This window comes from Blautia sp. MSK20_18 (assembly GCF_020553125.1).
Lineage (GTDB): Bacteria > Bacillota > Clostridia > Lachnospirales > Lachnospiraceae > Blautia_A > Blautia_A fusiformis.
In genome coordinates this window covers 115343-170877 of record NZ_JAJCGR010000005.1, presented here as the reverse complement: position 1 = coordinate 170877, position 55535 = coordinate 115343, and the positions used below count along the sequence as shown (strand labels likewise).

Below are 55535 nucleotides of genomic sequence, written 5' to 3'. Positions count from 1 at the left end.
GCCTCTCTCTATCTGTAAACTTGTATGATCCACGGCTCTCACCTGATTCTCGCCTTCTCCATAATACTTTACTAGATCTTCTACTTTTAAAATACTACTCATATCTTCAAGTCCCCTTTCCATTTCATACCCCTACTATAACATTCCTGCATTACAAAACCCTTACAACAACCATAACAGTTTTGTAAGGGTTCCGACTATTCTCCTATTATGAGCGGCAGTGTCACTTTAAATATCATACCTTTCTCAGCCTTTCTTTTGGCTGCTATTGTCCCCCCCTGTTCTTCTATGATCTTTCTGGCAAGATACAGACCGACACCCGCTCCGTCTTTTACCTGTTCCTTTGCTTTCCTTCCCCGGTAAAATCTCTGATAGATCTTATGCAGTTCCTCCGCAGGAATGCCCATTCCTTCATCTTCTACTTCAATAAGCACATTGCTTGCTAGCTCCTGCGTCCTCACTGTAATCGTTGTATGTTCCGGTGAATATTTGACTGCATTCTCAAGGATATTCGTTAATGCTTCTACCGTCCATTTTGAATCATGGTTCACAACTATATCATCATCCATCTCCACCTGAATGGAAATATCTTTTCCTCTTGCCTTCATATAAATCTGACTGACAGCCTCTGTTAGCGTTTTCTTCAGGCTTTCATGAAGCGAATGTATCTGGATCATATGTGTTTCCAGCCTTGAAAGATTTACCAGTTCATTCAAGAGCTGTTCCAGTTTGGTAAGTTCCTGTGATTCCTGCTCCAGAAACTCCCTCTGTTCTTCTCCTGTAACCCGATTTTCTGCCACCAGCTCATGACTCATCCGGAGTGATGCAAGCGGAGTCTTCAACTGATGGGAAATATCTGTAATCAGACTCTTCGTACCATTTTCTTCCTGCTCCAGACGTTCCTTCAAATCTTCGAAATATTGCCCCAGCTCCTTTACAGATTCCCACACCTTTAACCATTGTTCCGATTCTGATGTTTCTTCAGGATATGTTTGGAATTTTCCTTTTCTGAATTCCTGCAGACATTCATATAATTGCTGTAATTGTTCCTCATCACCGTATCTGCTCCAGTTTTTTCTTCGGTCCAGGTACAAGAACAGGCTACATACTATGACTCCCACTAGTAATCCAATTCCCCAGATAATCCTTATAACCACATCTGAAGATCCACTCCCTGAGTGATAACCATAAGTTTCTTCCAGCATCTGTACGACTCTTTCTATCTTCTGATCGTCCCGGTCTCTTATAAAATCTACTGTTCCTGACTTTTCCCAGATTGCAACTATTTCCCCTTCCAGTTCAGGATGTTCTGCAAGGAGCAGTGCTATCTGCGTTGCTTTCGCATTTTCCTCATACTTTGTTATCAGATACATTCCTACTGTAAAAAATACTGCAAAGATTACATATACGATAAAATACCGTTTTAATTTTTGTTTACCTTTCCGGTCCATATATATCCCAGTCCTCTCACATTCGCTATCTCTTCTGTTCCAAGTTTATTCTTCAGTCTGCTTATATTGACAGTAACCGTATTATCATCGACAAATTGACCGTCTATATCCCATACATGCTCCAGGATACTTTCTTTTGAAACAATCTGTCCTGCATTCTCCCAGAGATACAGCAACAGAGAGAATTCTTTCTTACTTAAAGTAACTGGTTCATCCCCTTTATACACCTGCATCGTTTTCATATGCACCGTAATCTCTCCGGAAGACATAATCTGTGCCTGTACCTTAGAAAGCCGTCTCATCAATGCGTTCACCTTCGACACCAAAGCCATCAGTGAAAATGGTTTGGTAATATAATCATCTGCCCCTGTATCATAACCATTTACAATATCTATTTCCTGATCCAAAGCCGTAAGATAGATAAGATATGTATCTCCACCTGCACGTACCATCCTTCCAAAATCCAGTCCTGTACCATCCGGCAATGTAATATCGCTGATAACAAGAGCATAATCTCCTTTTTGAAATGCTTCTTTTGCTTCCTTTATTGTATAAACCTGACGAACCTCATACCCTTCCCGTGAAAGTAACAGGGCAATTCCCCGATTTAGATTCAAGTCATCCTCCAGTAATAATATTTTCTGCATCAAATACTCCACCTCTATTTGTAATAACCTGTTCTTTTATCATATCAGTCCTATCTTTTGTCTACAATAAAAATAAAATTAACATACATACTTTTCCTTCATATGTTCAAGGATTTCACCGGATACTGCTTCAAAAATCGATCAATCCATTTCTGATTGCTTCTCTGTAACATCCGAAGTCTGGATAAAAGCTGTAGACAACTGCAGCTCTATGTTACTAAAGTCCTATCCATCAATACAGGAGTTATAGAATGCCGTGAAGATACCGTCAAATTCCATTTCAATAATATGTAGGCTGTCCATTGTGTGCTCCAGATAAGTCAGTGTTCCTCTATCCAAATCTATACTCGGCTTTCCTAGTGAGTTTGCTATTACATCTGGATTTGTAATTCCAAACATCTCCTTTATATCCGGCATAAGATAATCCACGATATCCGGCAGCCTTTTCTCATACGCCTGTGCCAGTTCAACTGCATGCTTCTCATAATCGGAATGTATACTGTCACAGACAAATTCAATCCCGTTTATTTCCATCTTATAGTAATCATTATTCTCATCATAGACAAACGCTGTACCCTTACTTTTTTTATTTTTTTCCAAAATCCCCATGATATATCTACACTTTCCCGGTTCTTCCGCCATACACAGTCTAAAAAACTGTAACTTAATGCTTACGTTTGTAAAAAATAACTCCTGCCAAAATCAATAAAATAATTCCAACTACAATCATAAAAATAAAATTATCACCATTTAACTTCCCTGCTATGAAAATAGAAGTCGGGCCATCCGCACCACCAATAACAGAAACGGCTGTGTTTTCTTTCTGCTTCAGTACAATGCCAATGACTGCCAATACAATTCCTAAAATTCCGGCTATGATTCCCAATCGCTTTTTCATTGCTACCACCTCAAATCATTTTTATCTGCTCAATCAAATGTAAATTGTTATGCAAGTATTTCTATGCAAATGAAGCATAGATAACCCATATTTCTGCAAACATTACCAATAAAAGTACACCATCTATCATCCAATTAAACTGAATGTCCGTTAAGAAAGTTTTTGAATGTGTCAGGCAATATTTTACTTTTTCTCGTCCAGTCAAAAAAGTGATAAGCACTTGTAATATAGGAAATAAAAATATTTGTATTTTTCTTCCATAATCATCCGCAATCCCATTTGCAAAATGTACTGGAATAATACTCGGTAAGAAAAATATACTTACAAGAGCAAGCAAAAATCCTATTATACAAATTATCCATGTGAATTTTCTAGTATTGATAAATTTCATAACAATCCTTCTTTCTGCTAAATTCAAGTTTTTCCAATACATAACACGTACTTACATTATACTCCTCACCAATGCAAACCTCAATTTATTCTCCATCCTTTTTCCCGTTATTAAGCTTCGGGCAGTAAAATGCCTTTACTTCCACCCCATCTTCCTCCGACTCAATTTCCACATAATAATCCCGGATAAAGTATCCCGCATTATGCTCCTGAATGGCGTACAGCTCCAATGTCTGAAAATCCACCAGTACCAGATCACGGGGCTTGGGTTTTTGCGTTTCCTCACAGAATACCTCCATGCTTTCCACCAGCTTATCCAGGCATTCCTGACACAGATGGTTCTGTACTTTTTTCACATCGAAGATACTATCTTCCCCGTAATCCACCGATACTTCGGAAATCCCGTAATCCGACATCTGCTCCGTATGGAAAAAGCAGCCGCCTTCTCCTGTCCCGGTATAACCCATATGCCCGTTTCCCTGCGGGCCGGTAAGATTCCCGTCCTCATCATGATTCCGGATATGCATATCCATCACATACCAGTGATTGGTACAGATCACTCCCAGATCGTCAAACTTCCGGAAATAATCCATCATACTCCGTTCATCGCTTCCACACAGCCAGCACTGTTTTGGATCTTTCAGCTTGCTTTCTACTGATTCAGGCACCTTTCTTTCTACCGGGTGATATTCCTGCTCCTGTGTTTTTTCAAGATAACCTGTCAGATCCAGCCGGCTGATTCCCAGTCCGATCAGAATTCCTGACGCACATGCCAATAATCCCACATATCCCTTTTTCATATTATAGTCATCCTTTAAGAATTAGTTTTATAATGCTTTTAGGATTACTATATCAAATCTTGCAATCACTTTCATCATAAATCGCATATTTTTATGTGTTTTATTGCATATACAGCTTTCAAAAAAACTGCCTGCGGCAATTTCGCAGACAGCTTCTATTTCATCATCTCTTCAATTATCACATCCAGCATCCGAAGCACGCTTTCCTGCTTCTTCGGTGTGAGCCTTTCCAGCTTTCCTTCCACTACAGAAGTATGTTCCATTCTGGTAAGAGGAATCACTTCCTTCAGCACTTCATTCGGTTCCGCACCTAATACATTCAACAGCTTTACAAATGTTTCCATCGTAGGTGTTTTCACTTCCCGCTCAATCGCACCCAGATGGTTGGTACTGATATCCACCAGTTCAGCCAGTCTCTCCTGCGTAATTCCTGCCTCTTCCCTGTACCTGCGGATTGCCTTTCCCATTCCTTTCACACGCACACCTCCTCCTTCCAGTATTCACTAACGCTTAAAGCATTAGTCATGTAAATCCAGTATAATTGGTTGCAAATCACGCTTACAGTATCCATAAGGATTGCATTTATAACGCTTTTAGCGTTGGTCACATTTTTGGCACTCCATCGTCTGTAACTGGCACAGTCCTGCGATTGTAGCGGTAATTTACCCATGTTAAAATTGATATTGTCAAAATTATATGCAGAACGAAACGCAGCACTGCCGTATGGGAAGCCTCTCCTGCGGCAAATAAGCTGCGTTTTTTCTGTAAGATAGGAGGATCTTTACAATTTCATACTTTGATTTAGGACGCAGCCTGCATTGACCGGGCTGCGTCCTTTCTTGAGGCAGGAAAACCATAAGCAAAGGCAGGGGAGGTAATTCTCCTGCCGCTCTTATAAAAAGGAGGTACTTTTACGTGAAACACAAACTGAAAAACGCTCCGCCGGACACAAAACGGCATGTCAATTATGGCAGATGCCTGTATGCTGCATTTCTGGCTGTCACAGTCCTCTGCGGATACACACAGCCGGTTTTTGCCGCTACCATCTGGACCAAAGCCAATGAGATCATGAAGGATGTCTATAACCAGATTATCCTCATTTCCACCATTGCTGCAGTCGTAACGGCATCGGTTGCCCTTCTGATGATGAATTTTTCCAAAAGCGGAAAAACCGTGGACGAATCACGTGCATGGCTCAAGCGTATCGTCATTACCTGGGCGATCTTAAACGGGCTTGGCTTTATCATGGCTTACATCACCCCGTTCTTTGCAGGCGGAAAATGGAACGGATAGACGAAAGGAGATGCCACTATGGGAATACTTGACGGAATCGTGGAATGGATTGCCGAACAGGTCATGAACATTCTGGATCTGATCACCACTTCAGTCCTCGGTGCTCTGGGCTGTTCCATGGATACGTTTCTTCGCTACTTTCCTGCTGCCGAGACCATGTATCAGGTCTTTCTGGCACTGGGCATCGGGCTGATCCTCTTAAACTGGGTATGGCAGCTCTTTAAAAATTACTTTATGGGAGCCGGTATCGAAGCGGAAGATCCCATTAAGCTGTCCATCCGTTCCTTCCTCTTTATCTTTCTCACCTTCTATGCGAAAGATATTGTGGATCTGCTCCTGAAGATTTCAGGAACACCGTACAACTGGATTCTGACGGAAGACCTGCCGCCTTTAAAATTTGCGGATTTTAACTCCGTAGTCACAGTCATCCTGGGAGTCTGTGCAAATGGGGCGGTAGCCATCATTGCACTGATTCTGGTACTGATTCTGGCGTGGAACTACATCAAACTGCTCTTTGAAGCGGCAGAACGCTATATTCTTCTGGGGGTACTGGTCTACACAGCCCCGGCAGCTTTTTCCATGGGTGCCAGCCAGTCAACCGGAAATATCTTCAAAAGCTGGTGCCGGATGCTTGGCGGCCAGTTCTTTTTGCTTCTGATGAATGCGTGGTGCCTGCGGCTGTTTACTTCTATGGTCGGCACCTTCCTTGCCAATCCGTTATCCCTATAAGAAAGGAGGACCAAAATGAAACTTAGAAAGAAACTCATACCATTCCTGGTACTAACTGCCTGTCTGGTACTGTTTTGCTCCATGCCGGTCTTTGCAGCGGAGCTTACGGAAGCAGACGTGGAAGCGGCAGTTGCCAGTCAGGGAAAGGAAGCGGTAACCGGAAATGTCTTCGTCTGGTTCCTGTGTGCCATTGCCTTTTTAAAGGTATCCCAGAAAATTGATTCTTTTCTGGCATCGCTTGGCATCAATGTCGGCAATACCGGAGGAAACATGATGGCTGAACTTCTGATTGCAGGACGGAGCCTGACCGGTTCCATGCGTTCCCATGGTGGTGGCGGCTACCACAAAGCCTCTTCTCCCGGAAGTGCGGCTGTCGCAGGAAGCTTCCTATCCGGCGGGCTTGCCGGGGCAGTGGGAAGACAGGTACAAAGAGAAGCGGTCAATTCCGCAACCGGTTATACCGAACACAGCAGTATCGGAAACATGCTCTACCAGTCATCCCTGAACAAAGGCGGAGACTTTGCCAATCAGGTCATCAGCAACATTGCACAGGGAAATTACGGTCAGGTAGGTTCCATCAAGGGAGCAGACGCACAGAAAGCCTTTACTTCCTATATGGGCATCAATCCGGGCGGCGGTTCTTCCTATGATAATGTAGAAATCGGTGGCGGAAGGATCACCGGTACCGAAACCGGAAGCTCCGGAAACCGGGATTTTGCCCTGTACCATGCCGACCAGTATGCAGCTCCTACTCAGGGCTCCTACTCTACGGTACAGTCCGTGGATGGTTCCACCTGGTACAAGCAGTATGCACAGGATACGGTCGAAAAAACACCATATACTTCCGGCAGCGGCAAAGTAGCCTACAATGAATCCATTGTCCAGAAACTGCCGCCAGCCCCACAGCGAAAGGAGCGTATGTAACATGCCAAAAACAGCCTTGATGGGCAGTCCTCTTGCTGTCATCGGTACAGTATTCCGGCACAGGCGCACCCTTGCGAAAACTGGAGCAGCCGTCGGCGGTGTACTGATGCTTCCCATTCTGTTCCTTGTCATGCTTCCGGGACTCGTCTTCGGAGACCTCTCTGAAAATACCGGAGCACTGACCAGCAACACGGTAATCAGTGAAAATATCCGGGCTTCCAATCAGGCAATCGTGGAGGTGCTTCAGGAAAGCCATGATGCACTGCTTGCTAAGATCAATGCGGAAATTGCCAGACTCCCGGAAGGAGATACTGCCTCTATCAGCGATCCTTACGCTTCCAGTATCATCGTAAATGCGAACCAGCTCATCGCACAGTTTTGTGCCAGCCAGGATGACTATAAAAATATAAATATCAGCAAACTCAAAAGCCTGATCCGGGAAAACGAGGACGGGCTTTTTTCTTATGACGTTACTTCAGAAACGGCCACGGTGGAAGTTCCGGCGGAAGAGGAAAATGCACCACCCAGAAAGGTTACTTTTACCCGCCATACCTACACGGTCAGCTATGCCGGAGATGCCTACTTTGCAGATCACGTCTTTCATCTGACCGATAAGCAGAAAAAAACGGCAGACAGTTATGTGGAAAACCTGACCATGTTCTTTGGCGGCTCCGCTTCCGGTCTTGCCATGGCGGTAGGTGTCAGCGATGAGGTGCTGGCTTACCGGGCTACCATCCAGCAGGTCGCACAGAAATACGGCATGGAAGCTTATGTGGAACTCCTCATGGCAGTCATGATGCAGGAAAGCGGCGGGCGTGGAAGCGATCCCATGCAGGCGGCAGAAGGCGGCTTTAATAAGAAATACCCCCATGTCCCCAACGGCATCACCGATCCTGCTTATTCCATCGAATGTGGGATTCAGGAATTAAAGTATGCACTGGATAAAGCAGGATGTACCGGACCTACCGACCTGGACCGCATCAAGCTGGCGCTTCAGGGTTACAATTACGGCTCCGGCTATATCGACTGGGCAATGGAACGTGACGGCGGTTATACCAAAGAAAACGCCATTGCTTATTCGGATATGATGTGTGCCCGTCCGAACTGGCATTATGACCGGTATGGGGACAAGGAATATGTGGAGCATGTTCTCCGGTATTATCAGATTACCAATACCGGCGGAAGCTATCCGGCAAACGGAATGCAGATTCCGCACTATCTCCAGACCGATTACGGGAACATTCCTTATGGCGGCGGCTCCATCGCATCTTCCGGCTGCGGGCCTACCAGCTTTGCCATGATCGCCAGCTACCTGACCGGGAATACCATTACCCCTCCGGATGCGGTGGCATGGTGCGGGAATTCCTATTACAAGCCGGGAGTTGGAACCTACTGGAGCTACTTTCAGGCTGCAGCCAGTCATTTCGGCTGTGGCAGCGTCACACAGACCAGCAATGCCAATACGGTACTTCAGGCACTCTCCGAAGGCTGTCCGGTCATCTCCTCTCAGCGGGCAGGACTTTTCACCAGCGGCGGACACTTCATCGTACTCCGAGGTGTTACGGCAAACGGCAAGGTACTGGTCAATGATCCCAATGACAGTGACGCAAAGAACTATATTAACCGTGAATTTGATATGATGTCGGAAATCCATGCTACGGCAAATGCCTACTGGATCTTCGACAAAAAATAAAGGAGCCATTATGAACAGAACAAAAGTGATTCTTTCCATTTTTCTGATGCTGTTTCTGCTGCTTGCCGGACTGGTTCTCCCCAGTTTCTGGAAAAGCCAGAAAAAAGAAGCTTCCGGAAACAAAGGCAGGGAACCGGCAAAGGAAACAACAGAAACAAATTCTGATACCCCCATGCCGGAATATCTGGATTTTGATGCTTTAAAAGCATTTTTCTCCGACAGCCAGATTGCTTCTCTCAAAGGGCAGTTTCCTGTCTACCTAAAAGAGTATGTCAAAAAAGAACAGACAAGCATCACCTTCCTGCCGGAAAAAACCAGCTACCCTACCGAAACAACCGTCTGCCTGATGTTTTCACTTTCCGATCAGGATACGCTTCCGGTTACCTATCACACCCCGACGGGTGTGTTTTTATTTGGAGAAGACGGGGTACAGGTCTCTGCAGATACGACTGTTTACGAAAAGCAAACCGATGATTCCCTGCCGTCCCTGACTTCGCAGGACATTGAACACCTGCAGGAAGGCGGGTATCCGGATACTTCTGACAGCCCGGAAGCTCCGGACACAGAATCCGGCAGTGCCTCTGTGCCTTCCGAAGATGCGAAAGATACGAAAAAGGAGGTGCAGCCATGACACAGCCAGAAGAAACACCGGTTTACTTTATCCCTTCCAACTTCATTGAGAAAGGCAAGATCCTAAACGGAACTTTTGACATCCGCAATGCCATAGAAAGCATTGTTCTTTCCCTGGCAATCGGTATCCCTGTTTTCCACCTGCCGCTGTCCCTGACTGCCCGCATCATCATTCTCTGCATGACCGCACTTCCAGCGGCAATGGTAGCCCTGATTGGAATCGGCGGGGAGAGCATCACTGCCTTTTTGATGAATGCCCTGCGTTTTGTAGTGAACCGCAGGGTAATCTGGAGGTCCGACAGTCTTCCGGAAGGAAAGCCACGCAGGAAACCACGTTTCAAAGAGCCAAAGACAAAGAAACACCGGAAAGCAGAAAAAATGGCAGAGCCTTCCAAAGTAATGGCATCGGCTCCCCCACAGTCTGAACCGGACGCACCAGCTCCGCCAAAAAGTAAAAAAAAAGAACACCGGCAGTTTGATACCTCCACCAAGCGGGGCATCAAAAAACAGGCAAAGGAAGATATCCGTTATCTGAAGTGGGAGCAGAAAGAAGCCAGCCGACAGAAAAAAGAGGCGGCGAAACAGATAAAAATACAGAAAAAAACGGAAGCCCGGAGACGAAAGGAGGAAGAAAAACGGGCAGTTTCCGAAAAGCGGGCTGCAAAAAAAGAGCAGAAAAAAAAGGTGGTTTCCAAGGAGGACACCTCATCTGCCACGTCAAAACCCGTTTCCCGGAAAAAGCGAAAGAAAGACCAGACCTTGGAGGATTATCTTCCGGTGGAAAAAATCGCAAACGGAATCGTCTATACCACAGACGGACGGTACGTGAAGATCCTGGAGATTGAACCAATCAACTTTCTGCTTCGAAGTGCCAGGGAACAGCAGGGCATTATCTACAGCTTTATCAGTTACTTAAAGATCAGCCCTGTCAAACTCCAGATCAAGATGATCTCCAAAAAAGCAGACATCAATAAGCATCTGGAGCAGTCCCAGCTGGAGCTGGAGCGGGAAACCGATCCCCACTGTCAGGAACTGCAGCGTGACTACATCCAGTTTGTCCAGAACTTAAGTTCCAGAGAAGCAGTATCCAGACGGTTCTTTCTGATCTTTGAATATGAACCATTCAACGCAAACCGAAAGGAAGAGGAACGGGAAATCCTTGCTGCTCTTGAGACAGCCTCCCAGACCGCCAAAACCTTTCTATACCAGTGCGGGAATGAAGTGGTCTCCCATGACAATGAGGATGAATTTACTACGGATGTTCTCTACACCCTTTTAAACCGTACCCTTTGTACGGAGGTTCCGCTTTCGAACCGGATCAGCACTGTACTGTCCGCCTATACAAAGGAAAATCGCATGGAGGAACTGGATCACATCCGGATCAACGAGTTTCTCGCACCGGAAAGTGTGGATTTCAAGCACTCCCATTATGTGCAGATCAATGGGCTTTACCATTCCTACCTGCTTGTGCCGTCTGACGGCTACAAAAACCGGGTAACTCCCGGATGGCTGTCACTCCTTGTCAATGCCGGGGAAGGGATTGATATTGATTTCTTTCTCCAGAAACAGCCAAAGGACAAGATTCAGCAGCGTCTCGGTCAGCAGATCCGTATCAACCGTTCCAAATTAAAGGATGCGTCCGATACCAACACTGATTATGACGATCTGGATTCTGCCATCCGCTCCGGATATTTTCTGAAACAGGGACTTGCCAACAACGAAGATTTCTATTACATGAATCTTCTCATCACCATTACTGCTTCCACGTTGGAAGAACTGCAGTGGCGGATTCAGGAAATGAAAAAGCTCCTGATCTCGCAGGATATGAACTTACACTCCTGCTACTTTTTACAGGAGCAGGGATTTTTATCCTCTCTGCCGCTGGCAAATCTGGACAAGAAGCTTTTTAAGCTGTCCAAGCGGAACGTACTGACTTCCGGGGCGGCAAGCTGCTATCCCTTCGTCAGCTACAGTATCTGCGATGATAACGGAATCCTCTTTGGGGTAAACAAGCATAACAATTCCCTGGTCATTGCGGATATCTTTGATTCCAGGCAGTACAAGAACAGCAACATCTGTATCTTAGGCTGTTCGGGAGCAGGAAAGACCTTCACCATGCAGACCATGGCACTAAGGATGCGAAGAAAAGGCATCCAGGTGTTCATCATCGCTCCGCTAAAGGGACACGAATTTTACCGGGCTGCAAGGAATGTCGGCGGAGAATTTATCCAGATCTCTCCTGCCAGTAAGAACTGTATCAACATCATGGAAATCCGGAAGGTAGACAATTCTGTAAATGAACTGCTGGACGGACCGACACTGGATGCCTCCGCACTGGCAGGCAAGATCCAAAGGCTTCACATCTTCTTCAGTCTGCTGATCCCGGATATGTCCCATGAGGAGAAGCAGCTTCTGGATGAAGCCCTAATCAAAACCTATGCCAGAAAAGGGATTACACATAAAAATGAATCCCTGACAGATCCGCAGCATCCGGAGCAGTACAAAAAGATGCCCATTCTGGAGGATGTCTACAATGTCCTGCTGGAAAGCGAGGATACCAAACGTCTGGCTCATATCCTGAACCGCCTGGTTCACGGTTCTGCTTCTTCCTTTAACCAGCAGACCAATGTGGACCTGACCAATAAATATACGGTACTGGATATCTCCGAACTGACCGGTTCCAGCGATCTTTTAACGGTCGGCATGTTCGTTGCCCTGGATTATGTCTGGGATAAAGCGAAGGAAAACCGTACCGAAGAGAAAGCCATCTTTGTCGATGAGGTCTGGCAGCTCATCGGTGCATCCAGCAACCGGCTTGCAGCGGAATTCGTACTGGAGATTGCCAAGATCATCCGTGCTTACTCCGGAGCCGGCATCTTTGCCACACAGGATTTAAACGACTTCTTTGCTCTGGATGACGGGAAGTACGGCAAGGGTATCATCAATAACTGCAAGACCAAGATTATCCTGAACATGGAGGATGAAGAGGCACAGCGGGTGAAGACTATCCTGCATCTATCGGAAACAGAAGTAATGAACATCACCCATTTCCAGCGGGGCAACGGTCTGATCTCAACCAACAACAATAACATCACTGTGGAATTTAAGGCTTCCAATCTGGAAAAGGAGCTGATTACCACAGATCGGCAGGAGCTTCTGGAAATCCTTGCGAAACAGAAGAAACAGGCTGTGTAACTTTTGGCAGCACTGACGCTGCCCTTTTCATTTGAACTTCAAGAAGGAGGAGACTTATGTTACAGACATACAAATCCTATACCAGACGGACGCTGGCTATGCTGCTGGCAGTCCTTGTCGCAGTCGGCGCATTGTTTTCCGGCAGTTTTCCGGTTCATGCAGCCGACGGCACCATCAGCTATAAGGCAGGTGCCAATATCCCTTACGGCAGCTATTTTACCTCCCGCATGAGCTTTGACGGGAGCAATACTGCCTACTGCGTGGAACCACTGAAGAAAACACCTTCCTCTGGTTCCTATTCCTATGACCTTTTAAGCCAGAACTCCCCGCTCAGAAAAGCGCTCTACTACTTAAACGGCGGTTACGGCTACGATAAAGTCGTCAAGGATAAATATTTCAGTGGCTGGAGTGATGATAACAGCTATGTCATCGGACATCTGGTTGTCGCTTACATCTATGCCGGTAATTCCGCTGACACCGGAGCTTTCCATGGCGCCCCGCAGTCCTATATTGATAAAGCACTGGAAGTAGCCAGTGCCATTCAGGGACTTCCGAACCCGCCGGAAGGCTTCCGGGCATTCATCGTTCCGGGACAGGGCAGCCAGACCATTGCCGGAAGCTGGTATCAGGTTCCAAACGGCTGGATCGAACTGAAAAAATCTTCTGCCAACGGAAGCGTATCGGACGGGAATCCGAATTACAGCTTAAAGGGTGCTGTGTATGGGATCTATCAGGGTGAGAAGCTCATCCAGAAACTGACCACTGATGAAAACGGGTATGCCAGATCCGGCGAACTGGAGGAAGGCGATTATACCATAAAAGAGCTCTCTGCTTCCAAAGGCTACATTGTAGACACCAAAGCTCACAAAGTCACCGTAAAAGCAGAACAGACTTCTGCTGCAAACGTAACAGATATTCCGCAGAATAATCCCATGAATCTGGTGCTTGAAAAGCTGGATGCCGAAACAAAGAAAGCCTCCCCACAGGGAGCAGCTTCCCTTGCAAACGCAGAATTTACAGTCAAGTTCTATACCGAGCAGTCTGACAGTGATCCTGCGGAAGCTGGAAAGAAACCGGCACGTACCTGGGTATTAAAAACAGATGTTTCCGGAAAGATGCATTTTACCAAAGATTCCTTTGTAAGCGGCGATGCCTTTTACTATACCAGTGATGGCAAGACCGTCTGTCTTCCGCTCGGTACCATAACGGTACAGGAAAGCAAAGCCCCTGCCGGATACCAGCTCAATCCAACTGTCTTCGTACAGAAAATTACAGGTGACGGTAAGCAGGAAATGGTTTCGGTATACCAGTCTTCTACCATAGAAGAATCTGTCATCCGTGGCGGAGTGAAGATCCAGAAACGTGACAGCGAGACCGGAGAAGCAAAACCGCAGGGTTCTGCCACTTTGGAAGGTACTGTCTTTGCGATCACTACGTTAAATGAAAATCCGGTATTAGTAGACGGAACATCCTACACGAAAGATCAGGTTGTCCTTACACTTACTGCCGATAAATCCGGTTCTGCTGCAACTGCAAAAGATGCTCTCCCATTCGGACATTACCGTGTGGATGAAACAACTGCACCTTCCGGTTATCTGAACAGCGGAAAGATCTCTGTAGAATTTGACATCACAGAACAGGGAAAAATCGTGGAACTGACTGCAAAAGACAATTCCATCTCCAATCAGGTCATCCGCGGGGATCTGGAATTTGTCAAGATTGCTGACGGCAGCCAGAACCGTCTGGCAAATGTGCCATTTAAGATCACTTCCAAAACAACAGGCGAAAGCCATGTGATTGTGACAGATGCCAACGGTTATGCCAGCACTTCCTCCAAATGGAACAAACATACCGCAAATACCAACCGGGGTGAGTCTTCGGAAGACGGCATCTGGTTCGGCACCTCCAAACCGGATGATTCCAAAGGCGCTCTCATTTACGATACTTACACTCTGGCGGAACAGCGTTGTGATTCCAACAAAGGCATGGATCTTTTAACCTTTGAAGTCAAGGTTTATAAGGATTCTGTTCTGATACAGGTTGGAACTCTGACCGATGATGCCATTGAGATCGGCACGACTGCTCTGGATGCCGAGACCGGTACACACATGAGCCAGCCGGCAAAAGAAGTGACCATTGAAGACGTTGTGGAATACGAAGGACTGAAAAAGGGCCAGAAATACAAACTGACTGGAACCTTAATGGATAAAAAAACCGGGGAACCAATCCTTGTGGATGAAAAACCGGTGATTTCTGAAACTGAATTTACTGCAAAGAAATCCTCCGGCTCCGTCAAAGTAACCTTTACCTTTGATGCAACTTCCTTAAAGGGAAAAACAACCGTTGTCTTCGAGGAATTATATCAGGATGAGATGCAGCTTGCAGTCCATACCGACATCAACGATGAAGACCAGACCATCTATTTCCCGGAAATCAAGACTACTGCGAAAGATGCGGACACGAACTCCAATATTTCCTGTGCAAAGGAAGAAATCACGCTGGTGGATACGGTTTCCTTTAAGGGGCTGGTTCCTAACCAGAAATATGAAGTGACTGGAACTCTGATAGATAAAGAAACAAAGAAACCAGTCGAAGCAGACGGAAAACCGGTGACAGCAAAAGCATCCTTCAAGCCAAAAGAATCCGCTGGTACGGTAGATGTTACCTTTACCTTTGATGCCAGCTCCTTAAAAGGGAAAACAGTAGTTGTCTTTGAATCCCTGGCTTACAAAGACAAGGAAGTTGCCGTACACACAGACATTGCGGATGAAGGACAGACTATTTACTTCCCGGAAATCAAAACCACTGCAACAGATGCTGCTTCCGGCACACACTATGCAAAACCGGAAAAAGAACTGACGCTTACAGACCTTGTGGAATACAAAAACCTGATCCCAGGCAAAGAGTACAAGCTGACAGGAACACTCATGGATGCGGAAACCGAAAAACCTTTCGATGTGGATGGCAAAGCTGTGACTGCAGAAACAAGTTTCACTCCGGAAGAAGCTAACGGCAGCGTAGAGCTTTCCTTTACCTTTGATGCCTCTGCACTTTCCGGAAAAACGCTCGTGGCATTTGAAACAATGACTTTTGAAGATCACGAAGTAGCGGTACATGCGGACATCAAAGATGCCAACCAGACCATCTACTTCCCGGAAATCAAAACCACAGCCAAAGACGGCAGTGACGGGGATCAGGATGTCTCTGCTTCCAAGGAAGCGACTATCGTAGATACGGTCACTTATCATGGTCTGATGCCTGGATCTGAGTACAAAGTCATCGGAACCCTGATGAATAAGGAAACCGGAGAGGCTTTGTTAAAAGACGGAAAACCAGTTACCGCTCAGGCAGAATTTAAAGCAGAAAAAGCTGGCGGCTCTGTGGAAGTTACCTTTACCTTCGACGCTTCTGCTCTTGCCGGACAGGATGTGGTTGTCTTTGAAAAGCTCTACTATACAGACGGAAAAACCGAGCATGAGATTGCTTCCCATGAGGATCTGAAGGATGAAGGTCAGACCGTACACATGACGGAGCTTCCGAAAGAACCGGAGACGCCTCCGGTAGCTCCGCCTGTAAAGACCGGCGATGAGACGCCGCTTCTCCTGTATGCCGGAATCGCCATAGCTGCACTTGCAGGTGCAAGTGTCCTGGGCATCGTTTACTTCAAACGCAAAAAGAAACATCAGTAACTCATAACGAAGACTCCTGCAGGCAGCTCCCACATGGAACTGCCTGCTTCTTTAGTAGGTGATGAATATGAAACACCCCCACTGCAAGACAGATGCCAAGCACATCCGTCATTTTCTGAACCTCTGTGAAGGGAACTGGCACTCCTGTATCTACGTCTGGTGCCGCACTTGTAACGCACAGGAAAGCTGTGAGAACTCTGGCTTTTTATTCCATCCGGATGAAACGGGAAGCCCCTGCATCCTCCCTCTTTCAGATGCAGCGCTTTTGTTTCCCCGGATACCGGAGCCAACCGAATGTACCGGAAGCATGAGCATTGCTGCTTTTACAGAGCTTTATCTGCCCTATCTGGCCGCTCAGAAGCTGCCTTTAAAGCCATGTCCCATTCCGGCACTGCTCCGGCTTCAGGAGAACCAGCAATATGACTGGTAACAAAAAGTTGCACTTTCAGGCTCTTATACGTACAGGATATGTAAAGAAAGGAGGCACTGCCTATGTTAAACGTAATTTCAATCATCCAATGTATCGATCAGGTCTTTACGAACCTGATATTTATTCCCATGATTTTTGTCCTGTATGTGAAATTCCGTCCGAAAAAGCCATGGACCAGAAGGCGCAGGAACACTTACCTGCTCTGTCTGGTACTGATCAGCTTATTCCTGCTACGGATTTTCTGTGAGAAGTTCATCTTTACACCGGTTAATTATCCACGTTTCACAGACAGCGGCTTATTCCCGCTCATCCGAGCAATTTTCTATCCCGGCATCTGAAAAATGGGGATTCGTGCCATTTAGTCCGAATCTGGGATCAGTATCCGCTTGCGTCCTATGGGAATTCATCACCTGCTTACTTACAATATAAGTATACAGTACGTACTGGTTATTCACGTACACGTTACGTATCGTGTATGTACAAGCGAGGTGAAAACAGATGAAGAAACCAAAAATCATCCGCTGCCCTTACTGCGGCGGAACAGCAATATTAAGAGATGCATCCTTTGTATATGGAACGCATTCTCATGGCGGACAGGTTTATGTCTGCTCCCACTATCCATCCTGCAATTCCTATGTCGGGGTACATCCGGGAACCAAGATACCAAAAGGAACGCTCGCCAACCGGGAGCTTCGTCAAAAGCGGATTCAGGCACATCGAATTTTCGATCAGATCTGGCAACAGGGCATCCTTTCCAAACCGGAAGCATATCGCTGGGTGGCAGATAAGTTCTGTCTGACAGATAAGCAGGCTCACATCGGACAGTTCAGCAACTATATGTGCGACCAGCTCATTCGGGAATCCGCAGATGTTTTAAAGAACAACCATATTCCCTTCCGCCTCCGGGCAGCCAGCTGAAAGGCGGTGATTGATGATGACCTTACCACTAAATAAAAAGCAAAAACAACTGGTGGAAAAATCCATGGATCTGGTTCCGATCATGATTCGTTCCATGACCCGCACCGCTGCCTATGTAACTGAGGAAGAACAACAGGAATTATGTCAGATTGGATATCTGGCTTTGTGCCGGTCGGCTGTCGGATTTGAGGAAGGAAGATCATTCCAGCCTTATGCCAAAACTATCATCCGTCATGCCATCTTTGACTACTGGCGGAAAATTGCCCGTGACCGCTCCATGCTCTGTTCTCTGGACGAAGCATCATCTGAAGATGAACATCTCCATTATCGTGATTTGTTTTCCTACGAGGATACACAAACAACTCACCCGGAAAAGGACACAAACCAGACCTTGCTTCTTGAGCATTTAACCCAGCTTGGCACCGGACAGTCCTCAACTATTCAGAAGGGAATTGTAGCCCTCTATCTGCAACAGCAGGGATATACCAGCTTTGACTTGGCAAAACACTACCAAGTACCAGCCAATCGTGTACGGGCATGGCAGAGCAAAGCACGGAAACTATTACAGCAGGATGATGCACTCTATGCACTTCTGACTTAACCTTGAAGGAGGGAACTTTTATGCTGACACTTTATACTGCTGTCGGAACCTTAAAATTTCAAAAAACGACAGGCGGAAAATCCATTCCTCTTGTAATCAACGATGGACAAGAATATGGACTATCGGATGACGAGCTGCTGCTCTGGAGCTGTCTTGCCTTCCAGATTCTGACGCTCCATGAACTCCAGGATGCCTATACCCTGCGCCAGATACAGAAAGAAGGTCCGAAAGGCTTATCCTTCCAACACTATCTGAACCGACTTTCCTTACGCGGTCTGGTTGTAAGCGGAATTGGACTGACAGGGGTGGATGCCTTATATCGCCTTCTCGGCAGTCTGACCATTATTCCCTTGAAGGATACCTTTCCCATCCGGCTCTTTGGCTGCGTTCAGCTTTATCTGGAAGGAACTATTGGTGCAAAAGAGTTTGGCAGATATTTAAAGAAGAAACCCTCTTCACCGATGGAAGATACCATTCTGAAGCTGGCTGATAAGGTATCCCTCACGACCGCTGAGCTTGTCACAAGTATGGAGCAGGAAAAAGTAATCCACAACGAATCGGATATTATGGATGAGTTATACACAGAACCGGAGACAACTTACCAAACACTTGTGGATGATGTCCAGATTCACCATCCCCAGTATCCAGTGCTGCAGGCTATTGCTAATTTGTACCTGAATAAACAAATCACATTTCATACATGTTAAAGGAAGGAACCTTATGCCAAAACCATTTTTCACAAAGCTGGTTGCCATCAGTGCAATCGGCTTTTTCTGTGTACTTTTTGGGTGCATCTTCGGGATCGCCACCCATGACCGGCTCTTTATCCTCATGAGCCTCCTCATCGGAATCTGCAGCATCTTGCGTGCACTCAGTTTCTACCACCTGATCCATACACATGCTTATCTGTCACTGGACGTAAGCTGCACGAAACGGGAACAGACACTCTTCGGGAAAAACCAGCAATATTGGTTTGCCAGTGATAACGGAAAGGAATACGCCTTCTCACTGGAAAAGAATATCAAACTCCTAGAGGGACATCGGTATCGGCTGTACTTCCGGAAACCACAGCAGGGAACAGGGCAATCGATGCCATGTGCCGGAGATATTCTCGGATATGAAGAACTCACCGATCAACTGCCGGAACTTCCGGATACATCCGTTTAGATAGAAAATGAGCCGCCCGTACTGCATCACCCCTACAGTTCTGGCGGCTCATTTTATTATAAATAACCTCTCTTATTTCTATCAAACAATAGTGTTTGTATCCGCTTCAATGCCATGAGCATTTGCTCCGGGAATGTCTTAGTTAAACTTGAAAGAATTAGATTTTCATTCTCATTACACAAATATTATTAGATAACCAATTCAGAAATATCAATGCTCGTTTTATAGTTTTGTTTTACTCCGCCAGGAGAAGTAATAAAAATCGTAGCATATTCCCCATTTTCATAAAGGGTAATTTCTTTTATATCTTTTTCTTCATCTTGGTTCGTAGTATCGCAATAAAATTTTATGGTATATTTAGGGTTCATACCTATGCTTTTTTCTGTCTCTTTCCATGATTTTATATTTAAAGCAGAAATAACCTTGTCTATATTATGCTTATCATCATACTTTACCAGCAATTCCTTATTTGCGGCATCATATATCTCTATAACTTTTACACCTTTTACATAATTGTCCATTCTCTGCCTTTTTCCGCCCCGCCAGATACCTGTGCCGGTATTTCAGCTCTGCATACTCTGTGATCCGTTTCATGTAGACTGCATCATAAGCTCCGCCTACAGCACCAACCACCGGAATTCCCTGTAAGAACTTCATATACAGAAGCTCTTTTGACAAAGCTCCCGCCGTTTGTTCGATCTGCTCCTTATCCTGATACTCTTCCGGCAGTATTCCGTTTCTGATAAATTCATTTACTTTCCCGTCAATCTCACAAAGTGTATCCCCATAGGATACTGCTCCCCGGATCAATAATAAGATAAAATATTTTTCTTCCCTGCTTTCATAGCTGTATCCATACTGCAGAGCAGTCTCATAAATATTCTTTAAAATCATCCCTGTAAATACCGGAATATCCGGCAGACCGATTCCCAATACGCCCATCCCGATTCCAGACACACCGGATAGCAGTAAATTCTTTGTTCCCGTATCTCTTGCCTTTTTAGAAAAAGAGCGGAGGGATTTGGAATTCTGCTTTACATCCGCCATATACTGCCGCACCTGATAATCCTGCTCCAGTTTTGTCCGCTGATACGTCTTTTCAATAACCCCGGTTCCTTTCTCGAAAATCAGAGCAAATGCCTTCGCAAAAGCGGTATCCAATGTTTTCTGAAGTTTCGGCGGTATCTTTTCCTCCAGTTTCTGATTCAGAATGCTCTCCCTTTTCTCTGAACGCTTCTGAAGGAATCTCTGCTCCTGTACTTCCAGCTTTTCCCACTCCTTCTGAAGCGGTGTCCTTTTATCAAATAATCGCATCTTAATACACCTCCGCACCAAACGGCATCAATGCCAGTTTCGCCAGTTTAAACTGCTGTAAACCAAACGGGATTCCGATAATCGTCACACATAAAGCTGTACCCAACGCCAGATGCTCCAGTGCAAGAGGCAGACCGGATACAATCAGCCAGATGATATTCAAAAGGAACGAACCAGCTCCGCCACCATACTGCACCTCTTTTCCAAAGGGGAAAAAACTAAGCGCCGCAAATTTAAAACACTGCATCCCCACCGGAATCCCCACAACGGTAATACACCAGAGACAACCTGCCAGACACCAGCTCAGCCCACTGACTGCGCCGCCAAACACAAACCACAACACATTTCCCAGGCATCCCATATGCTACACCTCCCCATTCATCCGATTTTTCACATCAGCAAGTATCTTTTCTATCCGGTTGATGGCATCATCCACCTGTTCTCTTGCATCTGCAATCTTGCTCTGCACCATATAATCTGCCACCAGCCCGTCCAGAAAGAAATCCGCAAAGGAAAGGAAGCTGCCGATTTCCATGCGCAGATCCAAGGAAACCTGCACATCTCTTAATTCTCTCTGAAAACGCTGAATATCGCTTTTCGCCTGTTCCATCAACGCAGCTGCGTCATTCATTTTAGAATGCTTCACAAAGTCACTGATAAAGCCTCCTCCAAGCATATCAAAAATGCCCCAGTTTCTCGCACTTCCCAACTTATCCCTTGCTGCGTAAAGGCTCTGAAGCGCCCGCTCCCCTGCCTGTACTGCTTCCTGCATTTCCCGTTTCATCATTTCGTTACTCATCGTTTATCCTCTCTTTCTTTTTAGCAGACTATTGCGGCAGATTTTCTATATTTCATAATAAAAAAAGACTCCTATCATGACCTCTGCCACAATAAAAGTCTTGCTATCTCATTTGCTACGGGTATCTCTCGATACCGGTTGTCGGTTACAAAACCACCTCTTTCAAGGCGTTCAGCTACTCCCTTTTTTGCTTGAGATGAATATAACATATTGGAAATAATTTGTCAAATCATGCATTTTTCTTTTCCAACCGTTCCGCTTCTCTGGCAAATACATGCGAGATATCAAACAGTTCCGGTACATCTGATATGGTACACACATTCACACAATAATTGAGCCATGGAAATTCTTTTGTCATCTGATAAATAACTGCCATGGCTTTTGCTTCTGACATTGCTTCCACCGAATGATATCCCGATCCCTGAATATGCTCAAATCCGTTTGCTTCAAAAAAGTCCCTTACATCCGCATATGCATTATGCCAGTCACCTTTCGGATAATATTCCTTTAGTGCTTGTGTATTCAGGTCAAAATTGATGCCTTTCCTCTGTAAGCTGTCCATCTGTTAGTTCCTTATAAAGTCTGTAATCAGGTTCTCCTTTTCTGTTCCGTTATACCAGAAACACTCTAACAAATTCTCTGCAATTCCTACGGAGTTTTTCAACTGAAAGATTGCTGCCCAGAATCTTCCATAGTCCTGCTTGCGTCCCCGGTCAAGATAAATCCTGCTTCCAAGGGCTTTGACTGCACAGCTTAAATCCTCCTGCTCAAAAATCTGATCTGCCTGTTCACACATCTGATTTACCGTTTCCGGAGCGAGCTTGCTTGTATCAAATTTAAGTTCTACTTTATACATTATACTCATCCTTTCATACAACAAATGACTGAGTGACTCTTCTCTTTCTACTGTAATTCTACCATGAAACCTATATAAAGTCATTCCCCATTTTCACTTGCTTTAATATAAATTTTTCCTTTTATTTTGGAAACACAATCTCCACACAGAACTCATTCCCTTCTATCCGGGCGCTGATTTTCCCATCCATACGAAGTACCAGCTCTTTCGCAATTGATAAGCCGAGACCGCTGGAAGTCTTACTGCGTGCTTCATCCGCTTTATAAAACCGTTCAAACACCTGATCTACATTTATTTTTTCCACATGACATACTTGATTTTTTATCTGTATCCGGATGTTGTTTTCAACTTCTTCCAGTGAAATACTGATTTTCTTCTCCCCGTGATCCAGTCCGTTTTTTATGATATTCTGAAAAATTCTCTGGATTCCCTGTTCATTTCCGTTCATAAACAGCAGTTTATCTGTAATCTGTATCTCCGGTTCAATTCCTCTGCCCGTCCATTCATCGTAGTAGGAAAATATGGTATCTTTCAAAATCTTGTTGATACAGCAGGATGACATTTCCAGATGAAAAGAATCGTTTTTAAGTTTTGTAAAAGTAAATAATTCTTCCAGCATTTCTTTCAGGCTGCCGATTCTCTCCTGTATGATCTTCATATACCGTCTCTGCTCTTCCTGGTCTTCACAGGTTTCCATTAACTGAAAATATCCGTCAAGGGATGTCAAAGGAGTACGGATATCATGTGAGAGATTTGTATATGTATCCGAAATCATCTCCTCTTTCTTCAAGTATTCCTTCTTTTCCCTTCGCTTCAGTTCCAGCCATTCGTTTAAAACATCTGCCAACTCACCAATGCCTCCAAAATCCATTTCTCTGGTAATCAGCATGTTGCTGTCGTGCTTCATCAGAAACGACAACTGGCGGCAGATGTCTTTCACCTGCCGCTGGTATTTCCAAAATAACATTCCTTGTACCAGTATCACTGCTATCAATAGCACGAACCCTAGTTTTATCATTTAGATATCTCTCTTTCTGAATACCCATGCTGTCAGTAATGTAACCACGATTCCGAACGCCGCCGCAATCACAACTGCCGTCAGGCATTCCTTATTGGTCGGTGACATGGATAAAAGTGCAATCTTTCCTGTCACTGTATATTTCAAAATCTGGAAATTCTCCACACCTGCCTTCTGGATCAAATGATTGATCACTCCGTATAAGACAATCATGGTATTCATGCACAGGCAGATAACAATCGTCATGCTGAACACGTTGCTGTTCAAAACCACCGCAATCGCCATACTGATTAGTACCAGTGCATAATGAAGCAAAATCTGAATACCAAAGTATCTCAGCAACTCGCTTCCATTCCCCCACTCCAGATATCCGAAGTACATCTGCTGTGCAATAATCTGAATGATGAAATAAAGCAGCATGGTAACAGTCGTATACACAAACAACACGGAAGCTTTGGAAAAGATCAGGTTTCTCCGGCTCCTTACCTGCCCGCCGATATTTTTAATATAACCGCTTCCTATATCTGCACTGGAAAACAGCACTGTAAAAATCACCAGAAACAACGCCACAAACTTCGCCTGCAGGTTTGCATATACCTGATCAAAGACCGTTACTTTTTCTCCCGGCTGTGTCGGCAGGAATACGGACATTCCCATATTGATGGTTTCTGGTTTCACTGTTTCTGCAATGTTTTCTGTCTGCTGTTGTTCCGCTTCCTTGTTCATCGTATCAATATCCAGTTTCGACATGGATGTGGAGAAGAATATAGCTGCCGCCATCACAATCCATACCACATACATACTTTTTGTCCGGACCATCCGGTACAGATCCATTTTTATCATATTAAGCATTTTGATTCCCTCCTGTCAGATTCAAGAAATAGGTTTCCAGTTCTTCACTGGTAATGGAAATTCCATTGACCAAAATTCCTGCTTTTGCCAGTTCCATATTGACATTGGCGCTTTCATTCAATCGTTCAAATATATGGATATGGCTCTTATCTGTAACCTGATAGTTGGTAAATCCCATTCTGTCCAGAATCGGGACTGCCTGCTCCGGATGGATTAACTCTATTTCAATCCGTTCACTGCAGCGTTTCATCAGTTCTTCGCTTGTCAGCTCCTGCAGAAGACTTCCATTATGGATAATTCCATAATCCGTTGCAATCTTAGATAATTCCTCTAAAATATGACTGGATATCAAAATCGTCATATTCCGTTCATCTCGCAGTCTCTGTATGGTATCACGCACCTCTGCAATTCCCTGGGGATCAAGCCCATTGATCGGTTCATCAAGGACCAGGAGATCCGGCTCCCCGACCAGTGCCAGCCCGATTCCGAGACGCTGCTTCATTCCAAGGGAAAAATGTTTCGTTTTTTTCTTTCCGACACCTTCCAGTCCGACCGTCTCTAAGATATCTTCGATGTATCCCTTTTTCCGAATACCAAACAATTCACATTTTATTTTCAGGTTTGTATATGCATTCATGTTGCCATACAGCCCCGGTGCTTCAATCAGACACCCCACACGAGAACGAATCCTCTCCAGTTCTTTTCCTTTACACCCGAACATCTCAATCTCTCCGGCTGTCGGTCTTGCAAGTCCACTGATCATCTTCAGGCAAGTCGTCTTTCCCGCACCGTTCCGTCCGATAAATCCATAGATAGCACCCTTTTTTATGTGAAGGTTTACTTTATCCACTGCCTTATGATGACCATACTGCTTCGTCAATCCATTTGTACTTAATAACAATTCACTCAATGCTTTCATCTCCTTTTCTTATCTGCTGTTATCATATCGGATAAATCCTAATCAAACGCAAATAAATAGTAAAAAAAGAGTAAAGATTAAGAATGCAGACGGTAGCCGATTCCCCATACGGTATCAATATATTCCTCCTGCGTTACTGCTTTTATCTTTTTCCGGATATTGCTGATATGTACATCCAGTGTCTTTGTCTCTCCCATATAGTGTTCATCCCACGCATATTCAAAAATCTCTTCTTTGCTGAAGACCTGTTTCGGATGCTCCAGTAAAAGCTCCAGAATTGCAAATTCCTGCTTTGTAATTTTGGGAAGCAGCACTCCGGCAATCCGGACTTCAAAGCGCTCACGGTCCAGTTCCAGGTTTTTATATGACACGCTTTTATGTTCCGGCTCCTGCTGCATATGGCGGAGCTGAACCTGAATCCGGGCAAGCACCTCCTGTATCTCAAACGGTTTTGTAATGTAATCATCTGCCCCACTGGTAAGAAGCCCGATTTTTTCATCCAATCCGTCTTTGGCTGTCAGGACAATAACCGGCGTATTGCCCTGTTTCCGAATCTGGGCAAGCACCTCTTCTCCTGAAATTCCCGGAAGCATCAGATCCAATAGAATCAAAGAAAAGCCCGCCTTATCCATCTGGAACAGCATCCTCGCTTCCGTCCCGGAAAAAGCCTGTACCGTCTCATACCCTGCTTTCTGTAATGCCGTATATAAAAGATTATTGATATCCGTATCGTCTTCTACAATCAGAATTCTGTTTTTCTGCTCCATTTTTCTCATCCTTCCATTTTCCGATTTAAACAATATTATATTGCACTTTTATAACTATGTCCAAAATTCTTTTGATATTATCCTTCCACCTCGTCTACATATGCTATATATAGTTCTAATTCTTTTGACATATGCTATATCTTGTGTTAATATAATCTTGTATTTAAGTTTTTGTGCTGTCCCGTCATGGGAGTCTGGACCATTCATCCAGAAGCATATGCAGTTTAAGTTTGGAAAATCGTGTCATTATACTGCCGTTTTATACGGTGCTATAATGGCACTTTTTTTATTTTAATCTATTTTAACGCCCAAAGAGGCAGAAAGGAGAATTTTTATGTCAGCAATTTTAACAATTTTAGGGAGGGCCACAAGAGATCCTGAGATGCAGCAAGGAAAAAATTCCGGTACGGAATATGTTTCTCTGGACATTGCAGTTTCACAGCGAGGCCAGGATGGAAAGGAAGAAACCATTTACTATCAGTGCTATTTTAACAAGTTCCTTGCAGAACGCTTAGCAAAAGCAGGCGTAAAGAAAGGAACCGGGCTGATGATCTATGGTGATCTGGAGCTTCATCCGTTCATTTATCAGAAAGGAAAGAATGCGGGGCAGGCAAATGCCGGTCCGAGGATCAATGTCAAGGACTGGCACTTTGTACCATCCAACCGTTCTGACAGCAATACCGGACATCCGGGTGCAAACCAGAACAGCCAGCCGAATGGTGGTGCGGCAACGCCCGGTGCAGCCGGCAATGGCAGCTACCCAATGCAGGGAAATCCCAATGGCAGCTACCAGAATCAGGCAATGCCTGGCGGCTATCCACAGCAGGGAATGGCTCCTGCTAACGGTGCCTACACGCCTCCTGCAAATGGCGGACAGTATCAGGCTCCGCCAAACGGAACCGGTCAGCCACAGAGCAGCTACCCGCCGCAGGGCAGTTATACCGGAATGCCAAATTACGGAGGTATGCCGGGCAGTCAGCCAACTGACGGCTTTCAAAATGTGCCGGAACAGATGGCATCCCAGTTGCCCTATTAACTCTCAAGGAACCCTATGTTGAGGAATTGCATTTATCATCTTTGTGATGATGCAGTTCCTCTTTTTCATGTCCGGAAGCGGCGATTTCCCATCCAGCTTCCGGGCTTGTCTAAGAATCATGAATCAGAAAGGAATCAGCTCATGAAAAAATCAAATCGAAAAAAATTCTTACAGTTTGTCGTGCTTGTACTGTTTCTTGCAGCACTTTTCGTACCACAGGATGCCAACCGGCTTCTGATTGCAGGCATTGCCCTGATCGGTATCGGAGTCACGCTGTTCAGTTATCTTCTCCCGCTTTTCACGGAACGCCTGAAAAACAGGGAGCATAAGCTACGAAAACGCCCAGAAAGAACTCGTCATCTGGAAGGAACACCTGATCTGGAAACCATTCTCTGGAGACAGATCAAATTCCAGATTACCGGAAAGCTCAAGGAAGCCTTCCCGGATGCCACATGGGATTTTGTGAAAGAACCACCGCTCTCCCAGATACTGGATGGGGAACCATTACGGATTCGCACACGGAATACCGGAAGTTATAATTTTGCGGAAATTCTCATGGATGCCCGTGGCAGTCTGACGCTTCAGATGATGACCATTGAATCCTTACATAAAAAGGAACCGTCAGAAGGAAATCCGGATTCCAGACCAGCCGTTAATCCCAAATCATGGTATTCCCTGATTGGGAAACCGCTACTGATGGAATTGGTCGGTGACTTACAGGCAAGGGGCTATGAAAAGCTGTTTATCAACGAGCAGGGAGATGTCTATATTCTGAACGGCACTGAACCGGAAGTCCGGGGAAAGCTGGAACATTTCCCGCCCAAAGATTACTGGGGCGAATTGACGGAGATTTTTACTGAAGATGAATTGACCACAGAAGAGACCGAGCAGGCACTGGAACTGTCCTGGATCTCATAAGAAGGAGGAACGAATCATGGCAAATAACATCGTAGCAACCTGGGGGTTCAAACGCAAACTCCCGGAACCATTTGAGGATTATACGGACCATGCAATCTTTGATGACATTGCATCCAAATACTGTACTCAGCCACGGAAAAAATCCACGCTTCATGCAGCTACCCTGCGGGCAGTCCTTGCTTATCTGGAGCTGGAAAACCCGGTTGGCAGTACCCCGCCGGAAAAGCTTGGGGCGGTCGGTACCCAATCCAACAATTTTGTTGTGGCGGAATATCCGAGCAAAACCGGTGATCTTCAGGTGGTTGTCTACAACCAGCTAAACGGAAAGTTTTACGGAGGCTGCTATACTCCTCCGCCGGATGTGGAAAGCACACCGGAAAAATACGAATTTAAAGACTCCAAACAGTCCGGTGCGGCTCTGCTGTTCGCACTGATGCCGGTTTTTCTGGCAGATGAAGAGTGTAATGAAAAGTATCAGGAATTAAAAGCGCACCGGGACAACGGTTATCCCGATCTGGACGCCGCTGCGGAAACAGCAGCCGTTCTCTGCGACAACATTTACCGGAGAACCCGCTATGCATCAGGTCTCCCGACCGGTGGTGTTAAGATTGACCTTCCGGCAAACGGCGTATTGTCGCTGATCAAACCGTTAAATATCCAGAAGGGGGTCTATGCACCAACCGAAGTGCTCCATGGAGACTTTCAGGTGTTACGTCCAGGAAGTGGATTTAAGAAAGCACAGGCAGCCATTTCCAGAGATGATTTTGTTGGGAAATTTATCCTGACCGCATCCCGAAGGCTGTCTCCGGAAGAGGAGGTATCTGTTCCGACATTGGCAGAGTGGTACATCATCCCTCCGGAAATCAAACGGATCTGCGAACACGCAAAACTGACAACGGATACCACACAGCCGATGCGGAATTTTCTTTTACGGGGACCGGCAGGTACCGGAAAGACCGAAGGAGCCAAAGCCATTGCTTCCGCACTTCACCTTCCTTACCGCTGCATTACCTGTTCCGCAAATACAGAGGTATTCGACCTTTTAGGTCAGATTCTTCCGGATGTGGACGGAAAACGCACCCGGCTTCAGCGGCAGTACCCGTCTTTTCAGGAAATCCAGTTAGATCCCTCCGGTGCCTATCAGAAGCTGACCGGAAACTATGATGAAGAAATTTCTGCCGAGGACACCTACCAGAAGCTGATCGATACGATTTTTGATGAAATGCACAGCTATTATAAGGAACACACCTCCGGACAGAACTTCCAGTATGTGGATACGCCTCTAGTCGAAGCCATCCGCTATGGGTATATTCTTGAGATACAGGAGCCTACGGTCATTGCTAATCCCGGTGTACTGGTTGGACTTAACTCCCTTTTAGACCGCTGTAACAGCGTATATCTTCCAAACGGAGAAACCATCCACCGTCATCCGGATACGACCATCGTAATCACCACAAACAATGACTATGCAGGCTGTAAACAGATGAACCAGTCTGTCATTTCCCGAATGAACCTTGTGATTGATCTGGATGAACCGGATGAGGATACACAGGTAGAACGTGCCATGGCTGTTACCGGATGCAAGGATGCAAAAACGGTACGTCTGATGACACGCATTGTCAAATCCATGGCTGTCTACTGCCGGGAAAATCTCATTACAGATGGCTGCTGTGGCATGAGGGAGCTGATTTCCTGGGTGCAGTCCTACATGGTCTGCGGGGATATCCGGGAAGCGGCCCGTTACACGGTGCTTGCCTCTGCCTCTGCCGATGCTGAGAACCGTACGGAAGTGGAAGAAAGCTGTCTGGATACTGTGCTTGCTGCGTAGGACACGCCTATGAGAAAAGCAGCACTCACAGAAGCCCAGATCCGAAAGCATCTGGCAGATAATCTGTCTTATCTCCGGCAAGCCAAAACACCGAAGTTATCACAAAAGGCAGTTGCCAGAATCTTAAATCTTCCCCCGAAAACCATTATGAATTATGAAAATGCAAACTCCTCCCCGATGGCTTATGCCGTCCTTCGCCTTGCTGTGTATTACGGCTGCACGATGGAGGAACTGCTGACAAAAAATCTAAGAAAAGAAAGGAAGAATATCACGTGAATCACAGCCAAAGAAATTTAAAGAAACTAATCCGGGCAAAAGAGGATTCCATTGCGGATGAGGAGTTATTCCTCTCCGCTGCCTATCAGAAGTACCAGACCTCCCTTGCCAGAGCCGTTACCGGACGTTACCGGTATGGACTGCAGGTACTGCTGGACTGGGACATTTCCGAACAGGCAGGCGTTGCATATACCGACAATTATAAGGTACATCTCAACGCAGCGAACCCGATCACCCAGTCTTTCCCCACCCGTTTCTTACGTTCCCAGAGCCTGACAGGGCTCACCGGGCATGAAGTGGGGCACTTACTCTATTCTGATTTCACAGCCCACGCTGTTCATCTGAGGAGTCTGGAAAACGGTTCCTTCTATCCGAAGGAGCCGGAGCTATCCCTTCCAGCTTATCAGACAGCACTGGAGGAGATCAAAGAAGTGTTAGAAGAAAAGGACAAAGCCGGATGCCTGACACTGGCACGATGCGCCGCAACTTTTCAAAACATTCTGGAAGACATCCATATTGAAGACCGTATGTGTGAGGAATTCCACGGCACCTTCCGACAGGGGATTGAACTCAATAACCTGCGTATGTCCGAACAGATTCCTTCCATACAGGAACAAATTGACAAAGAATACCAGCCATTTTCCATCATTGCCAACCTGATCCTTTCCTATTGCCGGACCGGAAACATCAACAATCCCACCGGCTATCAGGGGGATTATCTGGATACCATTTCCGATTGTACCGATCTTCTGGATACGGCAATGGAATCGGAAAAAGGCACTGACCGGATGCTGGTTTCCAATGCGCTCTTAGCCCTGACCTGGAACTATATCCAGCCGCTCATCGAAAAAACACGGGAGGAATTGGAAATGCATGGCGAGGATTCCGCTGCCGATGCTCTGGAAGATCTTCTAGGGGATGAAGTCAGCAGCGGCGCTCCTCTTCCGACCGGAAAAAGCGGTGCCATTCCAAAGAATATCAACCCAGCTTCCCCAAAAGGAAGCGGGAATGATGAGGGCAATGCTCCTTCCGGTCCACGTACCAAAGAGGATGCTATAGAGGAAGCCAAACAGGTGCTTTCGGAAGAAGGCGGGCGCATCGCTCTTACAAAGACCAATACCATTCTGGATGAAAACAACCCCGGCGTCACTTATGTCAGTCAGTATCAGGGCAGCGGCTATGAGCATGCTGCAGAGGATCTGTTCCGGATCTTGAACGATGTGGCTGCAGAAAAGGTGCAGGAAGACTGTCAGACGGAACTGACCGAGGAACTGCAGAAAACAGCCAATGATATTCATTACGGCAATGCCCATGCAGGCATCCATGTTACCATCCATCGCCTGACCAGTGTTTCCGATTACCTGAAGAATGAATACCAGACAGTTGCTCCCCCGCTCCTGCGGGCTTCCAAAAAGCTGCAAAGCACCATCCTGCCGCTTTTGAAAGAAGAACAGCAAGGCGGAAAGCAGAAGAATCTCCTGTTTGGAAAACGTCTGGACTCCCATGCTCTCTATAAGACAGACGGAACCATCTTTACCAGAACCAGACTTCCAGGAGAGGAAAAACGTCTGGCTGTTGCCCTCCTGATTGACGAGAGTGGTTCGATGGGTTGGGGTGACCGGATGACACATGCAAGAAAGACTGCCATTGTCCTTTATGATTTCTGTAAAAGCCTCGGTATCCCTATCACCATTTACGGGCATTCCACGGATGCAGGCGGCGTTGCTCTTTACTCCTATGCAGAATTTGATTCTGTGGACAATGAGGACTGTTACCGGCTGATGGATATGTGCGACCGCAACGGGAACCGGGACGGCGCAGCTCTCCGCTTCGTAGCAGAGCATTTGTGCACACGCCCGGAGCTTCAGAAGCTGCTGATCCTGATTTCTGACGGTCAGCCAGCCGATTACGGCTACAGCGGAACGGAAGCAGAGGCAGATCTGCGGGGCATCAAGAAAGAATACGAAAAACGGGATGTCATCCTGTTTGCGGCTGCCATTGGTGACGATAAGGAAAATATCCGCAGGATTTACAAGGACGGATTCCTGGATATCACGAAACTGGAAGAGCTTCCAAAGAATATGGCACAGCTTGTCAAACAGCATCTCAAATAAAGGAAGGTGAATACTCATGAATGAAACTTATCAAAACCGGATTACCGACCAGATCTGCAAGATCCAGAATGACCGGGCACTCATTGCCTTTTATGACCGGCTCCGCTACGCACCACTCGGCAACTATGCACAGCTACATGCCAAAGGGGAATATCAGGAAAACGGGCATAAAGTACATTCTTTAATCTGCATCACCATTCAGGATTATTCCAACGGTACCGGAGACCGGAATATCATCACCCGTTTCAACCTGGCACCGGAACAGATCCAGTTCCTCTTAACCCGGATCACTTCCGGTTTTCAGGAATTTGAATGGAGCCAGAGCAAGATCTACGGCAATCCCGATCAGAACGGTTATTCCACAGCCCAGATGTTTTATATCTCCAGACATCCCTATGATTCCAAAGGGCAGCCTATGAAAAGCCCATGGAAAATCCAGATTGTAAATGGGAAAGGCATCAAAGCACAGAATAAGAACGGTGGTTCCTACATGCAGCCACGCAGCTTCCAGTCCGAAAAGACGACAGCCATCCAGCTTACCGACATGGATCTGTTCACGCTTCTGAAGCGGACGGATTCCTATATTTCCAACTGGGAAACGGTGATTGCTGCATCACTGATCAATAACGGAAAACGGATGCTGGCAGACCAGCAGAACAGTCAAATGCAACAGACAGCACAGGCTCCGCCTTACGCTGCCTAAATTTTCAGAAGAGAAGCGGTACTTTACTGCTTCTCCTCTTTTTAAGAAAGGAGACTTTAGTTATGAATATTGCACTCATCCGGACCATGGACTCTCAGGGGCGTATCGTCATCCCTGCAGAAATCCGGAAACAAATGAAGCTCTCAGACGGAGATGCACTGGAACTGGAAAATGTGGGAATGGAGCTGCTTTTACGCAAATGCCCTACCCACTTAAACGGAAAAGAGGAAATGGCTTCCTATCTTTCCGTCCTCTACAGTGTCATCCACTGTGGTATCGCAATTTGCAGTGAGGCTCACATACTCGTATCTGCGGGCATCTATCTTCCGGAAGGCACTCCCGTTACAGAAGAACTCGCCGAATTGGTTGCGGACGGCCAGGAACTGATCTCTGCTGAGAACTGCCCTGTCTACCCGGTATCCAACACCCGTCAACCGGTTTGTGCTTTTTTCCCGATTTTAAGGGAAGACAGAGAGCCGCTGGCACTTCTTCTCTGTTCCAGAACCGGACAGCATTTATCCGAGATGGAATTGGGATGCGCCAAACTGGTCGCTGCCGTAATTGCAAACAAAATTAAGTAAGGAAAGGAGCGTGAAATCAATGAAGAATACAAATATAACCTTACACACCACCCAAAAGAAAGAATATGTCCTCACCGGAATCCTGTCCCTGCCCCTCCATCTGGGAGAACGGGCGTGGATCTATAGTTATAACCAGACCTTTGCTACCAGTCCGGTGCAGAGTATTCTGGAAGTATCCGAAAACGGTGTGGTATTTGAGACCTGCAACAGTATTTACCGTCTCAGCTACACCCGTGTTCCGATGGAGCTGGAGGCGATGTGTGCTTGACAAGAATGGAAGAACTGGAGAGCTGCCTTTCGGGGCTCCTCTCCACCTTAAAGAAGAACCGGGAACATGTGCCTCTGGAAGTGCTGAAGACACAGTATAAGCAGCCGTATGAAGAACTGGTCAGAAACATCAACCTGACCGCTTCTGCCTATGCAAAATCTGTGCTGCTCCACCGGCTGGTCCTGAATCCGGATGCAGATGTGGAGGAACAATGTACCGTCATCAACCAGATGATACAAACTTCCGGGATGCTGAAGAAAATCAGCTCCTGCATGTCCAAAACCTATGATGTAGGACAGATATATCCTCTGATACTGGAACTACGCCATATGGTCGAACAGGCACTCTGGCCCTATGTGAATCAGGCAACTTGTCTGGTCGCAGATCTGGATGATATAGAAAAAGAACCGACAATTTACAATTTTTTGACACATGAAGTTTATGAAAATGATACCTGGATTCACCGAGAAATCGACCTGCGCTGGAAACTACTGGTACATCTTACTCCCGAACAAAGAGAATCCGTACCACCAGCCAATCATAGTATGAATGGAGGAATTTACCATGAAAGAACAACCATCTAATCCTTGCGAGAAAGTCTCATTTATTTTGACCTATGACCAGCTTGAAGCTGCTTATAACATCTACCGGGAACAATTTATTTCCTGCGACTTCATCCGCCGCTCCATGGAACGTCTGGAGGAAAGAATCGGACTCTGCAACCTTCCATATGAAACGCTGCGTGATGATCCAAGCCTTCTTCATGAAGCATACCTGCAGTTTCTCCGACTGGAAGACTGCAATGTGGCTTATAACGACACGCTGGAGCAGGTAATTGATGCAATCGAACAATGGCTTGCCTCTGGCACCTTATCCCCTGTAAACCTTACGGTTTCCAACCAGAATATGGGTGAAACTTTTGGAACGGAGGTGGATGTGTAATGGCAAATATCTGCTGTGATGATGTGATCTTTTATACAGAAGGAAATCCGGAAGGACTATATGACTTGTGGGAGGACCTGGAAACCTACATCATTCTGAACCAGAATCCTGATTTATGCTGGATTGGCAATTTATTTTCCCACAAGAAAATAGATTCCACCGGAATATCTCTTCGTGGAAATGTCAGCTACATGGAATGGAATGATACGTATATTCTACTTTCTTTAGAGACAGCATGGACTCCACTTTATGAAGCATATCAGGCGATAGCCGCTGCATATCATGTTCCCTTTGTGATGCAAAGCATAGAACCTGGAGAACGAATTTATTATAACACGGATGAAGCACACCTATTTTTCCCTGACCGATATTGTGTCCGCTTATATGAAGAAAGCCTATTGACTCCATGTGGCTTAATAATCGGAGAAAAGCTGGAAGACGGTGAACCATTTGAAACGGAAACAGACGTATTAGAACGATTCAGAGATTGCGGATATCCAGCAGCTACACTAAAAGAGTTGGAGCTCATGTTCGATGCGGATGAACTTATTATTTTTGAATTTACAAATCCATATTTGGATCTGGAGCAGAAAAATGCTTGTGCATGAAACTTCTCCCCTCCACACCAAAGACGATTATCATCAGATTTAAAGGAGGAACACCATGACTGATTTGGAACTGGATGTCTGGGATGCATGGCTCAGGGAACGTCAGGAACATCTGGAAGAAACCCTGTCCAATATCTCACCATCGGAAGAACCCTGCAGATATTACCTGCTAACCGGATATATTCAGGGAATGCTAGAAGCTCTTACCATGCTTACGACTGTTGAGGATGGGAAACGCTTCAAGATCAAACTGGAGCAATTTCGCCAGAATCTGCTCCTCTCTGGAGATTACGATGCTACCGGTAACTATAAACAGGCAGTGAAGAAAACTGCTGTTTAAATACTTCGAGCCGCCCAATCGGACGGCTCTTTTTATGCCCGAAAACGGTAGCCTACACCACGTATCGTTTCTATGTAGTGCGGTTCTTCCGGATTTTCTTCTATTTTCTTTCTCAGATTCTTGACTAACCCATAGACACGGTTATCCACTTCTGACTCCACATCCTCATAAATATGCTGGTAAATCTGTTCTTTTGTAAATACCCGATTGGGGGATAAGGCCAGATAAAAAAGCAGGTCATATTCATGTCTGGTAAGTTCCACAACCTTACCATCTTTGATTACGCTCCGCTGAAGCTGGTCTATTTCCAAACCTTGGAATGTCAACTTTTCAGAATTTGTAATCTCCATAACTTCTAACGTACTTTCGCAGGCTAGAACTGATTTAATTTTATTCAGGATTCCCTCTTCGGAATCAGAAATGGTAAGAATCATCACTTTCCCATAACATCACCTGCTTTTCTTAGCATTTAGCTTTCACTCCTCATTAACAATGTTTATCGATTGGTTACATAGATATATGCATCTTCCAAAGTTACGTCACAAGCTATACATCCACTTTCTGACGGCATATTCTCCCCTAACAGTCTTAATCTAATTCCTTCCTCCGTATACTGCTTACTGGAAATATGATATTTTCTTTCTAATTCTCTTGCAAGGCTTTCGTCCTCTGTACAGCATTCCCATACATGCCCTCTTGCCTTATTCAATAATTCCCTCATTGTTCCTGTATAAAGGAATCTACCTTTTTTCATAACCGCAAGCTGATTACAGGTTGCCATCAGATCCTCCACCACATGCGTTGAAAATAATACGGTGCGTTCTTCTGCAAAATCTACCAGTAAATTACGGATACGGATGCGTTCCTCCGGATCGAGCCCTGTTGTTGGTTCATCCACAATTAAAAAATCCGGCTCATGGAGTAATGCCTGCACTAATCCAACTCTTCGCTTCATTCCACCTGAAAGCTGCCGCATTTTCTTTTTCTGATGGTCTGCAAGACTGGTCTTCTCCAGATAGTAATCAATCCTTTTCTTGCTTTCTCTTTTCTCAATTCCAGCCAGATCTCCCATATACTCCAGACATTCTCGAACAGTCAAAGACGGATACAGATCAATTTCCTGTGGCAGATACCCAATCTTTTTCTGTATCTTTTCGTAATTTGCTTCGCAATATAGCGTACCATCTAACAGAACTTTTCCACTTGTGGGTGCAAGCACCGTTGTAAGCACCCGCATCAACGTTGTTTTTCCTGCACCATTTTCACCTAACAGACCAAATATCCCATGTGGGATTTCCAGATCCACATGATCTACCGCTGTCACTCCATTTTTAAATGTTACTGTTAAATCGTCTATTCTTATACTCATAATCTTACCCTCTCTTCTTTAATATCTTAGGAACAAATGCAAGCATCATCCCCGCAAATACCACGCACAGCACCTTCCCGCCAAGCCATCTCCACTCTGTCAGCTTACCGAAATCACAAGTTCCGTAGGAAAATGGTCCCCAGTTTTTCAAAAACTGAGTTGCCTTTCCGGAAATAGAGAAAAACCAGAAAAGCAGCACGACACCCATACCAATCCATCTGTTTCGAACCATATTGCTGACAGTTACGGAAAGCACACTCCAAAACAAAACAGTTCCGGGAATCGCAATACAATAAATTCCAAACAAGGCACCGCCATCTAATTCTTCTGTCAGATTCACCGGTTTCTGCCAATAAAAGAGTCCATATGCCAACAAACTGATTCCAATCAGATAAGCTACCTGCACAAATAGTCTTTTATAAACTACCCCTGCCTGCTTTTTTAGATTATAAAGGCAGAATACTTCCGAGCGTTTGCTCTGCACTTCCACCAGATAAGTATCTGCACAGAAAACGACTGCCAGAAGCGAAACAGCTCTTTCTACTGCCTGCCCGATTTCATTCGCATATACAACAGGCTGGATTGCACTCAATATCACAACAAAAGCGATTGAATATGCAATTTTATAATATGGCATACATATTTTTACTTCTTTCTTCAATATACTCTCCTCCTTTTCCACATCCACACCGCTATAAACATGAGCAGTATGGATGCTGCCACAAGAAGCAGTTGATTGAGATATACCTGATGTGGCAATTCCGTTTCAAAAAAATTCCCCGGAAATCGAACCATAATAGAGAATGGTCTTGCATGACACTGTCCTTTGCTATCCCATGTCAGCATATTAGAATAAATGATATAAAGAACCAGCGCCGGAACCGCTGGAAGCGGATTCTTAAACAGCAGCGCTGTAACCGCATACACACAGCAGATCATCAGGATGTTCGGCAGGACATACAGGATCGAATTCTGAACAAAATCCAGTATGTTCATAGCAAATCCTGATTTTACTGCCGTGGCGTAACACAAAATGATAAATACGATATTCATAATGACCAGTGCCGCCGTCATAATGAGAAATCCACTGCTTATTTTCCCGGCAATATATTGAAAAGCCGTCATCGGTTTGGTGTGCAGCAATTCATAAGTATTTTTCCTCATATCCTGGAAAAATAAAAACGCCAGCAGAACCGTTGCAAAGAATGCCATATGCAGGCTTGCAAAATCTGTAAATTTTCTTCCGAAATAATAGGAGAATGGATGTTTCTCAAGATTTTCTCTGATATACCGGTTGACTTCCTCCGGGCTTCCCTGATACCATGAAACGTCCTCATACACATAATTGGCACCATTAAAGTGGTATTCCGTTTTCAGATACTGACACGCCTCCGTAATCTTCATCTGTTTCATCTCAGATATCACTGCCTCCGCCTCTACTTCCGACATGCCAAACCCATTCTCTGTGTCCTGAAGTATCTTTACAATCTCTTTCTCCCACAGTTCTCTCTCCTTATCCGGTGTTGCCGGAATACATCCCTCCATAACATCCCCATCGGAGGCCATTTTTACCTTCCTGAAGGTTTCATCCGACTTCACGTAATGAATGGACAGATAGGGTGCAAGTGTCTGGTACATACTGATTAAAACAACAATCAAACCGATCCAGAATATCGGATTTTTAAGATAATTTTTCAGATTCCTTTTTATGATTGCTTTCATAAGTCATCCCGCCTTTCTTTTTTCTACAAACAGCATAGCCTACAAATCACAACAAAAAAACAACAGCCATTTATTTCTGCTGTTGTTCTTCTAATACATAATTTTTAAACACTGCCTCAACTTCCGCACCGCCATCTGCTACATTTTTTATCAGCAGTTTCCCACCATGCCGTTCGCAGTAGATACGGCTGATATACATACCCATTCCAAAATGCTTTAAGTCATCCTGTGGATTCTCATGATAAAACGCCTGTGTCACCCTGTCGATATTTTCCTGAAATCCAATTCCGTCATCCCTGATACTCATTTTCAGATATTGGGGTGTCACTGTCAGCTTCAGCCTAACTTCCTGATTGGCATAGCGGAATGCGTTAGCCAACAGATTATCCGCTACTTCCATGATGATTTCCTCATCCGCAGTCAGTATTTCAGATTCTCTCACTGTCGTCACTGTAAAATTCTTTTCTGATTTTTCCACCACGACTTCTGCCAGAGCTTCTATCTGGTTTATCAACTGCCGGATATCTACCACGGAACAGTTTAATTCCCGTTCTTCCAATTTCGTCATCTTCCTCATACTATCAATAAAATGGTTCATCCGTTCAATCTGAAGCATACCGCCCCTTAACATCTCCATCATTTTCTCTTGATCAAGCATATCTTCCGGAACAAATTCCAAAAGCATTTCCTGATATCCCCGCATGATTGCAAGCGGCGAGCGGATATCATGGGCAATCGCTGCACGCAGTACCCGCTCATCTTCGATCATCTGCCAAAGTCTACGGTTATTTTCTTCCAACTGCCCACGCATCCTTTCAAATTCCCTGCACAGCATCCCCATCTCGTCCTCGTTCTCATAAGCCATATGAAAATCCAGATCTTCCTCCGCAATCATCTGTGATGCCATCTTCAGTTCCTGAATCGGTCTCTTTAATTTATTTTTGTAAAACAGGCTGACCGCAATTCCACATCCGGCAAAAGAAAAAAGCAATACTCCGTACGTCCGAAGGAAATCACAGGTTTCTGAAATATGCCAGTCCATTCTGCTCATTTTACTCTGATTCGGTCTCGGTACCACTACCTCAAAATTTTCATTGCGGTCATTCATTGCCTGATAATACTCGTCCTGATCCACGTACTTCCACCAGACCTCCTCCTGTATCTGCCCGGCAATCTCAATAATTGACACAGAAAGAAAAAAAGTGACAATCAAGCTGAGTATCGTATATAAAACCATTGTCTTTTTCAAGGATAAATTTCTTATCTTTTCCATCGATACCCCATCCCCCATACTGTCTCAATGTATTCTGTCTGCGTATATTCCGCCAGTTTCTTTCTCACTCTCCGGATCAGTTCCGTAACAACACGGCTGTCACCTTCCGCATCATAACCACACACCTTTTCGTATATCCGCTCCCTGTCAAAAACCTGTCCTGGATTCATGGACAAAAACTCAATGATTGCATATTCCAGCTTCGTAAGCTCCAAATCATTTTCACCGATCTGAACCCTCTTTGCTCCATAATCAATACTGAGGTCTCCGTGGAATCTGTATTCAGACTTCCCTTTATGACGCTCCTCACGCTTCAAATGTGCAATAATACGAGCATCCAGTTCTTTCAGACTAAACGGCTTCAGTATATAGTCATCCCCACCGGATAAAAGCCCGTTTACCCTGTCCTGCTCCTCCACTTTTGCCGTCAGGAAGATAATGGGACAAGTTACTTTGCCCCGGATACGTCTGCATACTTCTAATCCGTCTATTTTAGGCATATTGATGTCCAGCAAGATAATATCCGGTTTCTTATGGATTTTTTCCAAAGCATCTGTGCCATCTTCTGCCATCATTACATCATATCGTTTGATTTCAAAATAGTTCTTTAACATCTTTAATAATTCGATGTCATCATCCACGATCAAAATTCTATATGCCACTTTTATCACCTCGTTTTATCAGTATACAACGAAAAAAACAATAAATAAACAACAAGAGAAACACTTCGAGCCGCCCATTGCCGGACGGCTCCTTTTATGCCCGAAAGCGATAACCAACACCACGTATCGTTTCTATGTAGTGCGGTGTTTCCGGATTTTCTTCTATTTTCTTTCTCAAGTTCTTAATCAGACCGTAAATTCGGTTATTCACTTCTGACTCCGCTTCCTCATAGATATGCTGATAGATCTGTTCTTTCGTGAATACCCGATTAGGAGATAAAGCAACCACAGCGATTTGCTTCAAAAGTCTCTTTCGCCTGGTATACCGTTTATAACTTCTCATGTTTATCACCTTCAATCTGCTTTCAAATTTAATAATCTATATTTTATGACAATTCAGCATATAGAAAAGTTAGTTATTCGTGAAAATTATTTTTAAATTTAGAACTTGCATAACCACTACGATGTAAAAACAGTTTAGAGGCATTTATGACAGAGATTGATTTTATCTGGTTTTCGACTTTCTCCACGAAAGTGGCAAAAAATACCTGGCTACGAATTCCTTCGCTTAGGGCAAATCTGAAATCCTGAACGCTTTTATTCCTGTAGCCGACAAATTTGTCATCAACATAAGGCAAAAGCTTCATTGAGGAATCTATTTCATTTGACATATACTACATCTAGTGTTATACTGTTCTTATATCAATTATTTGTGTCAATCCGGAAAGGATTTATCACACGCAGTTTAGGTTTGAAACGTAGTCAGGAGTTTTCCTATGCCCAACAAGCAGCAGGGACTTCTGGCTTTTTTTATTTTGCAGGAAACTGCATCTATTTTGAGAATGAACATAAGCGTCATTCTCTTTTTTTATGCCTGAACGCAGGGAAAGGAGGATTACGGAAACAAATGATTCCGGAACTGGCACGCCACAAAAGAAAGGAGACTCTATGTCAGTCAAAAGAATTAAGAATCTTGTAAAACAACTCAATGAATACCGTCATGCCTACTACAATCAGGATGCCCCTCTGGTATCTGATGCCGAGTATGACCGACTCTTTGACGAACTGAAGGAACTGGAGGAACAGACTGGTTTCATCCTGTCAAATTCTCCGACACAGACGGTTGGATATTATCCGGTCAGTGAACTTGCCAAAGTCACCCATCCGATTCCACTGCTCTCGCTTGAGAAAACAAAACTGATTTCAGAGCTTTTAGATTTCATGAAAGGACAGGAAGTTCTCTTTATGCTGAAACTGGACGGTTTGACTACCAAACTCATTTACGAAGATGGCAGACTGATTCAGGCTTCTACCCGTGGAGATGGTGAAGTGGGGGAAGATATTACACACAATATCCCGGCATTTTTAAATGTACCGCTTACCATTCCACACAAAGAACGTCTGGTCATTACCGGTGAGTCTTTTATACCAACCAATGATTTTGAACGTCTGAAAGATACTCTGCGTGATGGAAATGGAAAACCTTATAAAAACGGACGTAATTTTGCTTCCGGATCAGTACGAAGTCTTGATCCGAAGAACTGTATCGGACGTTGTGTTCGCTTTCTTCCGTTCAATGTATTAGAAGGAATGGAGGATGTTCCCTTCCCGGACAGCAGAGCCTGCAAATTAGAAGGTTTAACACACCTGGGCTTTGGTTACTGCCCGTTTTTCTCAATTTCAGGAACCGGACTTTCAAAAGAATATGCGGAGAAATTCATTCAGGAATTGGTATCCACAGCAGCAAATTTACATCTTCCTATCGATGGCATTGTCATGATTTTTGACAGTCTCAGCTACTCCAAAAGCTGCGGAAAAACCGGACACCACTATAAGGACGGCCTCGCCTATAAGTTTGAGGATGATACCTACGAAACTTTCTTGCGTGAAATTGAATGGACACCGACCAGATTCGGAGAGATTGCTCCGGTCGGCATCTTCGATACCGTGGAGATTGACGGCTGTGATGTTTCCAGAGCTTCCCTTCATAATCTGACCTTTATCAAAAATCTGGAGCTTGTACCCGGATGCCGGATTCTTGTTTCCAAACGAAACATGATCATCCCACATATAGAGGATAATCTGGATCGTGGAAGGTATACCGACATCACGCCTCCGGTCTGCCCTTGCTGTGGTTCCAAAACCAGAACCTACAGCCGTAAGACCAGCGACGGTCGCACCGTAGAAACTCTGCATTGTGATAATCCGCAGTGCGACAGCCAGATCACAAGAAGGTTTGTCCATTTTGCCAGCAAGAAGGCAATGAACATCGAAGGACTGTCAGAAGCCACTTTAGAAAAATTCCTGAATCTGGGCTATCTGCACTCTTTTCAGGACATCTATCATCTGGAGGAACACCGGGAAGATATTGTGGCACTGGACGGATATGGTGAGAAATCTTTCGACCGCTTGTGGGAATCCATCAACGCCAGCCGGAGGACCAGCTTTGTCCGCTATCTGGTTTCCATGGATATTCCTATGATCGGCAGAACCAAAAGCCGGATTCTGGACACCGTATTTTCCGGAAATTTAACTGCATTTGAACAGGCGGCTGTCGGAGATTACGACTTCACTCAGTTAGAGGATTTTGGCGAAATCTTAAATCACAACATCCATTCCTGGTTTGCAGATGAAGCAAATCTTGATTTATGGAAAAACTTACAGAACGAATTCACATTTGAACAAAGAAAGGAAGAGACCATTATGACAAAAGAAAACAAATTTACAGGATGTACCATCGTAGCAACAGGGAAACTGGAGCATTTTACCAGAGACGGTATCAACGATAAGATTCTGGAGCTTGGTGCCAAACCTGGCAGCTCTGTAACAAAGAAAACCGATTACCTGATCTGCGGGGAAAAAGCCGGCAGCAAACTGGCAAAAGCCCAGAGCCTTGGTATTCCAATTCTTACAGAAGCTGAATTTTTGGAGATGATTGCATAACCATCTCTGCAATAGATGAGAATTATTTTGAGGTGTGGCTGAAAGGCCGCACCTCTTTTACAAAGGAGGAATTTATAATGAATCAAACAAATACAAGCAAGCGCATACCTACACAGATCAATGAATTTCGGGGAGATTATGCTTTTCTAAGCAATTTCTATCCGGCACCGGTCTCTTACATGGGACAAACCTATGCAAATAATGAAGCTGCTTTTCAAGCGCAGAAAACACTCTCTGCGAGAGAGCAACGCAAATTCTGTATTTTTCGGATGCATAATCCTTCTGATGCAAAGAAACTCGGCAGAGATCTTACATTACGCCCGGACTGGGAAAAAGTGAAAGTCCGGCTCATGTATGAAATCTGCATGTGCAAATTCATGCAGAACCCGGAACTCCGGGATAAACTTCTTGCAACCGGAGAGTCCACACTTATTGAAGGAAACAACTGGGGTGACTATTTCTGGGGCAAAGTCAATAACTGCGGAGAAAACCAGTTAGGAATCATCCTGATGGATGTACGTGCGAAGCTGCAGTGGAATGCAGAAACAGCGCCCAATAATATACCTCAATGTCTGCAATAAAGGAAAGGATGGTCTAATAGAATGAATGAAAATGCAAAAACAAAATTAGTGCTTGAGTATACTGGCATGGATGATTTTTCCTGTCCGGTATATAAGGACCAATTCGGAAAGTTGTGGAAGGATATTGACCTTGGCAAAGAGCCTGAACCGAATCTTTATTCTTTATCTTTTAACCATATTGATGGAGAACCTTCCCATCCCATACAGCAGGAGTACACATTTCATCCGGCTCCGTATCAAAGAAGTTCCTATGAATTCGAGTACCGGATGTTAAGTAAATTACAGTCTGACTGTGAATACTATCTGGGCTACGGAAATCGCAGTCCGTCTATCCTATGCAATCATAGCGTTCAAAACCATATTGCCCGTATGAAAGAATTATGGAATGGTTTTCCCACAGATCAGAAACCGGAATGGCTGACCTGGGAACAGCTTCTTCAGTACGAAAAAGTAATGACAGAAACCGGAATACCCGTGAAGAACTGCTCAGACTAGACAATTCATCATTTATCAGAAATTACCCTCTATATTATCCATTCATATTTTGATATAATAGGAACAGTTGAAAGAAAGGAGCATTTCCCATGTATCTGAAAAGAAAAGTTTACGATCAGCTTCTGGATTGGAAAAACGATACCGTCCACAGCACCTTGGAAGTGAATGGTGCCAGACAGGTCGGAAAAACATATATTATCAATAAATTTGCGGATGAGAACTTCAGGCACAAGATCTACATTAACCTGTTTGATTTGTCCGGCAAACAATTTATGGAATGTTACAAAAAAGCCACAGACTGGACTCCCGGTACAAAACGACCGGAGCAGCCGCTTCACGATGCTTTTAAACTCTTCGATCCGGATTTTGAAGATACCAACGATACAGTCATCATTATTGATGAAATTCAGGAATCCTCAGAGATATTCAACCGTATCCGAGAATTTACCCGCTATTTTCAAGCGCATTTCATTGTAACTGGAAGTTATCTGGGACGTGTACTGGAACCGGAATTCAAATTCTCCAGTGGAGATATTACCAGTATCCGTATTTATACCCTTTCCTTTAAAGAGTTTTTGGAAGCATTGGATGACCAGCTTTTTCAGAAGTATCTATCACTTCCACTGGATCATGCAGATGACACCGTACCGGAACTATATGACGAATTAAAGAATGTTTACGACATCTATAGACAGATTGGCGGCTATCCAAAGGTTGTGGAAACATACCTTAACACAAAAGACGTGGAAGCAGCTCAAAAAGAGCTTGTTAGAATCATCCGCATTTTCTTAAACGAATCTATGCGGTACTTTGATGACATCACAGATATTAGTGTTTTTACCAACATCTTTTTAAGCATCTGCCGTATTCTGCTTCGTGAAAAGAAAGGATTAGATGAGGACAGTATAAGTGAAGAACTGCAAAAGCTCGTTACAAAGAATTACTCCAGTAATCTTTCTAAAGCAACCTGCTATCGTGCTATCAACTGGCTTTACCATTCTGGAATCATCGGTTTCTGTGGCAAAATCACAGAACTGGACATCTTGAATTTCAAACCGGGAAGCCGCTGCTTCTTCATGGATCTTGGAGTTGCATATTATTATCTCTCCAGAACTGGTGCTACTGTATCAACTATGGATGGCTCATTGAACGAAAACTATGTTTACATTAACTTGTCCAAACGCCAGGAATTCCCGGAAGAAATTATCTTTGAGACACCGGCTTTTGCTACTTATAAAGGTGGTGAAATTGATTTTGTAGCTCAGACATTGAAAACTCACATCCGCTATCTGATTGAAGTTAAAGCCGGTAAGGGAACTGCATCTACTGCCTTGAAGGCATTGGAACAGGGGAAGGCCAATAAACTACTATATCTGAAAGGTGATACCAAAGGCGGAACCGTTGGAAACGTACAAACACTTCCTATCTATCTGCTAGAACAATATCATTTTTAATCAAAGAAAGAATACTTCGAGCCGCCCATCCGGACGGCTCTTTTCATCTATATTCTTGTATATTTATTTTACTAACAGCGCATCATTCTTTGAAAGAAGATATATACAGTATTGATTCATACTGATGCCTTCTTTTTTTGAGTGTTCCGCCAGATCCCGGTGTAAGCTGCGTGGCATCCTTATTTTAAACTGTCCCGAATACTCTTCCAGGCTTCCCGGTTCGTGAATCTCAATCCCTTCTTCCAGTGCAGCTTCTAACCATGCTTTTTTTGCATCCGCTGCATTTTCAACTGCCCTTTCTATCGTCTCTCCACAGGTGATGCATCCCGGCAGTTCCGGATAAGAAACCACAAATCCACCTTCATCCTTATCTTCCACAATTTCCATGCGATAGGACATTGCCAAATAATCATTCAGTGTCTTCATCGTTTTTCGCCTCACTTTCTACAATCTGCTTTACCATTTCAACATAAATTTTCTTGATTGGTTCGTGTTTCGGTATTGTTATCGGCTGGCATCCCGCTTTACGGAATGTATAATGGCTGCTCCCACTTCTCGGAGCATTTATCTCATATCCATAACTTTCTAATACTTTTCTTAGTTCATCAAAACGAAGGTCTTTCGATAATGAGCAAATTCTTGTCAATAGTTTATCCCATTTCGACATCTTTAATGCCTCCTATCTATAGTATATGTGGTGTCATATGTGGTGTCAATCTGTTTTTCATCTTTCTTGGTCAAATAAGGCTGCAGCTCTTTCTTAGCAGCCGTCACAAATTCTTCTTTTCTCGAACTTACCATATAAATCTTCCAGAGCATCAGATTCAGCTTTTCCGCATCCACTGCTTTGCATTTCTTTTTAATCATGCGGATAAACGGATAGATTACCGTATCCGATAACTTGTTCCCAGCAATCAACATCGTTCCATCCGTTCCATATACCTCATACAGACATTCCAAAATACTCCCCAAATCTGTCACCAATCGGAATGCCGGCTTTTCATATTTCTTTTTAGCTTCCATCATATGCTCCTCCTACATTCGAACCGTCAGTCCACTGAGACTCGTCTTAGGAAGCCCTACCAGATACCAGTCTTCATCCATTTCAATCCGAACCGGAATCCATGCATCCTTTACCTTCACATCAAAACATTCTCCGCAATGAAGACCTCCATAATAAGATTCAATCCCAAACCGGATATCAAATCTTCCCATTGATGGATCATAAATTAAAGTACCTATTCTCTTTTCACTCATATTTCTTTCCTCCTGAAATTCTTTGGTCTATATAAGTAATAGGACTTTAATTTGCAGAATTTGAAAGTTCCGGGTATTTTTCATAAAAAGTTTTTCGATAGCGATAAAAAGTTGAGTGCGTCATTCCCAAATTTTTACGAAGCTGTGTAGGTGTCGTTTCTCCAGAAACTACGCTTTGAAAGTTCTCATCAAAAGTTTCCTGCTTCATCACACTTGGTCTTCCATAATCATCCCATTCGCCCCGCAATTTCTTCGCTTCTATCCCTTCCCGCTGTCGCTTCTCCTTTTTCTCCAGCTCTGCCTGCGCCATAGAAGCATAAAGCTCCAGCATCATGTTATTGATTGTTTCCAGCATCATCCTTGCCATCGCATTATCCATCACAGATAAATCCATAAGCGTAGTCGGCAGTTCCAGAACCATAAGCCGCACTCCCATGTTCTTAATCCGCTGGATCTGTTGCATGGTGTCATACTTGTTTCTTCCCAGTCTGTCCAATTCTGTAACAATCAAAATATCTCCCGGCCGCAGGACATCCTCCACTAAAACGGTATATCTCGGACGATTAAAATTCTTCCCTGTCTCCTGATCCGTAAAAATATTCGTAAGTGCCATCTCATGCTCGTTACAGTACCGCTCAATTTCCTGTATGCCACGGTCAAGATGCTGCTCCTTTGTACTGGTACGGTGATATCCATATATCTGCATCCACATTTCTCCTTTCCATGTCCCAAAATATCCACACTTTTATTGGTATATTTCAAAACTGTGTGTGTAACCTTTTTGAAATATAATCCCTCTTTCCGGAACGTACTTCTAAAATGTATACATTTTGGGATATGTTTCTTTTCTATTTCTGTACGTACCAGAGCCGAAAAGTGCAACAAATATGACAAAAAACTCCCAGAGGATGTTACTCCCCTGAGAGTGGTTGAAACTTATAGCCCACACCTCGGACGGTGCGGATGTAATTCCAGTTCCGTGAATCTACTTTTAACTTTTTACGAAGCTGGCTAATGCAGCACATAACCGCATTAGCACAGTCAATCGGTTCTTCCTTCCAGACATTACGATAAATCTCCTCGTGAGAGAATACCCAGCCAGGATGTTCTGTTAGATATTTTAGTACCGTAAATTCTTTCAGACTCAATTCAATCTTTTGATCATTCATAAAAACAGTATGACAGCGAATATCTATCTGTAGGTTTTTGTCTTTGTAATGCAATTTACTTTCCTCCTAATCTGTTTCACCTTATCACAGCTAATCTAAAATGCTATTATTAGACTGCCAAAACTCAAATTCAAAACCAGAGCAATGCTTTACCTGCAAATAGTCTGGTAATAGACCAGTAGAATCGCAATAGCTGCAAGAGCCAGAAACGGCAAACACATAATTACCGGGGCAGAGTGAAGTGATAAATAAGAACCACTGATTTTTTAGCATTTCAGCCGGATATACAAGCCATCCCCATAGATTGGTGACCGTTACTGTTAAAATTACAGCACTGCCTATATATGTGGCAGCTCCTTTCCGGGTAAAGTTAAAGTCGCAGACCTTTACGACCTACGGCTTAATAGTACGAAAAGACATTAACTTTTCTGTAAAAGAATTTGATGTACTTTATATGCTATATTCTAATCCAGGGATGGCTTTTACTAAACAACAGATTTATGAAGCAGTTTGGCATGAAAAAGCAAATGGTTATTTCCACGCCGTGGAAAACACTATTTTTCAAATACGCAAGAAGATAAAAAAGTATTCCAGCGACAAGAATTACATAAAAACAGTAGTTGGATATGGGTATAAATTTGAAGTTTAATCTGCAGGATATAAGGAGCACCGGGTTTGAGGGAGATTCCCCACTAAGAAAATTTCTATGTTCTGGCTACAAAGCCGGAACATAGGTCGGCATCCATCCCTGTTTCTTCCCAATCCTGCAGACCTAATAAGAAATCAGCTAGTGACTTCTTCATCAAAAGTCTTTTTTTAGAGAAATAATCCATTTTTCAATAGCATCCGCCAAAACTATCTGCTGTTGCAATACTGCCATACCAGTCTTAGGGATTTCCGGATCATTCTCTTTCTCTCGAAGATTTTCCTCCAGATAAGTTTTTAATATTTCAATATTTTCCTCAATACTGGCAATACATGATTGTTGACTTTCAGGCGGTAACTTATCCAAATTTACAATTACTGCATTAAAATCTAAAAAAAAGTGAATGGGTTTAGAGGCTGTTTCCATCATAAGCTTTACAAATTCTTTTTCGCCTTCATCTGTTAATGAATAAACTGCTTTTTCAGGCATCTTACCTTCTTTCACAATTTCTCCTTTAATGAAGCCTTTTTCCTCCAACTGAATTGCTTTTTTGTAAATGGATGGTGTACTGATTTTTACCCATTTTGATATATTACGATATTCCACTAATTTTTGAATATCATAGGCTCCCATCGGTTCCTTTTTCAATATTCCTAACACAATTAAATCTATTGTAGCCATAGTTCACCCACTTTCTATATCCACGAAAGCTATAAAATACTTACGGTTATATATACTGTAATTTATAGTATTTGATTTTATACCTCTTGTCAAGGAAATTGCAGGATACACGCTTGACAACTACTATAAATTATAGTAGTATTCTCTCACGTAGTATACTATAATTTATACTACTATAATTTATATTCTTAATTGAAAGGAGTATTTGAAATGAACAAGAATAACAACAAAATGGATTTATTAGGAAATGCACCTGTTCCCCAAGCACTAATGGCTCTTGGTATACCGATAATGATTGGTATGCTTATTAACGCTCTCTACAATTTGGTGGATGCTTATTTCATAGGAGGACTTGGCGAGAGTCAAATGGGTGCAATTTCCATTGCGTTTCCTTTAGGACAAGTAGTTGTTGGTTTAGGTCTGATGTTTGGCAATGGTGCCGCCTCCTACTTATCAAGACTTTTAGGGCGAGGAGATAGGGAAGCTGCAAGTAAAGTCGCCAGTACTGCATTATACAGCAGTGTTTGTATTGGCGCAGTTATTATTATCGGAACTGCAATTTTTTTGAAACCTATTTTAACCATGTTAGGTGCAACAGACACGATTATGCCATACGCCCTTTCTTATGGAAGAATCTATGTTATTTCATGTATTTTCAATGTATTTAATGTAACGATGAACAATATCGTTGCAAGTGAAGGCGCCGCAAAAACAACTATGTGTGCATTATTATTAGGAGCTGTATTGAATATTGGTTTAGATCCTATTTTCATCTATACTCTCGACATGGGGGTTGCTGGTGCGGCAATCGCTACAGCAATTTCTCAAATGGCTTCTACTCTTGTATATTTAATTTATGCATTACAGAAAAAAAGCGCTTTTACATTTTCCATTAAGGAATTTTGTCCTTCTAAGCAGATCATAACTGAAATTCTGAAAATCGGTATACCCACATTGACTTTCCAGCTTCTTACAAGCCTTTCTATCGCATTCATAAACCGGGAAGCTAATATCTATGGAGATGCTGTTATCGCCGGAATGGGCGCTGTTACAAGAATCACTTCAATGGGAACTCTGGTTGTGTTCGGCTTCTTAAAAGGTTTCCAACCAATTGCCGGCTTTAGCTATGGTGCCAAAAAGTTTGATCGGCTCAGGGAAGCAATTAAAACTTCTATCTTATGGTCAACAATATTTTGTGTAGTTGTGGGATTGACAATAGCCCTATTTTCCACACAGATTATTTCGCAATTTACAGAAGGCAATACAGAGATGATTTCTGTAGGTCAAAAATCGCTAATGGCAAATGGATTTTCCTTCTTCGTATTTGGATTTTACACAGTGTATTCTTCTCTGTTTCTTGCACTTGGAAAAGGCACCGCCGGATTCGTTCTTGGGGCTTGCCGACAAGGTATTTGCTTTGTTCCGATCATTCTGTTGCTCCCATCATTCTGGGGCATAAATGGAATACTATATGCACAACCGATTGCCGATGTAATTTCTGCTATTGTTACTGTGTTTATGGCTCTACATCTTCATAAAGAACTGGCAACAACAAAAGAGCATTAAAGCATCAGGCAACATAATAGATCAACACCGTCTGCCGCTTCGAACTGAGGCAATATCACCCTTCAAAAAACAATCACTCCCAGAGGATGTTACTCCCCTGAGAGTGATTGCAGCCTTTGTTTAAGATAACTTACTCAATTATCTGGAATCTCTGGATACACTGAAGCAATGTACTTACCAGTTCCTGATACAGATCTTCATCAAATCTGCCATTCACAATCGCATTCTTAATTAAAAGCGGCTTATATATCTCTAAAATCTTCAGTACCGCATCTGCATTTCCTTCTTTTGCCTTTAAAAGTAATCGTTCAAAATTCATTAGTTTTCACCTCCCATCACCTTGCGGATCTTCCGGATTGCATAATAATAAATACCCTTGCATCGCTCCTCTGATAACCCATTTAGCCTGCTCATTTCCTCAAAAGTACGTTCTTCAAACACATGCTGGTAAATCAGCTTCCGTTCTTCATCCCGCAGCGTATGAAGCGCTTTCATCAGTCTTTCATCTGACATCTTATTCCATTCTGGATATTTCCCCTGTGCCTCCTGCAATAAAAGCTGCTCCCTCGTTTGGTTCTCCAGCAATTCTTCGATTACAATTCTTGCCTCCATCTGTCCAATATCCTCCAACAGTTCTTCTGCATCAGCCATCTGGATTTTCTTCTCCAGATAATCATGTCGTTTTCCACGGACAAACTGTATCAGATATGCTGTAAAGTGATTTTGTATCTTTGATCCTGTATATGTTTTTTTGTTCATTTGTTTTATCCTCCGAAATTTTTTATCACGTTCCAAAAAATTCCGAGGATGGCGGTGAGCGGCAACAAAACGTGACACTGCCTTCATTTTTTCGAAAAAAAGAAAGGCTGGACCACTCTATTCGTAGTCCAGCCGATACTTCTCTTTCTATGTAATTGTGTAGGATATGCGATGATAGTATCTCATATACTGCATATTCTAACTTCTCTCCGACACATTGTATGGATAAGATTTTTTTAACAGATTCAGTTCCTCTTTGGCTTTTATCTTATGCTGTCCATTCATGTCTGTCGTACTTACTTCCATGTTTCTCTGTTTGTGCATGTGTTATCCTGCTTATCATAACGCACTTTAACGCATTTCGTATAGTGTTAATCTACGATAAAATATATGCATTAAGTGAGGTGATATAGATGGTGAAAAAATTATTGGGAGATGCAGTCAGGGAAGAACGTCTCCGCCGCAATCTTTCGCAAAACAGCCTTGCGGAACAGGCAAAGATTTCTTTACGGACTGTCTCTGATATTGAAAACTATATTGGCAATCCACAGTTGGAAACACTTTATGCCTTGGCAACTTACTTACATATTTCCATAGATGCTATATTTTCTAACCAGAAAACGAACCCGGATTCTACCATGCAGCAAATCATGGCAGAACTAAATTCCTGCCCGGAGGAGCAGAAACAGCTTGCCCTTTCTACACTGCGTGGACTTCTGGATGGATTCAAGAACCTAAGTTAAGGCTCTCCCGTATCCTTCATCATCTACACATTATACAAAGACAATCTGTGAGTAATCTGTGAATAGTCTGTGAGTTTTCTGTCTATTCCCATTCTGATACAAAGAACAGGAGAGTACACTGCCATAAGCATGTGTATCTCTCCTGCTTTTTTATGCCCTGCGAAATGCACTGATAGCATCCACTACATTCTGTCTCATAGTCTGATCCATCCGCAGCGGTTCTTCTTCCATCAAATCAACTTCTGTGGGCATTTCTCTATTTATCTTAGAAACGTCCTGCCCTTCCAATACCTTTCTTACTTCTTCCCGGATGATTTGCTGCATCATTGGCCGGAGCATATCCGGTTCCATGCTTATACTGCCATTACCTGTCTCATCCGTTCTTCCCGTATATGCCAGAATTGCCGCAACGATCAGTTTTGCTTTTTTCTCTGTCGTATTCAGAAGTTCTGTCACATACACGTGATCTGGATCCGACTTATCAAAACCAATAGTGAATACAAACGGATTTTTCTTTCCCATAAAATCACACTCCAGCCTGTGTCATGCGATACAAAAGATCATATCCATCGGCATTTGCTTTCATATCCCGGATAAAGGTATGTTTTCCCAACCGGTCTGCCTGCTCCAGAAATCGTTCCAGAAGCACTGCTCCGCCGCCGATAAACACCGTATAAGTAGATTTTGTATCAATGCCCCGCTCTCGGATGCTGTTCAGAAGATCGGTAACAAAATTCTGAACCATGGTTTCTACTGCCTGTACAACAGCTTCCTCATAATACTGCGTTTTTCCCTTGATGATACTGTCGATATCTGCCTCCTCCAGAAGCATGTCATATTCACTGTTAATACTGGAAATGATATCGTTATACATGGTAATCACACCTTTTTCCAGAGAATCACAATAATCCATATCCGGTCTGCCACTTCTCATCAGAAGATAATCAGAAGTAAATCCGCCAATATCAATCCCTACGACTTTCGGAATCTCACGGATTTCCATCATCCTCGTCATCATGGCTGCATAATCCTGCGGAAACGCCATTACATTCTGTATACAGAGGTGATAGACTTTATCGTTGAAGCACAGTTCCTGCACCTTCCCGTCCCCTTTGAAATAGCGTTCATATCTCTCACAAAGCTCTGCAAAATGCTTCGGCGGAAGCCCAATCGGAAGTTCCACCTGAATGACATCCTCCGGCTGGATCTGGCTTTTCTGCTCCAGCTCCATTGCAATGGCAAATAAAGTCAGAATCCAGAATCGGTTCCGGCTGTCCTGCGTCTTGTCCCTCTGGTACGGAATCCGCTTCTCACTAAGGGTATAATACTTTCCCTGATATTTCAGATACTTCTCTCCCCTGGCAGGCTTTTTATCCTGTTCCGTCAGTCCTGTGGTAAAGATAAAATGACAGGTTTTCATGTTCCGGTTCCCGTGATCCACGGCTACTCTTAATTTTTTAATCATAATGATTTCACTCCTTTGTATTTGATACTTATTCTGTACGTAGGAGGTACCTAGAGTGCAACTCTTTATAATCCATTTTCTTATTTTACCAATCAAAAAATTCAAAAAACAAAAATTAAAAATTATCTTTTTTAATTTTTTAAATAAATGCAACCGTTACAATATTTACTGTGTATCTTATTACAAAGGGAACCTTGGAAAGGAGTCGTGTACATATATGAAGGCTTATAAAAAAATAATCAGTTTTATCCTAACACTCGTTATGATGCTGTCGCTAAGTGTTAATGTTTTTGCAGCAGAGCCGCTTACAGATGACCCTAATATGATTGAATGGAAGTACACTGTGTTTGCTAACGAAAGCCTGCAGAAAGTTGTTGAAGAAGGTGTTATTCCAAATGCATATGCCCGATATACTTGGCGCGGAATCACATTGAAAAATGGCGAAGTCGCCATATTAACACCATCAAATAACAGTATGGGACTTTATTGTAATAGCGGCAGATACATAACTATAAATTACACTTTGAGCCGTTCTGCTTTTCATCGTTCAAGAGTACGCGCATACGTAGCTGGACCTTCATCAGAATTTGTGCGTGAGATTACAGCAAGTGGTTTGCGTTCAGGATTTACGACACAGGCAACAGATTACTATTACGGCATGGTAACTAATCTGTCCTCTGATGCCTTTACAATCAAATCATTTTCTATTACATTTTAATAGTGGAAAATATTTCAAGTGCTGGTGAGTACTTATCCTGATTTTAATTGAAGCTTTTTAACTTGGTTTCTCGGTTCCCTTTTTTGAAAATACACATTCCCATTATTAAACCACTGCTATAGTATTCACTGAATTTATGAGGTAGAAGCATGTTATTTAACATAGATGAGAAACAACTGATGCTCGAACTAAAAAATAAAGATGAGCGCGCTTTAAAAATATGTATGAACAAATACTACAGATATGTTGTATACATAGTCGAGAATATTATTGGAAGTGCTTTGCCATATGAAGACAAGGAGGCGGTCGTGTCTAATGTTTTTGTAGCTCTATGGAATTACAGTGCAGATTTAGATACAGATAACTACAGCACATTCAAACCCTATTTAGGAACAATCGCAAGAAACATGGCAAAAAACGCATTACGAAAAACCTCTA

At 43.9% G+C, this 55535-nt stretch carries 72 protein-coding genes (2 of these 72 running past the window's edge); 34 read left to right on the top strand and 38 right to left on the bottom strand.

Going from position 1 to position 55535, the window contains the following annotated elements; genetic code table 11:
* From LI091_RS05145 to LI091_RS05110, 8 genes are all read right to left on the bottom strand, one after another.
* On the bottom strand, positions 1-102 hold the 5' end (the start) of the coding sequence (locus LI091_RS05145; protein WP_265190904.1) for an ABC transporter ATP-binding protein. 570 nt of this gene lie to the left of the window's left edge; the window shows 102 of its 672 coding nt (coding positions 1-102); it begins with the start codon at positions 100-102; its stop codon lies off the left edge, out of view.
* A 95-nt stretch (positions 103-197) separates the two neighbouring features.
* A complete protein-coding gene (locus tag LI091_RS05140) occupies positions 198-1451 on the bottom strand; it encodes a sensor histidine kinase (protein WP_005333534.1) in 1254 nt (417 codons plus the stop codon).
* Complete coding sequence (locus LI091_RS05135; protein WP_005333533.1) at positions 1424-2098, bottom strand: response regulator transcription factor; 675 nt, start codon at positions 2096-2098, stop codon at positions 1424-1426. Before LI091_RS05135 ends, LI091_RS05140 begins: the two co-directional genes overlap by 28 nt.
* A gap of 225 nt (positions 2099-2323) precedes the next feature.
* Entirely contained in the window at positions 2324-2707 is a 384-nt protein-coding gene (locus tag LI091_RS05130; RefSeq protein WP_226850873.1) for a hypothetical protein, read from the bottom strand.
* A gap of 55 nt (positions 2708-2762) precedes the next feature.
* Positions 2763-2996: an LPXTG cell wall anchor domain-containing protein gene (locus LI091_RS05125; RefSeq protein WP_005333531.1), complete on the bottom strand. Its 234-nt coding sequence runs from the start codon at positions 2994-2996 to the stop codon at positions 2763-2765.
* A 61-nt stretch (positions 2997-3057) separates the two neighbouring features.
* Complete coding sequence (locus tag LI091_RS05120; RefSeq protein WP_022415592.1) at positions 3058-3387, bottom strand: DUF1648 domain-containing protein; 330 nt, start codon at positions 3385-3387, stop codon at positions 3058-3060.
* Positions 3388-3472: 85 nt separating this feature from the next.
* Positions 3473-4186, bottom strand: coding sequence for a hypothetical protein (locus LI091_RS05115; protein ID WP_005333529.1), 714 nt, complete (start codon positions 4184-4186; stop codon positions 3473-3475).
* A gap of 155 nt (positions 4187-4341) precedes the next feature.
* On the bottom strand, positions 4342-4653 hold the full coding sequence (locus tag LI091_RS05110) for a helix-turn-helix domain-containing protein (protein WP_179960461.1): 312 nt from the start codon (positions 4651-4653) through the stop codon (positions 4342-4344).
* 448 nt (positions 4654-5101) lie between these two features.
* Between LI091_RS05110 and LI091_RS05105 the strand changes: the two genes are divergently transcribed.
* The 13 genes from LI091_RS05105 to LI091_RS05045 all read left to right on the top strand — a co-directional run bounded on the left by LI091_RS05105 (position 5102) and on the right by LI091_RS05045 (position 19455).
* Positions 5102-5479, top strand: a complete 378-nt coding sequence (locus LI091_RS05105) for a hypothetical protein (RefSeq protein ID WP_005333524.1) — start codon at positions 5102-5104, stop codon at positions 5477-5479.
* 18 nt (positions 5480-5497) lie between these two features.
* On the top strand, positions 5498-6208 hold the full coding sequence (locus LI091_RS05100; protein WP_005333522.1) for a hypothetical protein: 711 nt from the start codon (positions 5498-5500) through the stop codon (positions 6206-6208).
* A 15-nt stretch (positions 6209-6223) separates the two neighbouring features.
* Positions 6224-7132 (top strand): hypothetical protein, encoded by a 909-nt coding sequence (locus LI091_RS05095; RefSeq protein WP_005333520.1) that lies wholly within the window; start codon positions 6224-6226, stop codon positions 7130-7132.
* Position 7133: 1 nt separating this feature from the next.
* Positions 7134-8825 (top strand): lysozyme family protein, encoded by a 1692-nt coding sequence (locus LI091_RS05090; RefSeq protein ID WP_005333517.1) that lies wholly within the window; start codon positions 7134-7136, stop codon positions 8823-8825.
* A gap of 10 nt (positions 8826-8835) precedes the next feature.
* Entirely contained in the window at positions 8836-9456 is a 621-nt protein-coding gene (locus LI091_RS05085; RefSeq protein WP_023921583.1) for a DUF5038 domain-containing protein, read from the top strand.
* Positions 9453-12650, top strand: coding sequence for a TraG/VirB4 family ATPase (locus LI091_RS05080; RefSeq protein ID WP_265190903.1), 3198 nt, complete (start codon positions 9453-9455; stop codon positions 12648-12650). Before LI091_RS05085 ends, LI091_RS05080 begins: the two co-directional genes overlap by 4 nt.
* Before the next feature lie 56 nt (positions 12651-12706).
* Positions 12707-16339: a VaFE repeat-containing surface-anchored protein gene (locus LI091_RS05075; RefSeq protein WP_023921579.1), complete on the top strand. Its 3633-nt coding sequence runs from the start codon at positions 12707-12709 to the stop codon at positions 16337-16339.
* Positions 16340-16406: 67 nt separating this feature from the next.
* Positions 16407-16769: a hypothetical protein gene (locus LI091_RS05070; protein WP_040015509.1), complete on the top strand. Its 363-nt coding sequence runs from the start codon at positions 16407-16409 to the stop codon at positions 16767-16769.
* A complete protein-coding gene (locus LI091_RS05065) occupies positions 16759-17016 on the top strand; it encodes a hypothetical protein (RefSeq protein ID WP_005333506.1) in 258 nt (85 codons plus the stop codon). Before LI091_RS05070 ends, LI091_RS05065 begins: the two co-directional genes overlap by 11 nt.
* A 251-nt stretch (positions 17017-17267) precedes the next feature.
* Positions 17268-17687, top strand: a complete 420-nt coding sequence (locus tag LI091_RS05060) for a DUF3268 family zinc-finger domain-containing protein (protein ID WP_005333505.1) — start codon at positions 17268-17270, stop codon at positions 17685-17687.
* A gap of 13 nt (positions 17688-17700) precedes the next feature.
* A complete protein-coding gene (locus tag LI091_RS05055) occupies positions 17701-18288 on the top strand; it encodes a sigma-70 family RNA polymerase sigma factor (protein WP_005333504.1) in 588 nt (195 codons plus the stop codon).
* 20 nt (positions 18289-18308) lie between these two features.
* The gene (locus LI091_RS05050; RefSeq protein WP_265190902.1) at positions 18309-18995 is read left to right on the top strand and encodes a cell division protein; all 687 of its coding nucleotides are present in this window, start codon (positions 18309-18311) and stop codon (positions 18993-18995) included.
* A gap of 13 nt (positions 18996-19008) precedes the next feature.
* On the top strand, positions 19009-19455 hold the full coding sequence (locus tag LI091_RS05045) for a hypothetical protein (RefSeq protein WP_005333500.1): 447 nt from the start codon (positions 19009-19011) through the stop codon (positions 19453-19455).
* Between the two features lie 188 nt (positions 19456-19643).
* Here LI091_RS05045 and LI091_RS05040 read toward each other — a convergent pair whose 3' ends face one another.
* From LI091_RS05040 to LI091_RS04995, 10 genes are all read right to left on the bottom strand, one after another.
* Complete coding sequence (locus LI091_RS05040; protein WP_005333498.1) at positions 19644-19976, bottom strand: DUF5301 domain-containing protein; 333 nt, start codon at positions 19974-19976, stop codon at positions 19644-19646.
* Positions 19933-20769: an EcsC family protein gene (locus tag LI091_RS05035; protein WP_005333496.1), complete on the bottom strand. Its 837-nt coding sequence runs from the start codon at positions 20767-20769 to the stop codon at positions 19933-19935. Before LI091_RS05035 ends, LI091_RS05040 begins: the two co-directional genes overlap by 44 nt.
* Position 20770: 1 nt before the next feature.
* A complete protein-coding gene (locus LI091_RS05030) occupies positions 20771-21130 on the bottom strand; it encodes a YccF domain-containing protein (RefSeq protein ID WP_005333494.1) in 360 nt (119 codons plus the stop codon).
* Positions 21131-21133: 3 nt separating this feature from the next.
* On the bottom strand, positions 21134-21568 hold the full coding sequence (locus LI091_RS05025) for a hypothetical protein (RefSeq protein WP_005333491.1): 435 nt from the start codon (positions 21566-21568) through the stop codon (positions 21134-21136).
* A gap of 229 nt (positions 21569-21797) precedes the next feature.
* Positions 21798-22130, bottom strand: a complete 333-nt coding sequence (locus tag LI091_RS05020; RefSeq protein ID WP_005333489.1) for a hypothetical protein — start codon at positions 22128-22130, stop codon at positions 21798-21800.
* 3 nt (positions 22131-22133) lie between these two features.
* Positions 22134-22424 carry a hypothetical protein gene (locus LI091_RS05015; protein WP_022415108.1) on the bottom strand — a complete coding sequence of 97 codons (291 nt, stop codon included), beginning with the start codon at positions 22422-22424 and terminating at the stop codon, positions 22134-22136.
* 121 nt (positions 22425-22545) lie between these two features.
* On the bottom strand, positions 22546-23442 hold the full coding sequence (locus tag LI091_RS05010; RefSeq protein ID WP_005333486.1) for a sensor histidine kinase: 897 nt from the start codon (positions 23440-23442) through the stop codon (positions 22546-22548).
* Positions 23443-24294: an ABC transporter permease gene (locus tag LI091_RS05005; RefSeq protein WP_005333484.1), complete on the bottom strand. Its 852-nt coding sequence runs from the start codon at positions 24292-24294 to the stop codon at positions 23443-23445. It lies immediately after the preceding gene.
* Entirely contained in the window at positions 24287-25213 is a 927-nt protein-coding gene (locus LI091_RS05000; protein WP_008373911.1) for an ABC transporter ATP-binding protein, read from the bottom strand. The genes LI091_RS05005 and LI091_RS05000 overlap by 8 nt, the downstream gene beginning before the upstream one ends.
* 77 nt (positions 25214-25290) lie before the next feature.
* Entirely contained in the window at positions 25291-25989 is a 699-nt protein-coding gene (locus tag LI091_RS04995; RefSeq protein WP_005333481.1) for a response regulator transcription factor, read from the bottom strand.
* Positions 25990-26314: 325 nt separating this feature from the next.
* Between LI091_RS04995 and LI091_RS04990 the strand changes: the two genes are divergently transcribed.
* From LI091_RS04990 to LI091_RS04935, 12 genes are all read left to right on the top strand, one after another.
* Positions 26315-27016: a single-stranded DNA-binding protein gene (locus LI091_RS04990; protein ID WP_005333477.1), complete on the top strand. Its 702-nt coding sequence runs from the start codon at positions 26315-26317 to the stop codon at positions 27014-27016.
* Positions 27017-27157: 141 nt separating this feature from the next.
* Positions 27158-27934, top strand: a complete 777-nt coding sequence (locus LI091_RS04985) for a hypothetical protein (protein ID WP_022415111.1) — start codon at positions 27158-27160, stop codon at positions 27932-27934.
* Positions 27935-27950: 16 nt separating this feature from the next.
* Positions 27951-29762 (top strand): AAA family ATPase, encoded by a 1812-nt coding sequence (locus LI091_RS04980; RefSeq protein WP_005333473.1) that lies wholly within the window; start codon positions 27951-27953, stop codon positions 29760-29762.
* A 9-nt stretch (positions 29763-29771) separates the two neighbouring features.
* A complete protein-coding gene (locus LI091_RS04975) occupies positions 29772-30038 on the top strand; it encodes a helix-turn-helix domain-containing protein (RefSeq protein WP_005333471.1) in 267 nt (88 codons plus the stop codon).
* Complete coding sequence (locus LI091_RS04970; RefSeq protein WP_265190901.1) at positions 30035-32152, top strand: vWA domain-containing protein; 2118 nt, start codon at positions 30035-30037, stop codon at positions 32150-32152. Before LI091_RS04975 ends, LI091_RS04970 begins: the two co-directional genes overlap by 4 nt.
* Positions 32153-32168: 16 nt before the next feature.
* Positions 32169-32855 carry a hypothetical protein gene (locus LI091_RS04965; RefSeq protein ID WP_005333468.1) on the top strand — a complete coding sequence of 229 codons (687 nt, stop codon included), beginning with the start codon at positions 32169-32171 and terminating at the stop codon, positions 32853-32855.
* Positions 32856-32917: 62 nt separating this feature from the next.
* Complete coding sequence (locus LI091_RS04960) at positions 32918-33436, top strand: AbrB/MazE/SpoVT family DNA-binding domain-containing protein (RefSeq protein WP_005333466.1); 519 nt, start codon at positions 32918-32920, stop codon at positions 33434-33436.
* A gap of 19 nt (positions 33437-33455) precedes the next feature.
* A complete protein-coding gene (locus LI091_RS04955) occupies positions 33456-33704 on the top strand; it encodes a hypothetical protein (RefSeq protein ID WP_005333464.1) in 249 nt (82 codons plus the stop codon).
* Positions 33705-33709: 5 nt separating this feature from the next.
* The gene (locus tag LI091_RS04950) at positions 33710-34288 is read left to right on the top strand and encodes a hypothetical protein (protein WP_005333462.1); all 579 of its coding nucleotides are present in this window, start codon (positions 33710-33712) and stop codon (positions 34286-34288) included.
* The gene (locus tag LI091_RS04945) at positions 34269-34646 is read left to right on the top strand and encodes a hypothetical protein (RefSeq protein WP_005333460.1); all 378 of its coding nucleotides are present in this window, start codon (positions 34269-34271) and stop codon (positions 34644-34646) included. Before LI091_RS04950 ends, LI091_RS04945 begins: the two co-directional genes overlap by 20 nt.
* Entirely contained in the window at positions 34646-35254 is a 609-nt protein-coding gene (locus LI091_RS04940; protein WP_005333458.1) for a hypothetical protein, read from the top strand. The genes LI091_RS04945 and LI091_RS04940 overlap by 1 nt, the downstream gene beginning before the upstream one ends.
* A gap of 55 nt (positions 35255-35309) precedes the next feature.
* Positions 35310-35594, top strand: coding sequence for a hypothetical protein (locus LI091_RS04935; protein WP_005333456.1), 285 nt, complete (start codon positions 35310-35312; stop codon positions 35592-35594).
* Positions 35595-35626: 32 nt separating this feature from the next.
* On the opposite strand, the gene LI091_RS04930 is transcribed toward LI091_RS04935, so the two are convergent.
* The 8 genes from LI091_RS04930 to LI091_RS04895 all read right to left on the bottom strand — a co-directional run bounded on the left by LI091_RS04930 (position 35627) and on the right by LI091_RS04895 (position 41291).
* Positions 35627-36028 carry a winged helix-turn-helix domain-containing protein gene (locus LI091_RS04930; protein ID WP_005333454.1) on the bottom strand — a complete coding sequence of 134 codons (402 nt, stop codon included), beginning with the start codon at positions 36026-36028 and terminating at the stop codon, positions 35627-35629.
* A 62-nt stretch (positions 36029-36090) separates the two neighbouring features.
* Complete coding sequence (locus tag LI091_RS04925; protein WP_005333452.1) at positions 36091-36963, bottom strand: ABC transporter ATP-binding protein; 873 nt, start codon at positions 36961-36963, stop codon at positions 36091-36093.
* Positions 36964-36967: 4 nt separating this feature from the next.
* Positions 36968-37624 (bottom strand): hypothetical protein, encoded by a 657-nt coding sequence (locus LI091_RS04920; RefSeq protein WP_265190900.1) that lies wholly within the window; start codon positions 37622-37624, stop codon positions 36968-36970.
* Positions 37621-38685, bottom strand: coding sequence for an ABC transporter permease (locus LI091_RS04915; RefSeq protein WP_005333443.1), 1065 nt, complete (start codon positions 38683-38685; stop codon positions 37621-37623). Before LI091_RS04915 ends, LI091_RS04920 begins: the two co-directional genes overlap by 4 nt.
* Before the next feature lie 70 nt (positions 38686-38755).
* Positions 38756-39958: a HAMP domain-containing sensor histidine kinase gene (locus LI091_RS04910; RefSeq protein ID WP_005333442.1), complete on the bottom strand. Its 1203-nt coding sequence runs from the start codon at positions 39956-39958 to the stop codon at positions 38756-38758.
* Complete coding sequence (locus LI091_RS04905) at positions 39946-40620, bottom strand: response regulator transcription factor (protein WP_023921570.1); 675 nt, start codon at positions 40618-40620, stop codon at positions 39946-39948. The genes LI091_RS04910 and LI091_RS04905 overlap by 13 nt, the downstream gene beginning before the upstream one ends.
* A gap of 94 nt (positions 40621-40714) precedes the next feature.
* Positions 40715-40963 (bottom strand): winged helix-turn-helix domain-containing protein, encoded by a 249-nt coding sequence (locus LI091_RS04900; protein WP_005333437.1) that lies wholly within the window; start codon positions 40961-40963, stop codon positions 40715-40717.
* 73 nt (positions 40964-41036) lie between these two features.
* The gene (locus LI091_RS04895) at positions 41037-41291 is read right to left on the bottom strand and encodes a hypothetical protein (RefSeq protein WP_005333435.1); all 255 of its coding nucleotides are present in this window, start codon (positions 41289-41291) and stop codon (positions 41037-41039) included.
* 277 nt (positions 41292-41568) lie between these two features.
* Here LI091_RS04895 and ligA point away from each other — a divergent pair, with 277 nt between their 5' ends.
* The 4 genes from ligA to LI091_RS04875 all read left to right on the top strand — a co-directional run bounded on the left by ligA (position 41569) and on the right by LI091_RS04875 (position 46093).
* Complete coding sequence (gene ligA, locus LI091_RS04890; RefSeq protein ID WP_040015507.1) at positions 41569-43563, top strand: NAD-dependent DNA ligase LigA; 1995 nt, start codon at positions 41569-41571, stop codon at positions 43561-43563.
* A 77-nt stretch (positions 43564-43640) separates the two neighbouring features.
* On the top strand, positions 43641-44144 hold the full coding sequence (locus tag LI091_RS04885; RefSeq protein WP_023921566.1) for an NADAR family protein: 504 nt from the start codon (positions 43641-43643) through the stop codon (positions 44142-44144).
* Between the two features lie 21 nt (positions 44145-44165).
* On the top strand, positions 44166-44639 hold the full coding sequence (locus tag LI091_RS04880; protein ID WP_005333427.1) for an LPD11 domain-containing protein: 474 nt from the start codon (positions 44166-44168) through the stop codon (positions 44637-44639).
* 89 nt (positions 44640-44728) lie between these two features.
* Positions 44729-46093, top strand: coding sequence for an ATP-binding protein (locus LI091_RS04875; protein ID WP_005333425.1), 1365 nt, complete (start codon positions 44729-44731; stop codon positions 46091-46093).
* A 63-nt stretch (positions 46094-46156) separates the two neighbouring features.
* On the opposite strand, the gene LI091_RS04870 is transcribed toward LI091_RS04875, so the two are convergent.
* The 6 genes from LI091_RS04870 to LI091_RS04845 all read right to left on the bottom strand — a co-directional run bounded on the left by LI091_RS04870 (position 46157) and on the right by LI091_RS04845 (position 48573).
* Positions 46157-46519: a type II toxin-antitoxin system HicB family antitoxin gene (locus LI091_RS04870; RefSeq protein ID WP_005333424.1), complete on the bottom strand. Its 363-nt coding sequence runs from the start codon at positions 46517-46519 to the stop codon at positions 46157-46159.
* Complete coding sequence (locus LI091_RS04865; RefSeq protein ID WP_005333422.1) at positions 46503-46760, bottom strand: type II toxin-antitoxin system HicA family toxin; 258 nt, start codon at positions 46758-46760, stop codon at positions 46503-46505. The genes LI091_RS04870 and LI091_RS04865 overlap by 17 nt, the downstream gene beginning before the upstream one ends.
* 2 nt (positions 46761-46762) lie before the next feature.
* Entirely contained in the window at positions 46763-47119 is a 357-nt protein-coding gene (locus LI091_RS04860; RefSeq protein WP_005333420.1) for a hypothetical protein, read from the bottom strand.
* Positions 47120-47128: 9 nt separating this feature from the next.
* Complete coding sequence (locus LI091_RS04855; protein WP_005333419.1) at positions 47129-47350, bottom strand: DUF5348 domain-containing protein; 222 nt, start codon at positions 47348-47350, stop codon at positions 47129-47131.
* Between the two features lie 46 nt (positions 47351-47396).
* Positions 47397-48056: a recombinase family protein gene (locus LI091_RS04850; RefSeq protein WP_040015506.1), complete on the bottom strand. Its 660-nt coding sequence runs from the start codon at positions 48054-48056 to the stop codon at positions 47397-47399.
* Between the two features lie 205 nt (positions 48057-48261).
* On the bottom strand, positions 48262-48573 hold the full coding sequence (locus tag LI091_RS04845; RefSeq protein WP_023921561.1) for a winged helix-turn-helix domain-containing protein: 312 nt from the start codon (positions 48571-48573) through the stop codon (positions 48262-48264).
* Positions 48574-48826: 253 nt separating this feature from the next.
* Between LI091_RS04845 and LI091_RS18605 the strand changes: the two genes are divergently transcribed.
* Complete coding sequence (locus tag LI091_RS18605) at positions 48827-49168, top strand: winged helix-turn-helix domain-containing protein (RefSeq protein WP_005333412.1); 342 nt, start codon at positions 48827-48829, stop codon at positions 49166-49168.
* 153 nt (positions 49169-49321) lie between these two features.
* Here LI091_RS18605 and LI091_RS04835 read toward each other — a convergent pair whose 3' ends face one another.
* Positions 49322-49846 carry a PadR family transcriptional regulator gene (locus tag LI091_RS04835; RefSeq protein WP_005333410.1) on the bottom strand — a complete coding sequence of 175 codons (525 nt, stop codon included), beginning with the start codon at positions 49844-49846 and terminating at the stop codon, positions 49322-49324.
* Positions 49847-50056: 210 nt separating this feature from the next.
* On the opposite strand from LI091_RS04835, the gene LI091_RS04830 reads away from it, so the two are divergent.
* Positions 50057-51412, top strand: coding sequence for an MATE family efflux transporter (locus LI091_RS04830; RefSeq protein WP_005333407.1), 1356 nt, complete (start codon positions 50057-50059; stop codon positions 51410-51412).
* 130 nt (positions 51413-51542) lie between these two features.
* On the opposite strand, the gene LI091_RS04825 is transcribed toward LI091_RS04830, so the two are convergent.
* The 3 genes from LI091_RS04825 to LI091_RS04815 all read right to left on the bottom strand — a co-directional run bounded on the left by LI091_RS04825 (position 51543) and on the right by LI091_RS04815 (position 52495).
* Entirely contained in the window at positions 51543-51731 is a 189-nt protein-coding gene (locus tag LI091_RS04825; protein WP_005333406.1) for a helix-turn-helix domain-containing protein, read from the bottom strand.
* Positions 51731-52171, bottom strand: a complete 441-nt coding sequence (locus tag LI091_RS04820; protein ID WP_023921559.1) for a sigma factor-like helix-turn-helix DNA-binding protein — start codon at positions 52169-52171, stop codon at positions 51731-51733. Before LI091_RS04820 ends, LI091_RS04825 begins: the two co-directional genes overlap by 1 nt.
* 198 nt (positions 52172-52369) lie before the next feature.
* Entirely contained in the window at positions 52370-52495 is a 126-nt protein-coding gene (locus LI091_RS04815) for a hypothetical protein (protein ID WP_265190899.1), read from the bottom strand.
* An 89-nt stretch (positions 52496-52584) separates the two neighbouring features.
* Here LI091_RS04815 and LI091_RS04810 point away from each other — a divergent pair, with 89 nt between their 5' ends.
* Positions 52585-52914, top strand: a complete 330-nt coding sequence (locus LI091_RS04810; RefSeq protein WP_005333402.1) for a helix-turn-helix transcriptional regulator — start codon at positions 52585-52587, stop codon at positions 52912-52914.
* A 150-nt stretch (positions 52915-53064) separates the two neighbouring features.
* On the opposite strand, the gene LI091_RS04805 is transcribed toward LI091_RS04810, so the two are convergent.
* Both LI091_RS04805 and LI091_RS04800 read right to left on the bottom strand, forming a co-directional pair.
* Positions 53065-53436, bottom strand: coding sequence for a hypothetical protein (locus LI091_RS04805; protein WP_005333400.1), 372 nt, complete (start codon positions 53434-53436; stop codon positions 53065-53067).
* Positions 53437-53440: 4 nt separating this feature from the next.
* The gene (locus LI091_RS04800) at positions 53441-54379 is read right to left on the bottom strand and encodes a ParM/StbA family protein (protein ID WP_020436706.1); all 939 of its coding nucleotides are present in this window, start codon (positions 54377-54379) and stop codon (positions 53441-53443) included.
* 217 nt (positions 54380-54596) lie between these two features.
* Between LI091_RS04800 and LI091_RS04795 the strand changes: the two genes are divergently transcribed.
* Positions 54597-55097, top strand: a complete 501-nt coding sequence (locus tag LI091_RS04795; protein ID WP_021650057.1) for a hypothetical protein — start codon at positions 54597-54599, stop codon at positions 55095-55097.
* A 149-nt stretch (positions 55098-55246) separates the two neighbouring features.
* A protein-coding gene (locus LI091_RS04790) for an RNA polymerase sigma factor (RefSeq protein WP_005333389.1) crosses the window boundary here: on the top strand, positions 55247-55535 show its start. 305 nt of this gene lie beyond the right edge of the window; 289 of the gene's 594 nt are visible here — the first part of the coding sequence; the start codon lies at positions 55247-55249; its stop codon lies off the right edge, out of view.

Excerpts from the sequence above, each read along its gene's own strand:
- LI091_RS05140 (WP_005333534.1), bottom strand. The coding sequence starts at position 1,451 with ATGGACCGGAAAGGTAAACAAAAATTAAAACGGTATTTTATCGTATAT.
- LI091_RS05135 (WP_005333533.1), bottom strand. The coding sequence starts at position 2,098 with ATGCAGAAAATATTATTACTGGAGGATGACTTGAATCTAAATCGGGGA.
- LI091_RS05130 (WP_226850873.1), bottom strand. The coding sequence starts at position 2,707 with ATGGGGATTTTGGAAAAAAATAAAAAAAGTAAGGGTACAGCGTTTGTC.
- LI091_RS05125 (WP_005333531.1), bottom strand. The coding sequence starts at position 2,996 with ATGAAAAAGCGATTGGGAATCATAGCCGGAATTTTAGGAATTGTATTG.
- LI091_RS05120 (WP_022415592.1), bottom strand. The coding sequence starts at position 3,387 with ATGAAATTTATCAATACTAGAAAATTCACATGGATAATTTGTATAATA.
- LI091_RS05115 (WP_005333529.1), bottom strand. The coding sequence starts at position 4,186 with ATGAAAAAGGGATATGTGGGATTATTGGCATGTGCGTCAGGAATTCTG.
- LI091_RS05110 (WP_179960461.1), bottom strand. The coding sequence starts at position 4,653 with ATGGGAAAGGCAATCCGCAGGTACAGGGAAGAGGCAGGAATTACGCAG.
- LI091_RS05100 (WP_005333522.1), top strand. The coding sequence starts at position 5,498 with ATGGGAATACTTGACGGAATCGTGGAATGGATTGCCGAACAGGTCATG.
- LI091_RS05095 (WP_005333520.1), top strand. The coding sequence starts at position 6,224 with ATGAAACTTAGAAAGAAACTCATACCATTCCTGGTACTAACTGCCTGT.
- LI091_RS05090 (WP_005333517.1), top strand. The coding sequence starts at position 7,134 with ATGCCAAAAACAGCCTTGATGGGCAGTCCTCTTGCTGTCATCGGTACA.
- LI091_RS05085 (WP_023921583.1), top strand. The coding sequence starts at position 8,836 with ATGAACAGAACAAAAGTGATTCTTTCCATTTTTCTGATGCTGTTTCTG.
- LI091_RS05080 (WP_265190903.1), top strand. The coding sequence starts at position 9,453 with ATGACACAGCCAGAAGAAACACCGGTTTACTTTATCCCTTCCAACTTC.
- LI091_RS05075 (WP_023921579.1), top strand. The coding sequence starts at position 12,707 with ATGTTACAGACATACAAATCCTATACCAGACGGACGCTGGCTATGCTG.
- LI091_RS05070 (WP_040015509.1), top strand. The coding sequence starts at position 16,407 with ATGAAACACCCCCACTGCAAGACAGATGCCAAGCACATCCGTCATTTT.
- LI091_RS05065 (WP_005333506.1), top strand. The coding sequence starts at position 16,759 with ATGACTGGTAACAAAAAGTTGCACTTTCAGGCTCTTATACGTACAGGA.
- LI091_RS05060 (WP_005333505.1), top strand. The coding sequence starts at position 17,268 with ATGAAGAAACCAAAAATCATCCGCTGCCCTTACTGCGGCGGAACAGCA.
- LI091_RS05055 (WP_005333504.1), top strand. The coding sequence starts at position 17,701 with ATGATGACCTTACCACTAAATAAAAAGCAAAAACAACTGGTGGAAAAA.
- LI091_RS05050 (WP_265190902.1), top strand. The coding sequence starts at position 18,309 with ATGCTGACACTTTATACTGCTGTCGGAACCTTAAAATTTCAAAAAACG.
- LI091_RS05045 (WP_005333500.1), top strand. The coding sequence starts at position 19,009 with ATGCCAAAACCATTTTTCACAAAGCTGGTTGCCATCAGTGCAATCGGC.
- LI091_RS05040 (WP_005333498.1), bottom strand. The coding sequence starts at position 19,976 with ATGGACAATTATGTAAAAGGTGTAAAAGTTATAGAGATATATGATGCC.
- LI091_RS05035 (WP_005333496.1), bottom strand. The coding sequence starts at position 20,769 with ATGCGATTATTTGATAAAAGGACACCGCTTCAGAAGGAGTGGGAAAAG.
- LI091_RS05030 (WP_005333494.1), bottom strand. The coding sequence starts at position 21,130 with ATGGGATGCCTGGGAAATGTGTTGTGGTTTGTGTTTGGCGGCGCAGTC.
- LI091_RS05025 (WP_005333491.1), bottom strand. The coding sequence starts at position 21,568 with ATGAGTAACGAAATGATGAAACGGGAAATGCAGGAAGCAGTACAGGCA.
- LI091_RS05020 (WP_005333489.1), bottom strand. The coding sequence starts at position 22,130 with ATGGACAGCTTACAGAGGAAAGGCATCAATTTTGACCTGAATACACAA.
- LI091_RS05015 (WP_022415108.1), bottom strand. The coding sequence starts at position 22,424 with ATGTATAAAGTAGAACTTAAATTTGATACAAGCAAGCTCGCTCCGGAA.
- LI091_RS05010 (WP_005333486.1), bottom strand. The coding sequence starts at position 23,442 with ATGATAAAACTAGGGTTCGTGCTATTGATAGCAGTGATACTGGTACAA.
- LI091_RS05005 (WP_005333484.1), bottom strand. The coding sequence starts at position 24,294 with ATGCTTAATATGATAAAAATGGATCTGTACCGGATGGTCCGGACAAAA.
- LI091_RS05000 (WP_008373911.1), bottom strand. The coding sequence starts at position 25,213 with ATGAAAGCATTGAGTGAATTGTTATTAAGTACAAATGGATTGACGAAG.
- LI091_RS04995 (WP_005333481.1), bottom strand. The coding sequence starts at position 25,989 with ATGAGAAAAATGGAGCAGAAAAACAGAATTCTGATTGTAGAAGACGAT.
- LI091_RS04990 (WP_005333477.1), top strand. The coding sequence starts at position 26,315 with ATGTCAGCAATTTTAACAATTTTAGGGAGGGCCACAAGAGATCCTGAG.
- LI091_RS04985 (WP_022415111.1), top strand. The coding sequence starts at position 27,158 with ATGAAAAAATCAAATCGAAAAAAATTCTTACAGTTTGTCGTGCTTGTA.
- LI091_RS04980 (WP_005333473.1), top strand. The coding sequence starts at position 27,951 with ATGGCAAATAACATCGTAGCAACCTGGGGGTTCAAACGCAAACTCCCG.
- LI091_RS04975 (WP_005333471.1), top strand. The coding sequence starts at position 29,772 with ATGAGAAAAGCAGCACTCACAGAAGCCCAGATCCGAAAGCATCTGGCA.
- LI091_RS04965 (WP_005333468.1), top strand. The coding sequence starts at position 32,169 with ATGAATGAAACTTATCAAAACCGGATTACCGACCAGATCTGCAAGATC.
- LI091_RS04960 (WP_005333466.1), top strand. The coding sequence starts at position 32,918 with ATGAATATTGCACTCATCCGGACCATGGACTCTCAGGGGCGTATCGTC.
- LI091_RS04955 (WP_005333464.1), top strand. The coding sequence starts at position 33,456 with ATGAAGAATACAAATATAACCTTACACACCACCCAAAAGAAAGAATAT.
- LI091_RS04950 (WP_005333462.1), top strand. The coding sequence starts at position 33,710 with ATGGAAGAACTGGAGAGCTGCCTTTCGGGGCTCCTCTCCACCTTAAAG.
- LI091_RS04945 (WP_005333460.1), top strand. The coding sequence starts at position 34,269 with ATGAAAGAACAACCATCTAATCCTTGCGAGAAAGTCTCATTTATTTTG.
- LI091_RS04940 (WP_005333458.1), top strand. The coding sequence starts at position 34,646 with ATGGCAAATATCTGCTGTGATGATGTGATCTTTTATACAGAAGGAAAT.
- LI091_RS04935 (WP_005333456.1), top strand. The coding sequence starts at position 35,310 with ATGACTGATTTGGAACTGGATGTCTGGGATGCATGGCTCAGGGAACGT.
- LI091_RS04930 (WP_005333454.1), bottom strand. The coding sequence starts at position 36,028 with ATGATTCTTACCATTTCTGATTCCGAAGAGGGAATCCTGAATAAAATT.
- LI091_RS04925 (WP_005333452.1), bottom strand. The coding sequence starts at position 36,963 with ATGAGTATAAGAATAGACGATTTAACAGTAACATTTAAAAATGGAGTG.
- LI091_RS04915 (WP_005333443.1), bottom strand. The coding sequence starts at position 38,685 with ATGAAAGCAATCATAAAAAGGAATCTGAAAAATTATCTTAAAAATCCG.
- LI091_RS04910 (WP_005333442.1), bottom strand. The coding sequence starts at position 39,958 with ATGGAAAAGATAAGAAATTTATCCTTGAAAAAGACAATGGTTTTATAT.
- LI091_RS04900 (WP_005333437.1), bottom strand. The coding sequence starts at position 40,963 with ATGAGAAGTTATAAACGGTATACCAGGCGAAAGAGACTTTTGAAGCAA.
- LI091_RS04895 (WP_005333435.1), bottom strand. The coding sequence starts at position 41,291 with ATGTCAAATGAAATAGATTCCTCAATGAAGCTTTTGCCTTATGTTGAT.
- ligA (WP_040015507.1), top strand. The coding sequence starts at position 41,569 with ATGTCAGTCAAAAGAATTAAGAATCTTGTAAAACAACTCAATGAATAC.
- LI091_RS04885 (WP_023921566.1), top strand. The coding sequence starts at position 43,641 with ATGAATCAAACAAATACAAGCAAGCGCATACCTACACAGATCAATGAA.
- LI091_RS04880 (WP_005333427.1), top strand. The coding sequence starts at position 44,166 with ATGAATGAAAATGCAAAAACAAAATTAGTGCTTGAGTATACTGGCATG.
- LI091_RS04875 (WP_005333425.1), top strand. The coding sequence starts at position 44,729 with ATGTATCTGAAAAGAAAAGTTTACGATCAGCTTCTGGATTGGAAAAAC.
- LI091_RS04870 (WP_005333424.1), bottom strand. The coding sequence starts at position 46,519 with ATGAAGACACTGAATGATTATTTGGCAATGTCCTATCGCATGGAAATT.
- LI091_RS04865 (WP_005333422.1), bottom strand. The coding sequence starts at position 46,760 with ATGTCGAAATGGGATAAACTATTGACAAGAATTTGCTCATTATCGAAA.
- LI091_RS04860 (WP_005333420.1), bottom strand. The coding sequence starts at position 47,119 with ATGATGGAAGCTAAAAAGAAATATGAAAAGCCGGCATTCCGATTGGTG.
- LI091_RS04855 (WP_005333419.1), bottom strand. The coding sequence starts at position 47,350 with ATGAGTGAAAAGAGAATAGGTACTTTAATTTATGATCCATCAATGGGA.
- LI091_RS04850 (WP_040015506.1), bottom strand. The coding sequence starts at position 48,056 with ATGCAGATATATGGATATCACCGTACCAGTACAAAGGAGCAGCATCTT.
- LI091_RS04835 (WP_005333410.1), bottom strand. The coding sequence starts at position 49,846 with ATGGCTACAATAGATTTAATTGTGTTAGGAATATTGAAAAAGGAACCG.
- LI091_RS04830 (WP_005333407.1), top strand. The coding sequence starts at position 50,057 with ATGAACAAGAATAACAACAAAATGGATTTATTAGGAAATGCACCTGTT.
- LI091_RS04825 (WP_005333406.1), bottom strand. The coding sequence starts at position 51,731 with ATGAATTTTGAACGATTACTTTTAAAGGCAAAAGAAGGAAATGCAGAT.
- LI091_RS04820 (WP_023921559.1), bottom strand. The coding sequence starts at position 52,171 with ATGAACAAAAAAACATATACAGGATCAAAGATACAAAATCACTTTACA.
- LI091_RS04815 (WP_265190899.1), bottom strand. The coding sequence starts at position 52,495 with ATGCACAAACAGAGAAACATGGAAGTAAGTACGACAGACATGAATGGA.
- LI091_RS04810 (WP_005333402.1), top strand. The coding sequence starts at position 52,585 with ATGGTGAAAAAATTATTGGGAGATGCAGTCAGGGAAGAACGTCTCCGC.
- LI091_RS04805 (WP_005333400.1), bottom strand. The coding sequence starts at position 53,436 with ATGGGAAAGAAAAATCCGTTTGTATTCACTATTGGTTTTGATAAGTCG.
- LI091_RS04800 (WP_020436706.1), bottom strand. The coding sequence starts at position 54,379 with ATGATTAAAAAATTAAGAGTAGCCGTGGATCACGGGAACCGGAACATG.
- LI091_RS04795 (WP_021650057.1), top strand. The coding sequence starts at position 54,597 with ATGAAGGCTTATAAAAAAATAATCAGTTTTATCCTAACACTCGTTATG.